Source organism: Sphingobacterium sp. UBA7625, assembly GCF_002484085.1.
GTDB classification, from domain to species: Bacteria; Bacteroidota; Bacteroidia; order Sphingobacteriales; family Sphingobacteriaceae; genus Sphingobacterium; species Sphingobacterium athyrii.
Map to the genome: position 1 here is coordinate 1 of NZ_DLJD01000063.1, position 42,176 is coordinate 42,176.

The 42,176-nt window shown below is 38.7% G+C and carries 38 protein-coding genes; 25 read left to right on the plus strand and 13 right to left on the minus strand.

Annotation, left to right across the window (positions count from 1 at the left end; genetic code table 11):
* Window positions 1-1,408: DUF2723 domain-containing protein (locus tag B4G94_RS26820; protein ID WP_286863158.1), on the minus strand; the 1,408-nt coding region annotated here is incomplete at its 3' end.
* Between the two features lie 801 nt (window positions 1,409-2,209).
* Between B4G94_RS26820 and B4G94_RS26825 the strand changes: the two genes are divergently transcribed.
* The 3 genes from B4G94_RS26825 to pth all read left to right on the plus strand — a co-directional run bounded on the left by B4G94_RS26825 (window position 2,210) and on the right by pth (window position 4,574).
* Complete coding sequence (locus B4G94_RS26825; RefSeq protein ID WP_108635065.1) at window positions 2,210-3,166, plus strand: ribose-phosphate pyrophosphokinase; 957 nt, start codon at window positions 2,210-2,212, stop codon at window positions 3,164-3,166.
* A 167-nt stretch (window positions 3,167-3,333) separates the two neighbouring features.
* On the plus strand, window positions 3,334-3,930 hold the full coding sequence (locus tag B4G94_RS26830) for a 50S ribosomal protein L25 (protein ID WP_104383968.1): 597 nt from the start codon (window positions 3,334-3,336) through the stop codon (window positions 3,928-3,930).
* 80 nt (window positions 3,931-4,010) lie between these two features.
* A complete protein-coding gene (gene pth / locus B4G94_RS26835; protein WP_075994222.1) occupies window positions 4,011-4,574 on the plus strand; it encodes an aminoacyl-tRNA hydrolase in 564 nt (187 codons plus the stop codon).
* A 122-nt stretch (window positions 4,575-4,696) separates the two neighbouring features.
* Here pth and B4G94_RS26840 read toward each other — a convergent pair whose 3' ends face one another.
* Both B4G94_RS26840 and B4G94_RS26845 read right to left on the minus strand, forming a co-directional pair.
* Entirely contained in the window at window positions 4,697-6,793 is a 2,097-nt protein-coding gene (locus B4G94_RS26840; RefSeq protein WP_286863159.1) for a M56 family metallopeptidase, read from the minus strand.
* A gap of 4 nt (window positions 6,794-6,797) precedes the next feature.
* A complete protein-coding gene (locus tag B4G94_RS26845; RefSeq protein ID WP_104383965.1) occupies window positions 6,798-7,160 on the minus strand; it encodes a BlaI/MecI/CopY family transcriptional regulator in 363 nt (120 codons plus the stop codon).
* A gap of 348 nt (window positions 7,161-7,508) precedes the next feature.
* On the opposite strand from B4G94_RS26845, the gene B4G94_RS26850 reads away from it, so the two are divergent.
* From B4G94_RS26850 to B4G94_RS26915, 14 genes are all read left to right on the plus strand, one after another.
* Window positions 7,509-8,879, plus strand: coding sequence for a hypothetical protein (locus B4G94_RS26850; RefSeq protein ID WP_286863160.1), 1,371 nt, complete (start codon window positions 7,509-7,511; stop codon window positions 8,877-8,879).
* 5 nt (window positions 8,880-8,884) lie between these two features.
* Complete coding sequence (locus B4G94_RS26855) at window positions 8,885-9,892, plus strand: SPFH domain-containing protein (protein ID WP_286863161.1); 1,008 nt, start codon at window positions 8,885-8,887, stop codon at window positions 9,890-9,892.
* Window positions 9,893-9,898: 6 nt separating this feature from the next.
* On the plus strand, window positions 9,899-10,144 hold the full coding sequence (locus B4G94_RS26860; protein ID WP_104383962.1) for a hypothetical protein: 246 nt from the start codon (window positions 9,899-9,901) through the stop codon (window positions 10,142-10,144).
* Window positions 10,145-10,335: 191 nt separating this feature from the next.
* Window positions 10,336-11,622 carry a citrate synthase gene (locus B4G94_RS26865; RefSeq protein WP_108635060.1) on the plus strand — a complete coding sequence of 429 codons (1,287 nt, stop codon included), beginning with the start codon at window positions 10,336-10,338 and terminating at the stop codon, window positions 11,620-11,622.
* Between the two features lie 225 nt (window positions 11,623-11,847).
* Window positions 11,848-12,921, plus strand: a complete 1,074-nt coding sequence (gene nuoH, locus B4G94_RS26870; protein WP_165309118.1) for an NADH-quinone oxidoreductase subunit NuoH — start codon at window positions 11,848-11,850, stop codon at window positions 12,919-12,921.
* Between the two features lie 3 nt (window positions 12,922-12,924).
* Complete coding sequence (locus B4G94_RS26875; RefSeq protein ID WP_104383959.1) at window positions 12,925-13,488, plus strand: NuoI/complex I 23 kDa subunit family protein; 564 nt, start codon at window positions 12,925-12,927, stop codon at window positions 13,486-13,488.
* 4 nt (window positions 13,489-13,492) lie between these two features.
* The gene (locus B4G94_RS26880; protein WP_108635058.1) at window positions 13,493-14,035 is read left to right on the plus strand and encodes an NADH-quinone oxidoreductase subunit J; all 543 of its coding nucleotides are present in this window, start codon (window positions 13,493-13,495) and stop codon (window positions 14,033-14,035) included.
* A complete protein-coding gene (gene nuoK / locus B4G94_RS26885; protein ID WP_108635057.1) occupies window positions 14,032-14,340 on the plus strand; it encodes an NADH-quinone oxidoreductase subunit NuoK in 309 nt (102 codons plus the stop codon). The genes B4G94_RS26880 and nuoK overlap by 4 nt, the downstream gene beginning before the upstream one ends.
* A 3-nt stretch (window positions 14,341-14,343) precedes the next feature.
* Window positions 14,344-16,398, plus strand: coding sequence for an NADH-quinone oxidoreductase subunit L (locus tag B4G94_RS26890; protein WP_286863163.1), 2,055 nt, complete (start codon window positions 14,344-14,346; stop codon window positions 16,396-16,398).
* A gap of 3 nt (window positions 16,399-16,401) precedes the next feature.
* Window positions 16,402-18,003 (plus strand): complex I subunit 4 family protein, encoded by a 1,602-nt coding sequence (locus B4G94_RS26895; protein WP_165309120.1) that lies wholly within the window; start codon window positions 16,402-16,404, stop codon window positions 18,001-18,003.
* A 6-nt stretch (window positions 18,004-18,009) separates the two neighbouring features.
* A complete protein-coding gene (locus B4G94_RS26900; protein WP_286863164.1) occupies window positions 18,010-19,491 on the plus strand; it encodes an NADH-quinone oxidoreductase subunit N in 1,482 nt (493 codons plus the stop codon).
* Between the two features lie 107 nt (window positions 19,492-19,598).
* Window positions 19,599-20,204, plus strand: a complete 606-nt coding sequence (locus tag B4G94_RS26905) for a DUF4254 domain-containing protein (protein WP_286863165.1) — start codon at window positions 19,599-19,601, stop codon at window positions 20,202-20,204.
* Window positions 20,205-20,208: 4 nt separating this feature from the next.
* The gene (locus B4G94_RS26910; protein ID WP_286863166.1) at window positions 20,209-21,234 is read left to right on the plus strand and encodes a glycosyltransferase family 9 protein; all 1,026 of its coding nucleotides are present in this window, start codon (window positions 20,209-20,211) and stop codon (window positions 21,232-21,234) included.
* Entirely contained in the window at window positions 21,231-22,340 is a 1,110-nt protein-coding gene (locus tag B4G94_RS26915; RefSeq protein WP_286863167.1) for a glycosyltransferase family 4 protein, read from the plus strand. The genes B4G94_RS26910 and B4G94_RS26915 overlap by 4 nt, the downstream gene beginning before the upstream one ends.
* Here the strand turns inward: B4G94_RS26915 and B4G94_RS26920 are convergent.
* Window positions 22,337-22,948 carry a glycosyltransferase family 32 protein gene (locus tag B4G94_RS26920; RefSeq protein WP_241254849.1) on the minus strand — a complete coding sequence of 204 codons (612 nt, stop codon included), beginning with the start codon at window positions 22,946-22,948 and terminating at the stop codon, window positions 22,337-22,339. The two genes, B4G94_RS26915 and B4G94_RS26920, sit on opposite strands and share 4 nt — an antisense overlap.
* Before the next feature lie 405 nt (window positions 22,949-23,353).
* Here B4G94_RS26920 and B4G94_RS26925 point away from each other — a divergent pair, with 405 nt between their 5' ends.
* Window positions 23,354-24,109, plus strand: coding sequence for a glycosyltransferase family 2 protein (locus tag B4G94_RS26925; RefSeq protein ID WP_286863168.1), 756 nt, complete (start codon window positions 23,354-23,356; stop codon window positions 24,107-24,109).
* Complete coding sequence (locus B4G94_RS26930; protein ID WP_286863169.1) at window positions 24,106-25,137, plus strand: hypothetical protein; 1,032 nt, start codon at window positions 24,106-24,108, stop codon at window positions 25,135-25,137. The genes B4G94_RS26925 and B4G94_RS26930 overlap by 4 nt, the downstream gene beginning before the upstream one ends.
* Before the next feature lie 10 nt (window positions 25,138-25,147).
* Here B4G94_RS26930 and B4G94_RS26935 read toward each other — a convergent pair whose 3' ends face one another.
* Entirely contained in the window at window positions 25,148-26,149 is a 1,002-nt protein-coding gene (locus tag B4G94_RS26935; RefSeq protein ID WP_286863170.1) for a hypothetical protein, read from the minus strand.
* A gap of 141 nt (window positions 26,150-26,290) precedes the next feature.
* Here B4G94_RS26935 and B4G94_RS26940 point away from each other — a divergent pair, with 141 nt between their 5' ends.
* Window positions 26,291-27,322: a hypothetical protein gene (locus B4G94_RS26940; RefSeq protein WP_165309127.1), complete on the plus strand. Its 1,032-nt coding sequence runs from the start codon at window positions 26,291-26,293 to the stop codon at window positions 27,320-27,322.
* Window positions 27,323-27,355: 33 nt separating this feature from the next.
* On the opposite strand, the gene B4G94_RS26945 is transcribed toward B4G94_RS26940, so the two are convergent.
* The gene (locus B4G94_RS26945) at window positions 27,356-28,183 is read right to left on the minus strand and encodes a glycosyltransferase family 2 protein (protein WP_165309128.1); all 828 of its coding nucleotides are present in this window, start codon (window positions 28,181-28,183) and stop codon (window positions 27,356-27,358) included.
* A 167-nt stretch (window positions 28,184-28,350) separates the two neighbouring features.
* Between B4G94_RS26945 and B4G94_RS26950 the strand changes: the two genes are divergently transcribed.
* Genes B4G94_RS26950 through B4G94_RS26960 form a run of 3 tightly spaced genes read left to right on the plus strand, consistent with a single transcriptional unit; the run spans window position 28,351 to window position 31,404 of the window.
* Complete coding sequence (locus tag B4G94_RS26950) at window positions 28,351-29,529, plus strand: glycosyltransferase family 4 protein (protein ID WP_165309129.1); 1,179 nt, start codon at window positions 28,351-28,353, stop codon at window positions 29,527-29,529.
* Between the two features lie 11 nt (window positions 29,530-29,540).
* Window positions 29,541-30,545, plus strand: coding sequence for a glycosyltransferase family 2 protein (locus B4G94_RS26955; protein WP_165309130.1), 1,005 nt, complete (start codon window positions 29,541-29,543; stop codon window positions 30,543-30,545).
* A 1-nt stretch (window position 30,546) separates the two neighbouring features.
* Entirely contained in the window at window positions 30,547-31,404 is an 858-nt protein-coding gene (locus B4G94_RS26960) for an alpha-1,2-fucosyltransferase (protein ID WP_165309131.1), read from the plus strand.
* A 66-nt stretch (window positions 31,405-31,470) separates the two neighbouring features.
* On the opposite strand, the gene B4G94_RS26965 is transcribed toward B4G94_RS26960, so the two are convergent.
* From B4G94_RS26965 to B4G94_RS26975, 3 genes are read right to left on the minus strand one after another with little or no spacing between them, the layout of a single operon-like run.
* Window positions 31,471-32,517 (minus strand): DegT/DnrJ/EryC1/StrS family aminotransferase, encoded by a 1,047-nt coding sequence (locus B4G94_RS26965; RefSeq protein ID WP_241254850.1) that lies wholly within the window; start codon window positions 32,515-32,517, stop codon window positions 31,471-31,473.
* A gap of 7 nt (window positions 32,518-32,524) precedes the next feature.
* Complete coding sequence (locus B4G94_RS26970; protein WP_108635040.1) at window positions 32,525-32,926, minus strand: sugar 3,4-ketoisomerase; 402 nt, start codon at window positions 32,924-32,926, stop codon at window positions 32,525-32,527.
* Window positions 32,926-33,915, minus strand: a complete 990-nt coding sequence (locus B4G94_RS26975) for a glycosyl transferase (protein WP_286863171.1) — start codon at window positions 33,913-33,915, stop codon at window positions 32,926-32,928. The genes B4G94_RS26970 and B4G94_RS26975 overlap by 1 nt, the downstream gene beginning before the upstream one ends.
* Before the next feature lie 131 nt (window positions 33,916-34,046).
* Between B4G94_RS26975 and B4G94_RS26980 the strand changes: the two genes are divergently transcribed.
* Complete coding sequence (locus tag B4G94_RS26980; RefSeq protein ID WP_165309133.1) at window positions 34,047-34,538, plus strand: SixA phosphatase family protein; 492 nt, start codon at window positions 34,047-34,049, stop codon at window positions 34,536-34,538.
* 214 nt (window positions 34,539-34,752) lie between these two features.
* Here B4G94_RS26980 and B4G94_RS26985 read toward each other — a convergent pair whose 3' ends face one another.
* Genes B4G94_RS26985 through B4G94_RS27000 form a run of 4 tightly spaced genes read right to left on the minus strand, consistent with a single transcriptional unit; the run spans window position 34,753 to window position 39,796 of the window.
* Window positions 34,753-35,571 carry a hypothetical protein gene (locus tag B4G94_RS26985; RefSeq protein ID WP_286863172.1) on the minus strand — a complete coding sequence of 273 codons (819 nt, stop codon included), beginning with the start codon at window positions 35,569-35,571 and terminating at the stop codon, window positions 34,753-34,755.
* Between the two features lie 5 nt (window positions 35,572-35,576).
* Complete coding sequence (locus B4G94_RS26990) at window positions 35,577-38,147, minus strand: TonB-dependent receptor (RefSeq protein WP_286863173.1); 2,571 nt, start codon at window positions 38,145-38,147, stop codon at window positions 35,577-35,579.
* 18 nt (window positions 38,148-38,165) lie between these two features.
* Window positions 38,166-39,179, minus strand: a complete 1,014-nt coding sequence (locus tag B4G94_RS26995) for a FecR family protein (protein ID WP_286863176.1) — start codon at window positions 39,177-39,179, stop codon at window positions 38,166-38,168.
* Between the two features lie 2 nt (window positions 39,180-39,181).
* Window positions 39,182-39,796: an RNA polymerase sigma factor gene (locus B4G94_RS27000; RefSeq protein WP_286863177.1), complete on the minus strand. Its 615-nt coding sequence runs from the start codon at window positions 39,794-39,796 to the stop codon at window positions 39,182-39,184.
* A 235-nt stretch (window positions 39,797-40,031) separates the two neighbouring features.
* Here B4G94_RS27000 and B4G94_RS27005 point away from each other — a divergent pair, with 235 nt between their 5' ends.
* The gene (locus B4G94_RS27005) at window positions 40,032-42,032 is read left to right on the plus strand and encodes a thioredoxin domain-containing protein (RefSeq protein ID WP_286863178.1); all 2,001 of its coding nucleotides are present in this window, start codon (window positions 40,032-40,034) and stop codon (window positions 42,030-42,032) included.
* Window positions 42,033-42,176: the final 144 nt, after the last annotated feature.

Consider the following 42,176-nt stretch of genomic DNA (forward strand, 5'->3'; position numbering starts at 1 on the left):
GCATTTGGTCAATCGGCTTGATGCCCGCCTGCCAATTACCTTCGGTAAATGAGCCCTGACCTTGTTGGTCATTCTGACGACCGGCAAAATTCCATAAGAAATAACGGCCGTACATATGTCCGATCTGATAACTGAAAAAGAACTTCAGGTTATCACCAAAAGTCGGCGACTGTCCTTCCGGAATTTTTAAGTAATCACGATAATATTCGATATGTCCTTGATCCCGTGAACTGTAAACACGCGGGAAAAACATCGTTTTATCGTATTTATAGTCCATACCGTTCTCCACCTTGGTATACTTGTCTTTATCTTTTCTGTACGTATACGTAGGCTCGGCATCAACCACTTGCGCATCAAATGTAGGTCCATTCAAAAGTGGCTCACTGGCATATTGCTCACGTCCAAGATAACTCACAAAAGAAAATGCATTATCCGGATCACTGTTATTTAATGTAGGATTTGCCTTGGCGCGCACCATGATCATGGCAAAGGAACTATAACCAAAAATAATAAATGCTGCACTGATTAAGATCAGATTCAACATCGGTTTTACCTTTTTGATTGAATACCAGATACCATATACGAAAAGAGCTACCGCTAAAATCATGAATAAGTTAAATCCAGTACCGAAGCCCATGCCCAAACTATTCACAAAGAACAGATCAAAATATGCTGCCGCTTTAACGGTATATTGAATAATACCCCATAAAATTAGCGCCAAAACAACAACACCGATTAAGAAAGCTTTGATCGCCCCCGATGATGTCACTGTTTTTGAACGTTTAAAATAAATTACCAAAGCAATTGCCGGAATCACCAGAAGGTTCAGTAAGTGTACCCCGATAGAAAGCCCCATCACATAAGCGATAAAGATCAACCAGCGGTCCGAACCAGCTTCATCGGCATGATTTTCCCATTTTAGAATACCCCAAAATACGACGGCTGTACATAAAGAAGACATGGCATATACTTCGGACTCTACTGCTGAGAACCAAAAAGTATCCGTAAAAGCATAAGCCAGTGCACCAACAGCGCCCGAACCGAATATTTTGATTAAATCGGTGGATGTATATGATCCATCAACACCTTTTACAACGATTTTCTTTGCTAAAGCTGTAATTGTCCAAAATAAAAACAAAATGGTCAGACCACTACATACTGCCGATCCTACGTTCATCCAAAAAGCAATTCGTGTAACATCTCCACCAGCAAGGTTTGAGAATATATTTTGAATCATTAAGAATAAAGGTGCTCCTGGCTGGTGCACAATTTGAAGTTTAAAGGCTGAAGCGATAAACTCGCCACAGTCCCACCAACTCGTCGATCGTTCGGCAGTCATGACATATGCTACTGTTGCAATGAGCGCACATATCCATCCTAAAAGATTGTTGATTTTAGTATAGTTCATAAAATGATAACTGTAAAAAGTATTATTAATACGGCTCGAAAATAAGGATAAGTTAATAAGAAATGAACTTTATTCTGATTTTTTAACACATATTAATTGAAAAAATTTCATTACGCGATCCAATATTGGCTGAAAGGAAAGCATTCCCAAAAGCACGCATGTATTTTGGGGGGCCAACATCTCGATAAAAAAGCTTAGCGCGCATATCTTTTCAAATCAAAACAAAAATTATTTCTTTGAAAATCAGCCCTAATACACTTTTAAGTTCATTTTTATTTGCAGAAATAAGAATAGTCCGTATATTTGCATCATCAAATGTGAACGACATCATCACGATAACGAACACAATTGAATTGTTTGTCCGATAGTATAAGGGTAGTACGACAGTTTTTGGTTCTGTTTGTCTTGGTTCGAATCCAGGTCGGACAACAAACAATAGAAAAGGCTTGCAATCGCAAGCCTTTTCTGCGTTATATGCAAGGCTTATTATTTATGAAAGGGTTTAGATTTTTTTTAATTTGAATTTTGATTTTTAAAACAAATCTCTATCTTTGCGTCGTCAAAAAGAAAAAGACGGAAACGTTGACTTTTTAGAGACATTGTCCGATAGTATAAGGGTAGTACGACAGTTTTTGGTTCTGTTTGTCTTGGTTCGAATCCAGGTCGGACAACTTTTAAAGTTAAGAGTATATGGATTGTGCAAACAATCCATTTTTTTTAATGTTTAACTTTAAAAAATATTAGGGAATAAAAATATTGAATAAACGACAATACAATAACCCAACATAAATATACAAAACCATGCCTTTGCAATTCAACACGGTTAAACTATTTGCAGGTTCTGGCACTACAGAACTGGCTGAAAAAATCGCACAATCTTACGGGAAACCTCTAGGAGACAAAACATTATCGCGTTTTAGCGACGGTGAGATTCAACCATTCTACAATGAATCTGTACGTGGAGCCGATGTATTTATCATCCAATCTACCAACCAACCTACCGACAATCTTTTTGAATTATTGTTGATGACAGATGCTGCAAAGAGAGCCTCAGCGCACTACATTACAGCGGTGGTCCCCTATTTCGGTTTCGCAAGACAAGATCGAAAAGACAAACCAAGAGTTGCCATTGGCGCAAAAATGATTGCCAATCTGTTGACAGCAGCTGGGATTCACCGTATCATGACAATGGATTTACATGCCGCACAAATCCAAGGTTTTTTCGATATCCCTGTTGATCACCTCGATGGCTCCATTATTTTTGTTCCCTACATCAAATCCCTAAAACTCCCTAACTTGACAATTGCATCACCGGATATGGGTGGATCATACAGAGCGCGTACTTTTGCTAAATTCTTCAATGCAGAAGTGATCATCTGTGACAAACGCCGTAAACGTGCAAATGAAATTGAATCAATGTCTATCATTGGTGATGTAACGGATCAGGATGTTGTATTGATCGACGATATCTGTGACACAGCCGGCACACTTTCAAAAGCTGCGGCTTTGATCATGGAAAATGGTGCGAGATCCGTAAGAGCGGTCTGTACACACGCGGTGTTATCCGGCAAAGCTTATGAAACAATTGAAAACTCCGTGTTATCAGAAATGATCGTAACAGATACCATTCAATTGGATCCAGAAAAAGCAAAACAATCCACAAAAATTAAAGTATTGTCTACAGCTGATCTGTTTGCAAAAGCAATCACCAGCGTCAACCAACATACATCTATCTCTGATTTATTTGACGTCGAATAGTCTTTTTTAGTATAGCGTATTGAGATATTAGTATTTAGACTCTGGTATGATAAGCCTTCGGCCGAAATACTGGAGTCTTTTTCTTTCCCCCTCAATATCAGCAGTTTTTTTTGATAATACCAAAATTTAAATTATCTTTGCACCTCAAAATTTATAAAAATTAAAAGATGAAATCAATTGCTATTAGCGGTTCTGTAAGACAGAACGTAGGGAAAAGAGATGCAAAAGAATTACGTTACCAAGGTTTAGTACCGGCAGTACTTTACGGAGGTAAAGAACAAACTGCTCTTTCTGTATCCGCAGCTGATTTGAAACCAGTTCTTTACACTGCTGACGTTGTAATCGTAGAATTAAACGTTGACGGTCAAACAAAAAGAGCTATCGTTCAAGACGCACAATTCCACCCATTGACAGACCTAGTTACTCACGTTGACTTTTTAGAATTATTTGATGACAAAGAAGTGTCTTTAAATATTCCTATCAAATTAACAGGAACATCTCCAGGTGTTAAAATGGGGGGTAAATTAGTTCAAAAATTACGCAATTTACGCGTAAAAGCATTACCTGCTAACTTGCCACAAGAAATTGAAGTACCAATGGAATCTTTAGAAGTTGGTAAATCATACCGTGTAGCTCAAGTTCAATTGGACAACGCAAAAGTATTGAACAATGCTGACGATACAATCGTATCCGTTATCATGTCACGTGCATTGCGTCAAGCTGAACAAGAAGCAGCTAAAGCAGCTAAAGGTGGTAAAAAATAATCTGAACAAGATTCTTAAAATACTACAGAAAGCACCGAAATTCGGTGCTTTTTTGTTTATTAAATTTTTATTTTTGCGTCATGAATTATCTTATCGTTGGATTGGGAAATATCGGTAGTGAATATGCCGATACGCGGCACAATATTGGTTTTATGGTTGCCGACGAGCTCGTTAAACAAGCTGGCGCTAGTTTCTCCCTGCTAAAATTAGCCTATTATAGCGAATTTAAACAGCGAGGGCACAATGTAACCGTCATCAAGCCGACTACCTATATGAACCTCAGTGGCAAAGCGGTCAATTATTATATGCAGCAATGTAAAGTACCTATCCAGAATGTACTGGTGATCGTTGACGATCTGGCCATTCCCTTCGGTTCTTTACGTATGAAGCCTAAAGGCAGCAGCGCTGGCCACAATGGACTTAAGTCCATCGAGCAACTTTGTGGGGGACAGGTATACCCTCGCCTACGTTTTGGTATCGGAGATAATTATCCCAAAGGCAGACAGGTGGACTATGTCCTTGGTCCCTTCGATAAAGAAGAACAGGCGGAACTTCCGGCATTGATAGACCATTCCGTTAAGATGATCCAAAGCTTTGTTAATATTGGCATTGAGTTGACGATGACGAACCTCAATACAAAATAACCATCAATTATTTAATTTTAGTTTTATAATACAAAGTAGTTCTATTCAAAAAACTAATAGATTTTTGAATAGAACTATAAAATACAAACTTCACCTCCTAGTACTTTTCGATCCTGATAGGATTACTTCTGTTGATTTTCCCGTACATTATTTTGGCCATCAAATCCTACTTCATGTTTCTTATTCAAAATATTCATTTGTTCGGCCTGTATCTTTCTATCTAAATCTGACAATTTCTCTGGGTACTTTGCGGCATAGGCTTTGGTTACTATCTTTACAATACCATTCCCTCCCCTATCACCATACATCTCTGTCAACGAATTATTTTTATTGATTGATACCGAAAGAATGTTTGAAGAATTCAAATTCCCTAGATCAAACTGGCTATTTTTAAGTTCTCCATCAACAACAAACAATGGTTTTTCTTTTCCCGATAAACCACGGATCCGGACGCCATTGATATTCCCTGGTTCTCCCTCTACCCTCGCGTATGTTGCCGTTTGTGCTACATATTTCGCAGTTTTCCCTGGGCTATCGTTTTGGGCCGCTTTTCCCTCAAACGTTATTGTTTTAGCATCATTCCCCTTATTACCCTTTTTATACCCCACTACCGTAATTACCCGCTCATCAGGGCTATTTTCAGATTTGAGTTCCTTAGCAGCTTTACTAACTTTATCCGGATTTTCCTTTGCCCATTTTTTTGTGGTCACTTCAATAACACCATTTTTCCCTTCTTCACCATATTTTGCCCAAGCAGAGCCATCCTTAATAACATGAATACTTTCAATATTATTTTGATCCATATCTCTCATTTCCCCCGAACTTATTCGTGCACCATCAACCACATACAGAATATTAGCAGGATACTTGATCACTGCGGCCTTAGCTTTACTAACGGAGTCCTGTCTGACAAAGAGACCTGTCACTTTTCCTTGAAGTTTGCCAGTACTACTTCCTGTTTTGGTAGTGATCAACAAGACACCATTTTCACCCTTCTCACCATAGATTGCTGTAGCAGATTTATCTTTTAATACTGATATTGATTCAATCCGCTCTGGAGCAATTGCATCTAGTTCTTCTTTACTAATAACTTCCCCATCCACCACAAACAGCGGATTACCAGTCGCATCAGAAGCGCCTTTGATTTTCAAAGAACCAATCTGACCGCTCCATACGGTAGTCCCCTTCGACCGGCGAGTTGTATCTATCTTAATCGTATCCGTACCGTGGGCTTCCTTGAGTACTTTTCCCGCTTCACTGGCCATCTTGACCGATAGTGGATCACCCTGCTGTGAACCTGCAGCTAATTTCAAAAGCGTAGTCTCATTTGCCTTTTCAACGACATCTTCGATATTACCCTCCGCTTTGCTTACGGTAAATGCAGCTCCCGTTAGTAAAAATACGGGCAAAAGAAAGGCATATTTACTCAGTTCTATCTTGGATGACCTCTTCTTATTCATCATCATAATGCGACGTTTTAATAGTTTAAAATTAAATTGATTGCTCAACCCGATTGAAGTGCCCTTTTTGGACACATTCAACAGGCTATATTGGTACGTCTGTTTGTCAATTCCTTTATTGAGCACCTGTTGATCAGTCAGAAACTCCAAATTTTGGCGAATGGCTCTGCGCATGAACCAGACGAAAGGATTGTACCAACAGCACACCAATATGATTTCAAACAGTAAAATATCCAAGCTGTGAAGGCCTTTCACATGAATATCCTCATGCTTAAAAATATCTTTCAGTTCAGCATCCATATGCTGTCCCTTATTGACATAAATTTTATTCAAAAACGAAAATGGCACAATAGGGATAAACACATTCCTAAAAAAATACGTCTTCCACTGATCGGCTTTGGAATGCAGATGAACTCTTAAGAGGCTGAATAACTGGAAAACAAATTTCAACAATAGAAATGCCGCACCCAACATAAAAACGAACTCTACCAACCCACCCAGCGTCAACCGTTCCTGCATATCCTGTTCTTCCATATAAAATGAAATCTGCTCACCCACCAGCCCCACGTCTAATCCACCTCGTACAAAAAGCGATTTTAAATCCAAAAACGGATATATAAAAGCAAATAATCCACCTGTTAAAAAGTATGCTCTATTCAATGAATAGAAGGTTAAGCCTTTCAATAGCCCAACATAACCCAAGTAGATGATGCTCAACAGCAGATTGACTTGTATAATATAGGTCAGCAGATTTTCCATCGTATTAAGATTTGTTATTTTTAATCATATCCATAATCTCCTTGAGCTCGTCCTCGGTTAGCTTTTCCTCTTTCACGAAAAAAGAAACCATCTCTTTATATGAATTTTTGAAATAATCACCTACAAAAGAGTTCATAAATTTCGCCTTATAATCCTGCTCACTGACCATAGGTTCGTAACGTTTTGCATTGGCATAACGCACAGCTTTCACAAAGTCCTTGCGCTCCAAATTTTTTACAGTTGAAGCTAAAGTTGTATAAGGCATCTTCTCCCCTTTAATGTTATCTAGAATCTCTTTGATAAAACCTCCATTTAGGCTCCAGATAGATTGCATTGCCTGTTCCTCTTGTGCTGTTAACTTTTCCATATCTAAATTCTTTCTTTACTAATCTTTCACTAATCTACGAATTATTCGTAAATACCAAAAATATTTTACATTTTTTAATTGTATCCTCATCAACAACATCTAAAGCCCCGATTCTTTGTAACGTTACAATATGAATCAATATTTGACATATTTAAAATCAATCCTATCGAATATAAGATGACTGGCCGAAAATTTGTTATACCTTGTTTTTTATTTTAACTTTCGACTGTATATTATTTTATTTTCGCTACTTGACCGGCAGTATTATGATCAAAACATACATGCCTTTCTGTGCTAGAAATGAAACTTTAAACAGGAGTAATTCAAAACAAATACAACAAAATATAAATGGCTAAAAGCATCAAAGCGATCAAATGCCCGCATTGTGGCAGCATAAAAGTCAGCACAATACGTCCCGACTATTACAAATGTGATAGTTGCGGAACCGAGTTTTTTTTAGATAGTGATGACATCAACATCAATCACAATTACAACTACCCACGCAACAATACCGATCAATATAAAGCTATCCGAATCGTATTGTTTGCTGTTGTGGGCTTTATTGCACTCATGTTCATTATTGGTGTATTGAGTTCTATATTCTCTAAAAAATCAGAACCAAATTATTCGACTTATAGTTCGTCCAACACTGCAGAGAAAAAAGAAGAAGCCGAACCGCTGGAGTGGAATTACGCAAGCAATACATTATTTCTGGACAAAGATAACTCTCCACACGTCGTCGTCGTGGGCAATGTCGGAACTTCCAGGAACCGATTTGATGAAGGCAAAGACAACAAAGTATATATCGGATTATTTGACCCCAAAACTGGCAAAAAGGAATGGGTAAAGCAGCTGATGGAAACTCCCGTCGAGTTATCAAGTAGCGACGTTAATTTACAGGTATTTGAAGACCAAAACCTTTACATCATCATCAAATCTAAGTATATCTATCAATTGGACAAAAATAGTCTAACCTACAAAAGTGTCCTTGAAAATTACGTCAAAGATGCTCCGGCACTCAGCACCGGTATTGCCAAAGTTGAATTTAAATACGAAGATTATGGTTCTGCCTATCAGATTATGAACAATGAAGGGCAAAATATCGCCTATTACCCTTTAATCAATAAATCAATACCGGATAAGCAGCTTTACGATGAACGGAGGAAAAAACTCCCTAATCCAACGACAAAAACGGAATTCACTTTTTCAAGTAAATCCAGCTCCTATCCAGAGGAAAAAATTCAGTTAATTCAATACACATATTACTATCAATATGGCTACCCCAGAGATAGCCCTCGCTTTTCCTGGGATAAAGATTTTGGTGGATCGGGTATTTTTACCGACCGCGATCCCTACAAAAAGGTACTGATCAATCCATGGCAAATTAAAGGAGCCCGTCTGATTAGTTTTAAAGACTTTACACCGGGTCGGCTCTATTTTCAGCCTGTCGTGGTTGCTCAGAATGACAAAACGCTTCTGATCGCGTACAAACCAACACCTGCGGAAGATGATCCGCTACAGATCCAACTTTTGGATATATCGACCGGTGCGATACAGAAAACAGTCGCCACAGACCTTAAATCCATTTATGGAAATGGCTGTCTACTCAAAGACGGTTTTATTGTAAAAGGTTCGAGCGACTATTACTATTTTGATAATAGTGGAAAACAAATCAATAAATTCGAAGGGTATAATCCCAAATTCGACACATTAAATTAAATATTATGGGACTATTCAATCTTTTTAACAACCAATTATCCGAGGTCATTGAGTGGAAAAATCAAGACCCTCGTGTATTATGGTATAAATTTCCTTCCGAAAGGAATGAAATTAAGAATTCCAGTAAACTTATTCTTGCCCCGGGACAGGGCTGTATCCTTGTCTATGAAGGAAAAGGCGAAAACCTCCTTACGGAGGCAGGTACCTATAATTTAAAAACGGATAACCATCCTTTCTTCACCACATTAGCGCGATTAAGACAAAATTTCGAGTCAGAGCATAAGCTTTATATTTATTTCTTCCGTACGGCCGCCATTGTCAATCAATCCTGGGGAACGGGAAACCCGATCAAATATATTGACCCGCAATATAATCTGCCCGTGGAAATAGGCTTGAACGGTACTTTTTCTTACGTCATCAAAGAGCCGGTACATTTCTATAAAAATATCGTCGCCAATCAAAACACAGTTAGCACGGCAGCCATTCAAGATATTATTAACAACAGGATTCCACAACAGATTGTCGCACAGATTGCCCAGAAGAAATTAGGTTATAACGAAATCGATAGTCAGCTGCCTATTTTGTCCACGGATATCAAAACAGCGGTTGAACAGGATTTTAAAGATCTTGGTTTAGATATTACAGATTTTAAGATCTTGGGAACCCAATTTGACTCAAACACACAACGTCGAATTGGTGAAATTGCTGACTTGACGACACAAAATCAAGCTGCACAGCAAGCAGGTTTGAGCTATGTGGAATTGGAAAAATTACGCGCGCTCCGGGATGCCGCTAAAAATGAAGGTGGACTGGCAGGCATTGGTGCACAACTTGGTGTGGGCATGGAGCTGGGCAAACAATTTGATCTACAAAAAGAAGAGATCAAAGACAATATACAAGCAGAAGGAGATTTTGTCGAAAAACTGCAAAAACTACAATTGCTACTGCGCGAAAACATTATTACACAGGACGAATTCGACGCGCTCAAAAAACAGATTCTTAACAAAATATAACCCATCATGAAATACATCTTTGGCATATTATTCACCCTGGTTATCCTATTCGTCGCCACCTATTTTCTATTGGGGCTCTGGGGTATCCATTTCCTGGATGCTGAAAATTTCAGCAAAATCCTATGGACAACAGGAATTTTAACGTTAACATCTATTATTTTGGTATGCTTCGTCATCCTACCTTTTTTTGGCTCGGGCAAAAACGGGAAATATGAAGATAAGGGAAAAGTCGCTCAGCGAAAAATAGATTAATATTTCGGGACATAATAAGATAGTGTTAAATTTGAATAAACTATTTGCGTATTTAAGTAAATAGTTATTCAATATTATCCAAAATGACGTAATGATGTCATTTAAATTCCAAAAGAACTTTCAGTTTTAAATATCAAATAGTTAAATTTGTGAGATTAGCATACAAATCAGATATAAGATAATATATAAACATGTCAGATAAAGCATCTATAAATTTAGACGGCACTTCTTATGACCTTCCGGTCATTGTCGGTACTGAAAATGAAAAAGCAGTTGATATTTCCAAATTAAGAGATCTAAGTGGATTTATTACGTTAGACCCGGGATACAAAAACACGGGTGCAACAAAAAGTGCGATTACTTTCCTTGACGGTGAAACAGGTATATTGAGATATAGAGGATATCCAATTGAGCAATTGGCAGAGAAATCGACTTTCCTGGAAGTTGCTTATTTACTTATCTATGGAGAGCTTCCTAAAAAAGAGGTATTGGAAAAATTCAGAGCTGACATTAAAAAGCAAATGATGATTCACGAAGACATGAAAAATTTCTTCGCTGGATTTCCTTCCAAATCCCACCCAATGGGCCAACTTTCTTGTTTAGTAGGCGCCTTATCTGCATTTTACCCTGAATCCTTAAATCCAAACCTAACAGACGAAGAAGAAGATCAAACGATCATCAATCTTTTGGCCAAAATGCCAACGATCGTTTCCTGGATTCAAAAGAAATCACTAGGTCATCCGGTCGTTTATCCTAAAAATAACTTAGGTTACATAGATAACTTCTTAAACATGTTATTCGGCGAGGTTAACGACGAAAAAACATTCGATCCTGTTGTGATTGATGCCATGCACAAATTGCTTATTTTACATGCTGATCACGAACAAAACTGTTCTACATCAACAGTTCGTATCGTAGGTTCATCTAATGCCAACCTTTATGCATCTGTTGCCTCGGGTATCAATGCCTTGTGGGGCCCGCTGCATGGCGGTGCTAACCAAGCCGTAATTGAAATGCTTGAAGCGATCAAAAATGATGGTGGTGATGCAGAAAAATACCTCGCAAAAGCAAAAGACAAAAATGACCCGTTCCGTTTAATGGGATTCGGTCACCGTGTATACAAAAACTTCGATCCACGTGCTAAAATCATCAAAAAAGCATGTGATGATATTTTAGAAAAATTAGGCGTTCAGGATCCCGTATTGGACATCGCCAAAAAACTTGAAGAAGCAGCATTAAATGATCAATACTTTATCGATAGAAAACTTTATCCAAACGTCGATTTCTATTCAGGTATTATCTACCGTGCATTAGGCTTTAAAGCAGATATGTTTACCGTGTTATTTGCGTTGGGTCGTCTTCCGGGATGGATCGCACAATGGAAAGAAATGCGTGAAAACAAAGAGCCAATCGGCCGTCCAAGACAAGTGTATGTTGGACATACAGAACGTAATTACGTTGAGTTCTCAAATCGTTAATTCGATTTATCAGCATAAAAAAAGCATCCTTAGGGATGCTTTTTTTATGCTGATAAGGCTTACTCAAGCAAAATCTTCATACTCAAATCTAAATACTGATATCCCCAATATGTCACGATAATCTACTTGTTTAGTATATTTTAATTTTTCCCTATCGAAATTCCCTGTTTTTCGTTAAGTTTGCGTATTCATTGGTCGCTTATTAAAAATCATTATAAATAAGACTTGATAGATACAATACTACATATCTTGGTTCCAATTGCTATTTTCACCTTTATAGCAGCATTTACCTTATTTGCAGTATATGCCGAGCGTAAGATTGCGGGATTTGTCCAAGATCGTCTCGGACCAATGGAAACCGGAAAATATGGTAGCCTACAGACGATAGCGGATATCCTTAAATTACTTCAAAAAGAATTAATAACACCCACATTAGCCGACAAAATTCTCTTTAGAATTGCCCCAATCATTATTTTTGTGGCTGTTTTCACCGGGTTTTCGGTCATTCCTTGGGCCAAAGATTTTATTCCGGCGAATACACATACCGGATTATTCTTTATTATGGCCATCATCTCCATTGACGCATTGGGGATTTTGATGGCTGGATGGGGATCGAACAACAAATATTCCCTACTGGGGTCCATGCGTGCAATCGCCCAAATGGTTTCCTATGAAATACCCGTTGGACTCTCCCTGATTACTGTCGTGATGTTAACACAGACTTTAAATCTCAACGAAATCGCAATCGGCCAAGGCATTCTGACCAACGGAAGTATTAAATTTTTAGGGTTTTGGGAAGTTAATGAGATAGGCGGCATTTTCGCCTGGAATATTTTTCAGGCCCCCCACTTAATTGTAACCTATATCATATTCTTTATCGCAACACTTGCCGAATGTAACCGAGCGCCATTCGATATTCCCGAAGCGGAATCTGAACTGGTTGGTGGTTTCCATACAGAATATGGCGGGATACAATTTGCCTTTATCTTCCTGGCCGAATATGCCATGATGTTTTTGGTGGCTATGTTGGGTGTAGTCCTGTTTCTGGGTGGCTGGAATACACCGCTCCCTAATATCGGCGCAGTACGATTGGCAGACTGGACAACAGGCCTTGTCTGGGGAATCTTTTGGACCTTAGCCAAATCCTTATTTATCGTCGGCATACAAATGTGGATCCGGTGGACCTTACCCCGATTACGTGCAGATCAATTGATGAGCTTATGCTGGAAGGTATTGACCCCGTTAGCTTTTGTTTGCATGGCCATTTCCGCCATTTGGAGAATTTTAATTATAGCATAAGATATGATATTTAAAACGGCTTCCCACGCATTTCGTACAGCAATCAAAGGACTATCTTTGACTGTGAAGCACTTGTTTGGCGCTCGACGTTCGCGTCAGGAATTGAATATCAAAAACGATAATTACTTTGACCATCAGGAGGGCATTGTCACCGTACAATACCCCGCTGAAAAAATGCCTATTCCCGAAGTTGCCCGTTATCAATTGCAAGTGGATATTGACGATTGCATCGTATGTGATCTCTGTGCCAAAGCATGTCCGGTAGATTGCATTGAAATTGAGGCGATCAAATCGCCGGAAGCGATCGGAAAAACTTCAGACGGTAGCGTCAAACGGTTATATCCGGCCAAATTCAATATTGATATGGCCAAATGTATGTACTGTGGCCTATGTACTGTTGTCTGCCCTACCGAATGTATTGTCATGACCAACGAATATGATCGCAGCTCGCAGAAGTTGACCGATCTGATCTACGGATTTTCGGACATGACCGACGAACAAGTTGCGCAGCGCAAAGCCGAATGGACGCAGTTTCAAGCTGAAAAGGAGGCAGCAAAGCAAAAATAAGAACATGGAAATTATTTTATTTTATGCCTTCGCTGTACTGGCGATCGGATCTGCGCTACTATTGGTCAATCTTAAAAATATAGCCCGCGCCCTATTTTTATTTTTTATCGTCCTCTTTGCCATGGCAGGCCTTTACCTCTTTGCCTTAGCCGATTTTGTCGCAATCACGCAGATCATGGTCTATGTGGGGGGTGTATTAATTCTGATGTTATTTGCCTTTATGCTTTCCAACAAAGAACTTCTGAAAGATCTTCAGGACAGCAGTGGCTCTTTTCTCAGTATGCCGCGATGGCAGGCCATTGTATTAACCTTAGGTTTTCTGACCCTCATGATTTTCGGAATACGGGAATGGCAGCAGTCACCGCCGACATGGATTCAGCAGGCTAGGGAAAATAATACCGAGATTATTTCAACAGATAATAATATTCAACAAATCGGATTACGATTTATGACCTTCTATGTATTGCCATTTGAAGTCATATCAGTTTTTTTGATGATGGCACTTATCGGAGCATCGCATTTATCCAGAAAGGAGCGCAATAGATGATCACACTAACACATTTTTTGGTTGTTAGTGCCTGCATATTCTGTATTGGCCTTTATACCGTGCTTTCAAAGAAAAATGCCATTATGATCTTAGTAGGTATTGAACTGATGATTAATGCAGCTATTCTAAACTTTGTAGCTTTTGGTAAATACGATAAAGTGAGTTATGGCGGACAGATTTTTGCCTTATTCGCCATTGTCCTTGCTGCTGCTGCGGTTGCAGTTGGATTAGCATTGGTCCTGAATGTCTATAGACACTATAAAACCATCAATCCGGATGAAATAAAAGAATTAAAAGATAAGTAAGAATTGGATCCAGTTGCCCACATATCACCCATATACACAGCGCTGTTTGCAGTAGCCGCACCATTTATTGCCTTTTTATATCAAGCGATGGCTGGCAAACGTGATCAGTCAGGGACCATCTCCCTGATCGCCATTGCATGTAGTTTTATATCCGGTGGATTCACCTGGCTGGCCATTTGGAATCATCCGATTGCGTCTGCTGAGATCAACTGGTTCACCATTGGTGCTTCTACTTTTAAGGTAGGCATCCTATTGAACAACCTGAGCGTACTTATGCTATTGCTGGTTCCCACAGTCGCCCTTCCCGTACATATCTATTCGAGAGCCTATATGAAAGGAGACCCAGGCATCCATCGTTACTGGATGTACCTTAGTCTCTTCTGTTTTGCGATGCTCGGACTGGTGATTATGGATAGCCTGTTGCTCATGTATATTTTTTGGGAATTGGTTGGTTTTGCCTCCTACCTCCTAATTGGTTTCTGGTTTACACGCGAAACGGCCGTACAGGCCAACAAGAAAGCATTTATAGTGAACCGCATCGGAGACCTCGGTTTTCTGATTGGTTTAGCAATCATATTTACGCAATTTAAAACGCTCAATCTAATTGACCTTTTTGGTGAAACCGGATTGATCTATCAGTCTGCTGTCACCAATGGACAATGGGTCTCTCCCGTGAACAGTATGGATCAGATTTGGCTCACAATAGCAGGACTGGCATTTTTCCTTGCGGCCATGGCCAAGTCAGCTCAATTTCCTTTACACGTATGGCTACCTGATGCCATGGAAGGGCCAACATCGGTATCTTCGTTGATCCATGCCGCCACCATGGTCGCAGCAGGTGTATTTTTGCTGGCAACCGTATTTCCCTTATTCAACGAAAGTGCATTGTTATTTATCGCGATCATCGGTACAGTCACCGCCGCATCCGCAGCCTATTTTGCATTAGGTCAATACGATATTAAGCGCATTTTGGCCTTTTCAACCATCTCACAATTGGGCTTTATGATGGTCGGAATCGGTATTGGAACCTGGGATGCTGCGCTGTTTCATTTGGCAACGCATGCCTTCTTTAAATGCTTATTATTCCTGTCTGCGGGAGCCATCATCCATGAGATGGCACACCTTAAAGCCCATAGTCAGCTCGACTTTGACCCGCAGGATCTTCGAAATATGGGCGGACTAAAAAAGTACATGCCCAAAACCTTTATCCTGATGAGTGTCGCATCACTGGCACTTGCGGGGTTTCCACTCACATCAGGTTATCTTTCCAAAGATAGTATCGTGATATCTTCCTTTGAATGGGCTTTATCAAAAGGTGATTTTTACCTCATTATACCTGTTAGTCTTATCATCATCAGTATACTGACCGCATTTTACATTGGTCGCTTAATCTTTAAGGCCTTTTTAGGTAATTTTCGCCTCATGGATCAGGTCAAGGACAAATTACATGGTGATCCCCTGCACGAGGCCTCAAAAACCATGTTGATTCCAATGGCCATATTAGGGCTATGCTGTCTATTCCCCCTATTTTCACTCAACCCTATTTCCTATCACGACTCCTGGTTGATGGATGGCCTTCTATCGGATGAATATACGTTTGCACCAAGTCACAGTGCACACTTGATTATTCCGTTGATCTTATTGATCGGTTCGGTCATCAGTTGGATAATAGGTTGGAAATGGTACGTACAACAAACCTATTCACTTAACACCAATAGTCTGGCGCTGAAAGCCGCGTTCAACCAAGGCTATATCAATGAACTCTATCAATGGATCTTTGTTGATGGCACACTGAAACTAGCGAAGTTCTGTTACTGGTTTGACCGTTATGTTGTGGATTCACTAGTTGCTTTTATTCAGTTTATCGTCCTATCCCTCTCCAGATTGAGCGTGTGGATAGACAAATATATTGTAGACGGTTTTATCAATGCTGTTGCTTCTGTTGCCTACTGGACCGGCAACCAGGTTCGCCTGGTACAGAACGGCAAATTACAGACTGCATTGTATTCCGTTTTTCTATTCGTTTTACTTGGTTTAATTTATCTCATATTTTTCTAGGAAATGCCTATTTTATCCTTACTGATATTTTTACCGCTTCTGGCGACGGCGTTTATCCTCGCCCTACCAACACGATACAAATCGAGTTACAAATATATTGCCTTAGCATTCACGGCCGTACAATTTGTACTTGCCGGCATATGCTATGCCCATTTTGATGCCAGCAAGACCGGCGTACAAGATCTGGCAGGATACCAATTTGTTGAACAACTTGCCTGGATTCGCTTGGACTTGGGCTCCATCGGAAAATTAGAGATCGATTACCTGATCGGGATAGATGGTATTTCCATGCCATTACTGCTGCTCAGCGCTTTTGTGATGTTGATGGCAATCGGTGCCTCCTGGAATATACAGAAAAGCCCCAAAGGATACTTCGCCTTACTTATGGTCCTCAACATGGCTGTAATGGGCATCTTTTGTGCTTTGGATTTCTTCCTGTTCTATTTATTCTATGAGGTCATGCTCTTGCCGCTCTACTTCCTGATTGGTATCTGGGGCGGGGCACGCCGTGAATATGCTGCCATAAAATTCTTTCTTTATACCCTTTTTGGTTCGGTATTTATGTTATTAATCATTGTAGGTTTATATTTTTCGGTTATCAACCCCGAAACTGGGGCACATACCTTTAATATGATCTACATGATGAATCCACAGAATTATTTAGGAGATTCAATCTTCGCCTGGGATGGCTATCAGGAAATATTGGGTGTTTCGGCCAGATTAGTTGGCTTTGTGGTGCTCTTTTTCGCTTTTGCGATCAAAGTGCCTATCGTACCGTTGCATACCTGGTTACCTGACGCACACGTCGAGGCACCGACACCAGTATCCATTATCTTAGCAGGTATCCTGTTGAAAATAGGTGGCTATGGCATTATCCGTATTTGTTATAGCATTTTTCCCGACATGGCCGCACTGTCCAATTGGTGGCTTGGACTGATCGGCGTCATCTCCATTATCTACGGGGCATTAAATGCCTTAGCTCAAAAAGATTTAAAACGGATGATTGCCTATTCATCGGTATCCCATATGGGCTTTGTATTGCTTGGTATAGCCTCATTGACAGCCGAAGGAATTTCAGGCGCCATGTTCCAAATGATTTCCCATGGTTTTCTATCGGCGGCACTTTTCTTTCTTGTCGGTGTGGTTTATGACCGTGTACATGATCGAAACATCTATAGTTTCCGAGGTTTAGCTCAGCTTATGCCTAAGTATACAGGCTATGTTGCCATTGCTTTCTTTGCTTCATTGGGCCTCCCTGGTTTCTCTGCATTTATCGGCGAAGCATTTGTTATCATCGGTTCGTTCAACGCCGCCAGTGTAGGTACAGGCCTTCCACGCTGGATGGCCTTAGCAGGTTCTATCGGTATTCTCTTGAGTGCAGCTTATCTGTTATGGACACTGCAACGGATGTTTTTTGGAGAGATCAGGCTGAAAGGAGGGGAATCTTGGGCCAATGAACTGACCGATATCAATAGTCGTGAACAGCTGATTCTATTTCCAACCTTGGCTCTTGCTCTTTTACTGGGTATAATGCCATCCTTGGTATTCAGCAACCTCAATGCAAGTGTATTGAATCTGGTCAGCTTTATCCAACAATTTATTTAATCCAGCATGCTCGCATTCAGTCCATATATCAGTTCATTTATTGATCAAATTATTGGTAGTATTCCCTATTTCAAACCGGAATTAACACTGATCATTACTTTTATAGGTACTATTATCGCCAGTCTTTTCGTTGATAAATATTGGGACAAAGCATCGTTTACGATTACAATAGCTGGATTATTGTTGAGTGGTTGTTACCTATTGGGACAAGGATTAAGCCATGTGGAGATGGTTGGATTCTTCGACATGATCCACATTGATACATTCGCAACATCGGCACGGCTGATTATCCTGCTTTCAACCCTGCTCATTACAATTTTTATTCAGCAGCGTCATCAGCATGATCGACCTCTGGGAGATTTGTATGCCGTACTCTTAACGGCGACTTTAGGGTTGAATCTTTTGACCATGTCGAGCAATTGGCTGATGATCTTCATCGCAGTAGAAACCGTATCCATCAGTTCCTATATTATGGTCGGTTATTTTTCGTCCACCAAAGCACAGTCCGAAGCAGCGATGAAATATGTACTCTTTGGATCGACCTGCGCTGCGGTTATGCTCTATGGCTTATCCTTGCTATATGGTTTCACGGGAAACTTAAATTTTGATGCGCCAAGTCATATCGCTGGTCTGATGGAGGCTCCACAGTTAATGATCAATATTGCCCTCCTTTTTCTGCTGACCGGTATTGGTTTTAAACTGAGTTTCTTTCCTTTTCACGTCTGGAGTCCCGATGTTTACCAGGGAGCACCAACAGTGATCACCACCTACCTGGCGACTGTACCGAAAATTGCCGTTGTAGTACTTCTTTCTAAGCTACTTGCAGCCTGGCTTGCTGTATCTTTTTATTTCAGCGATTTTCTGGCTTACGCGATCATCATCATTGCCATTGCAACCATGCTGATCGGTAATCTGGCAGCCCTGCGTCAACAAGATGCCAAGCGGATGATGGCCTATTCTTCTATCGGTCATACGGGCATATTGTTGATGGCGGTATTGGTCTATCAAAATAATGAATCGAATGTCTTACTATTCTATTTATCAATTTATGCCCTGATGAATATCGCTGTCTTTATCTTTATTGATAGTTTGGAAGTCAGCTTGGGCAGCACTTCGATTGACGCTTACAAAGGGTTGGGCAAGCAATCTCCCGTATTGTTCACCGCTTTTTCTTTAGTGCTAATCGCTTTGATCGGTTTGCCTCCCACCGCTGGATTTGTCGGTAAGCTCCTGATATTTTCAAAGGTATTCGAACAATATCAAAGCTTCCAATCCTTTGGCTTGCTTGCTTTATTAATCGTGGGAGCCCTAACCTCTGTGATTTCCCTATTTTATTACTTTAAAATTCCATTGAACGCATTCTTAAAAGACAGTGTGGATCCATATACAGGCAAATCCAATCCTTTGCTGCTCGGTATTGGCTTGCTGTGCACCCTTTTGGTGATCTTGCTCGGACTGTTCCCGGACACCTTGCTTTCTATTTTTTAAAATCATCACCGCTCTTTCTTCAATAGTGTGATCCATCCCTAATTTTACTGTGTTTATACAGCGCTTGTAATTAAGGATAACTCCATAATATATTTTATATTTGTACCATGATTAGTGCAATAGCAAATCCCATTTTTCAACGTGCTATCCAGGATTACCACGTATACGATCAGATTGATCATCCAATCCAGAATCCGTATGACAAACAATCCCTAGAACATCTCCTGTACTTAAAGTGCTGGATTGACACCGTACAATGGCACATGGAAGATGTTGTACGTAATCCTGCCATCGATCCCAAGGACGGATTATATTGGAAACGGCGCATCGATGAGTCTAACCAGTACCGCACGGATACGGTCGAATATATAGACAGCTACTTTTTGCAGAAATACCAAGATATCGAAGCATTGCCTTCAGCAAAGATCAATACCGAAAGTCCAGCTTGGGCCATCGACAGGTTGTCCATCCTCGCTTTAAAAATCTATCATATGGAGCAAGAAACGCTCCGTTCAGATGCCACAGAAGCGCATATCTCCGCCTGTCAGAACAAATTGAACATCTTGCTGGAGCAACGTATGGATCTTTCACAAAGTATCGACGAATTATTGACGGCTATAGAATCGGGTGAAAAATACATGAAAGTCTATAAGCAGATGAAAATGTATAACGACCCCGAACTGAACCCTGTACTTTATACATCCGGAAAATAAGGACATGCCATTGCCGCAGCGAATTATAGTAACCCGGTTTTCTGCCATGGGCGATGTCGCCATGGTGGCTTCTGTATTGAAAGAATTTTGCCAGCAGTATCCTACGGTAGAGATTATCATGGTGAGCCGTCAATTTTTTGCCCCATTTTTTGAGGGCATAAAGAATGTCAGGTTCCATTCCTTTGAGCCGAAGACAATTCATAAAGGTTTTTTTGGACTGATCCGGTTAAAAAAGGAACTGGCACAATATGGTGCTGATGCTTTAGCAGATTTACACTACAATTTACGCTCGCGCGTCCTTGCGGTGTTATTTTCGCTTGCTGGCATGAGGGTCAGACAACTGGACAAAGGCCGTGCAGAAAAAAAAGCTCTTACACGGAAGGAACATAAGGTTAAGCATCAACTGAAACTGACTGTTGAACGTTATGCCGATGTCTTTCGTGCGCTGGGGTTCCACGTTGAGCTTAGTCATAAATTGGCGCTTAATTTGCAGGATGTCCCCAAAGTAGCATTCAGCATGTTCGGTAATTTTGATCGCAAAAAAATTGGCATCGCCCCTTTTGCACAACATCGCTATAAAATCGTTTCACAGGTAAAGATGGAACAGATCATGGACTATCTGACACATCATGGATATGATGTATTGCTCTTTGGAGGCGGTAAGGAAGAATTTCAAATTGCACAAAACTGGACTGAACGTTTTCCAAACACCTATAATACGATTGGAAAATTTACTTTGCGGGAAGAACTGGATATCATATCCAATCTGGACCTGATGATCAGCATGGATTCGTCTGGGTTGCATATGGCTTCATTGATGGGCGTAAGATGCCTGTCGTTATGGGGGGCAACACATCCGTACGCAGGATTTACCGGGTATGGGCAACAAGCGGAGGACTGTATCCAAGTGGAGCATCCCAACCGCCCTAGTTCCGTGTATGGCAACAAACCTTGCGATTGTGACGGTACAGAAGCAATTGATTTAATTACACCGGAAATGGTGATCGAAAAAATAACGGAGATAAGATGAGGATAGGATTTGATGCAAAACGTTTTTTTAACAACGCATCAGGCTTGGGCAATTACAGCCGGGATCTGATACGCATTTTATCAAAGTTTGCTCCGCAAAATGACTATATCCTCTATACGCCCAGTACATCTATCGAACGCTATGCGAATCTCGTCAGTCCTGAACAGATTAAGAAACCACAGGGATATATCAACCAAAATTTCCCCAATCTCTGGCGAACCAAAAGAATAGTTTCGGATTTGAAAAGAGATCAGATCGATATTTTTCATGGTCTTTCTGGAGAAATTCCTGTCGATCTAGCTTCTGCCAAAATTAAATCGCTAGTGAGTATACACGATTTAATTTTCATGCGTTACCCTTCGCTATACCATCCGATTGACCGTTGGATCTATAAAAAGAAATTTGCCCATGCCTGTCGTCGGGCAGATAAAATTATTGCGATCAGTAAACAGACTAAAAATGATATTGTTGAATTTTTCGATATCCCGCCTGAAAAGATAGCTATCATCTATCAAGGCTGCCACGAGGCATTTAAAATAGAAAAGACGGCCATTGAAAAGGAGGCCTTGAAAAAACGCTTAGGATTACCCGATGAGTTCCTGTTGAATGTAGGAACGATAGAAGAGCGGAAAAATGCACTTTCCATTGTCAAGGCAATAGAAAATATTGACATACCTTTAGTCATAGTGGGAAAAAGCACCAAATACCAACTTCAGCTTAAAGAGTTTATTAGCAAGCATCAAATGGAGCATAGGGTCTATTTTCTTAATGGCCTGGACATGCAAGAGCTTTCTATTTTATATTCCTCAGCTATCGCATTCATCTACCCATCTATATATGAAGGATTTGGTATCCCCATTATTGAAGCGTTGTATTCAGGCACCCCTGTAATTACTACAGATTCAGGAGTTTTTCCAGAAGCAGGAGGCCCATTTTCGCAATATGTATCACCACATGACATTGAAAATATCCGCCATACAGTCAAAACGGTTATTGAGGATTCTATGCTCCGCCAAGACATGCGTATCAAAGGTCTGGATTATGTTCAAAAGTTTAATGATGAGCATTTGGCCAGTCAGTGGGCAGAGCAATACCTTATACTTTAATTTTCAGCCTTTACGACGGGAATGACTTTTTGCAGTTTCTTCCAGTGTTTAGAGCGATCCCCATAGATAAGGATCTTCCCCAATTTATACTTAAATTTCATGATGCCTTTGTAATCATCGGTATAAATGCGGTACGAGACCTCCGGATTACGCGCAATAACATTATTGATTGCCAGCGAATAAACAGTCGGACCAGTCATCGAATGCACATCGTGCGGAAATCTATTGTTTTCAATATTTTCAACAATGAGTTTGATGGTTTCTTCCAGAAAGGGGTGTCCCTTGTCAAAAATAAGCGCCCATTGCGCAAAATATTGTTGCCACTTTTTCTCCCGCGCCACTACAGCGACATCATCTGTTCGAATTACCTGATCTAATTTACCCGTAATGTCACTATCAAGATCCAAATATATACCGCCTCTAATGTACAAGATCGCATACCTAAAAAAGTCAGCCTTTGCAGCACCTATTTGAAGCCGTGAATAAGCACGATAAGTGCGTTCGTCAAAAGACTCCTTAACAAACGCATCCACCTGAGCATCATCAAAAAACTCTCTACGGTAACCTTTATTTTTTCTTAAAAATCGCCAGATATAAAATTTGGTCAATAAAGGAATTTTATTTGTCTTGAAAGTCTGGTATATAACTTTTGGAATAGCCACTTACTATATTGAATTTAAACACGTAAATAACGCTAATATAACGTCATAAAAAATAATTTGCTATTACTTTTCGTGCAAAAATAATCATATATAATTAATAAGGTTTAAGTTTTTGTATTTGATAATCGAAAATACATTTCTTTGACAATCCTCCGTAAAAAAGCATTTCCGTTTTTTTGTTTTATTACAAAAAATATGTAATATATTTGTCACAATGAAAAAGCTTTTTGAGCTTAAGGACTAAATTGCAAAACAATAATTGTCATTTTTTCCAGCCTAATGTAACGAAATGAGAAACTAATACGTTATGATTGATATAGTATGGTCCAACTTTTTAATTAAATCGTATACGTGAGTCAAAAAATAAGCGCTTTAATTATTACATACAACGAAGAGGATAATATTAGCGAAGTTCTTAAAAGTTTAGAATTTGCCGACGAAATCATTTTAGTGGATTCGTTCAGTACCGATCGTACCCTGGAACTTGCCCGATTGCATCCTAAAGTAAAAATCTATCAAAATAAGTTCGAAGATTTTACCAAACAGCGGAATTTGGCATTGACATACGCCAGTAACGACTGGGTACTATTTTTGGATGCGGATGAACGCCTGACTAAGGCATGCCAGACTGAAATAGTGGAGACCATCAATGATCCACAAGCGAAAGACGCATATTATATGTATCGCTTATTTTTCTTTTGCGGTGAGCGGATCAATTTTTCTGGAACACAAAACGACAAGAATTTCCGTCTCTTCAAAAAAAGTAAGGCTACATACGACAGCAAGAAGAAGGTCCACGAGACATTGATAGTCAACGGTACGATTGGTAGTTTAAAAAATAAAATATGGCATTATTCTTTTGCTGATTATGCATCTTACAAAGAGAAAATGGTTCATTATGGAACGCTTAAAGGCAAGGAGCTCTATGCGAAGAACAAACGTTATTCGCTATTGAGTCACCTGGCAAAAGTGTCCTTTAAATTTTTTAAGGCATACTTTTTGAAACTAGGTATTCTTGACGGAAGACGAGGATATCAACTTTGCTACTTACAAAGTCTCAGCGTACATGAAACTTTTATGTCGTTGAAAAGAGAAGAAAAAAAATGAAGATTTGTATTATAAGCTTTGATTACTGGAATTACGACCACCATATTGTAAAGAAGTTACAAGAAAAGGGTATTGATGCCTCTCATATTAATATGGGATCCTATCGGTACAAAAGTTTCGGTGAACGGTTCCGCAATGCCCTGAGCAAAATCTTCCTAAACAAAAATATCAAGCATATCAAACGCCAACAATATGTGCTTGATTCGCTGGCTAAGCTCGGCCCTCAGGACAAGATCCTTGTACTCAATCCCCATAATTTGGACTATGAGACCATTAAGCAAATCAAATCTTATACTCCATATCTGATTTCCTATCTATACGACAATCTAGAGCGTTTTCCTGTAGAAGACAAATTGGATCTGTTTGATAAGATCTATTCATTTGAAGATAAGGATGTAAAAAAATATGGTTTTGAGAAGATCACCAATTATAACTATCTTTCTGATCAGCCTCTTCAATGCGATACGATTGAAAACGACTTATTCTATATAACATCTTATGACAAAAGGCGCATTAAATTGCTCCGTAAATTAGCCTCTCATCTCTCTACAATGAAAATAAAAAGCAAAATTATCGTCGTGGGGAAACAGGTATGGAAAGAGAAATTACGCAATTTTATACTCAAACCCTCTGGCTATAAATTGATTGAATTTAAAGATAAGCCGTTAGATGGAAACATTGTTCTAGAGGAATATAAAAAATCCAAAGTTATTATTGATTTAATGCGTGATGGGCAGGAAGGCCTAAGCTTCCGCATTTTTGAAGCAATGGCTTTTGAGAAAAAGATTATTACTGATAATGTATCGATACAAACATATGACTTCTATAATTCAACGAATTATTTGATAGTTAACTATGATCTTTCTAATATCGAAGATCAATTTTTTACTCTTTCATATCAAAAGATTTCCAAAAACCTATATCAAAAATACTCGCTTAATCATTGGGTGAACCACGTTTTCGGGATTTCTTCAACAACAGATGATTTTTCAAAAATTGTCTATCCTCCATTGAATATCTCCAACTAATAAAGCTAGATCAATTTTCTAAAATTCGATAAATCCAGTTGTCAAAGTTATACTTGTTCAATATCTCGGTATTAATTGGACTGTATGGTATATTTAGAAATTCGCTTAAAGTACGCTCTTCATGATTTAGGACATAGATATTATGTGGATGATAGAAGTCATAGTTCATTACTTCCTTATTATTGGTAATTAATTTTCGACCATAACCAATTGCTTCAAAAACTCGAAAAGACAACCCATTATGAGCATCCACCAAAAAATCTACAAATATTTCGTTTTGTAAAGCTAAATTTATGTTTTCCTGATATGTAAGCGGATTATTAATAAAGTTGATCCCATCTATATGATATTCCTTAGTCATATCTTTCTCACCCGTATATAAATAGAAATTGGGAGCACCGTTGTTTTGAATTATAAGTTGGATCGTATCGGAAATTTGCTGCCATCTTACTTTCATAAAAGTTCCCACGAAAAAGAACGTAGACGGCTTGGGTTTTATTTCAATATTATCTAAATGCCCAAAATAGAAATTAGTAGTCGCTATAAATCTTTCGTCTTCCTGCTCTGCATCTTTACTATCGAAAACAAAAAAACGATCAAACTTGTATACAAGTTTCTTTACAGCTGGGTAACGGTTAACACCATCCCATTGATAAGCGATCATCTTATTTGTTTTCATCTTAATTTGATCAATCACTTCCTCAGGATATATATCAGCGCGAATCAATAAACAATAATCTACTTTATCTTCTATCGCTTGTAAACGCTTTACAACCTCAACTCCTAATGCCTTAAACTTCAATTTATTCTTATATCCTTTATTATTTAAGATAGTCTTATGATATAAATTCACCAGCCTATCACAGATATTTCGATATTTAAAAACATCATCATCATAGCTAATATCAATAACCTCAAAACCAAGCTGTTCTAAGCGATTCACCAAAACTTCATATATACTGAACGTTCTTGGCATGCCAAGAATAATACTTTTTTTTCGATTAGTTTTCATACTTACCTCACTTGATTGATCCCAAAACTACCGCTTGATTTAAATAAAATAAAATAAAATTCTAAATTTGTTATTGATATTGACGATTTGTCTTTGATATTGTCGCGTTTATTTATCCATATCCGTTATCAAACAAAAAGAATGCAAGAGCGAGTGACGATAGTCTTTGGTGCCCCTGAGGATTTTGGTTTTTCAGATTCAATCAAAAATGAGCTTACCGCTATAGGATATGATGTGATAGATCTTTCTAAAATAAACAATGACTTTAAATATCCTAATTTTTCAACGAGGATCAATAATTTCTTTCGAAAGACAATTCTAAAGGATAAAAAATACAAATCAAAAGTTCGTTCTGAAGTCATCACAAAAAATTTAATTAAGGAATTGAACAAATATGATAAAATTCGTTATGCATTATTCATTCGACCAGATCTATTCCCCTTAGATTTCTTTAAAAGGATAAAAAATAAAATTGATACCATAGTTGCTTACCAATGGGATGGAATGGATCGTTATGTTAATGTCACGGATTATATACCATATTTCAACCATTTTTATGCATTTGATCCCAAAGATCTCGAAGCAAATACAAATATTACAGGCTGTACTAATTTTTACTTTTCAAGTAAAATACTTCAATTAGAATCGATGCAGGGTAAAACAAAAGCTTTTAGTATCAATTCCTATCAAAAAGATAAAATTACAGCGTTGATTGAGATAAAAAAGACATTGGAAGATGTATCTTTCCCTATCAATTTTATTATTTATTCAAAGAATAGTAGAGAAATAAAAGAAGCGAATAAATTAGGCTTCGAAACAAGCTCTCGCATGACGACCTATCAAGAAAATTTAAACCATGTTTTGAACTCTTCCTTATTAATAGATGTCCAAATACAAAGTCAATCTGGTCTGTCATTTAGAATTTTCGAATCTATAGGTTATGATAAAAAACTAATTACGACCAATAAAGAGGTTGCAAATTATGAATTTTATGATCCTAATAACATGCTAATTTGGGACAATCAGTCAACACAGGAATTTTTGAATTTTTATAATGCACCATATCGCCCTTTATCACAGGAAATCAAAGAAAAATACGCACTAGATAACTGGATAAAGTTTGTTTTAAAATTAGGCAACTTTTGCCCAATTACATTACCGAAAATCCTGTAACACGGCAGCCTACTCATCTGTTATCAATAAAAACTACCCCCCTTTCTTACGTCCTTTAAGATAATAAAACAGCTTTCTGTACCAGACATTGTAGTACTTCTTCCTTATTCTATCCTCAGAATGTACTCTATCAAACAGCCTCTCTATTCCATAATTATTGTTCTTGTATAAAGTATAGTGCTTATTATAAATATACAACCAAGACTCATCTGAAATATTTTGTTTCCGATTTTCATCGGTCATTGAATCTTTCGTATGTCTTTTTCGATAATAAAACAAGGGCTTGTTGATTTTGTAGACGTTATCAAATTGTGCCGTCATTCGGATCCACATCTCCCAATCTTCGGCAAATTTTAGATTTGTATCATATAGGCCGATGGTCTTAAGATTCTCACTTTTCATCATGGCAGTTGCCGTAAAACAATTTGTCCATAATATGGATTCCTTAGAATAATCCCAAGATTCCATAAGGCCTGTCTCTCGTTCAAAAAGTTGAGTTTGAGTGTATACAATATCTAACTGGCTATTATTGTGATACTGTTCTACACAAGAGGCGACATAAGTAGCATCTAATAAATCATCGGCATCAAGAAAAACAAGATACTCACCAGTTACATATTTAAATCCGTAATTTCTTGTCGCGGGCAATCCCTCATTATTTTTTGAAAGGACCTTTATATTGGGATAAGCTTCAGCAAATTCCTTGACAATATTTAACGTATTATCGGTAGAACCGTCATTGACAACAATCACTTCAATATTTTTATATATTTGGTTAATGACAGATTCTAGGGTCTCTATCACTGTCTTTTCAGCGTTATATGCGGGTATAACGATACTCACTAAATCTTTTTGAAACATCGGGATTATAAACTAAATAATATGCGATAAATTCTAGTTATTATCGTTGACAAAGTTAATATTTTTTTACTTCAATCACTTCATAATACGTCTATTTTGACTCATCTTTTCTACCAATCTACCATTTTTTTTGTATTTTGCCCTCGTAACAGGCTTGATCATACTTTATGCAAAAAACCAAAAAATGGCTTCAGACAATTACCTCCATCTTGAAGTATCCATCTATTATAAAGAAAATAAATAAATCGAAAACTTCAGTTTATTGTTTCTTCCCCGTTTATCACATTGGAGGAGCAGAGCGCGTGCATTTAGATATTTTAAATTCCATAAAAGACCAAAATCCAGTTTGTTTTATTACTGAACACTCTACCAGCAACGACTTTAAAAATGAGTTTACAAAACATGCTATGCTTATTGAATTGTTTCGTTGGTCCAAGAAAACAAGCTTCAAAAAACATATTGCAAAAAAAATTGCATTCAAAATAAACAACACACCAAATGCTGTCGTATTTGGATGCAATAGCCATCTTTTTTATTATCTATTGCCATTCTTGTCTCCAAATGTCAAAAAGATAGATCTAATCCATTATTTTATCGGGGATCATTCTTTTGAAGAGATATCCTTGCCTTTAGTTCCTTTATTGGACAACAGGGTCGTTTTAGGACCAAAACATTTAGAACAATTAACATCTTATTATGTCCAAAAGAATGTCGATCGGAAGTATGCGGAAAGAATAAAAATTATTTCAAATCAAGTCGAAATTCCATCAATTCCAGCAGACAAAAATTTCAAAAATGATTTGCGTATACTATTCATTGCAAGGAATGCTCCCGAAAAACGTGTACCTGTGTTTCTAGAGATAGCTCGTAGAAGTGAGGAATTAAATCTCCCCTATAAATTTGCAATGATTGGCGATTTTGAAAATTATCAGCATCAATCGACCAAGAATATACAATTCATCTCCAGAATAGCAGATAAATCGCTATTAAATATTGAGTATGCCAAGAGCCATTTCGTTATGTTAACATCGAGTTTCGAAGGTTTTCCCATGGTCTTATTAGAAGGGATGGCCTTAGGCAATATTCCAATAATAACAAATGTCGGAGAAGTTGCAGGTAAAATCAATGAGACAACTAACACTGGATTTATCATAGAAAATTATTCAGAAGAGGAATCTCTCGTTAGGGACTTTATCGATAAATTGAAGTTTATTGCGAACCATCGCGAATTACTACCCATTATATCTCAAAATTCAATTGAGATCGTAAAAAACGACTTCAATTATGAATTATTTAAAAAGAACTACAGAAATCTGCTATTAGCAAATATTCCCAATGCTCAATAATTTCTTTTAAAATGAATTCACAACACCCTCTGGTAACGGTCTTTATGGCCGCATATAATACGGAGAAGTACATTTCATTAGCAATACAAAGCATTCTGAATCAGACTTATTCAAACTTTGAGCTGCTAATCATCGACGATTGCTCGACAGACAATACTTTGTATGAGATTAAAAAGTTCGAAGACAGCAGAATCAGATTGCTGCAAAATGGGTGTAATCAAGGTGTTGTTATCACCAGAAACAGAGCATTAGCAGAAGCTAATGGAGCATTTATCGCTGTCATGGACAGCGATGATATTGCCGTTCCAGATCGGATTGAATCCTTATTAAACGAATTTAAAGCTCACCCCGAGTATGCCTTAATAGGTGGTCATGCAGACGTCATAGACCCCTACGGAATACCGACGGGGCAACAATTTACGGTAGAAACAGAACCTAGCTTACTCCGGTATCGTCTACTTTTGGGAAACAATTTCACTCATTCTTCGATCATGATGAGAACTGAAGTATTTAGAGAGTTTAATGGATATCGCACTCCTCTTGCTGAGGATTACGATTTATTTTTGCGGATTTCAACAAAATATCCTGTCGGCAACCTTGACAAAGTCCTAATTTTTTACCGTGATCATGCTTCAGGAATATCAAAGAAATATGCACAGGATCTCTACAATCAAGTCTTACCTATAAAAGAAAATATTCTACGCAGTCTCCGCCTGCCTGCTGACATCAGTTACCAAAAAATGATCACTCATCCCATCAATTGGGACGAAATCAATATCGCCGCATACAAGAAACTCCATGCTGACCTGCTCGATCGAATCTATGCGCCTCCTCATTCATCGTCAACCCATGCTAAACGGTTTATTTTCCAACGATGGTATGAAGTAATCATGAACAACGGAGGAAAAATGACAATTTTCTATTTCTTCAACAGGCCATTTTTTGGCTGGCGGTATTTCACAGCAAAACAATTCCGAAGAGCGTTAAAAAATTCTGTTAAAAATTTATTTAAATAAAATGAAAATAGTAAAATTCTTAGGTGGATTAGGCAATCAACTATTTCAATACGCTTTCTTATTAGCACTGCACCAAAAGTTTAAAACAGTAAAAGCTGATCTTAGTGACTTCAAAAGTTATCAATTACATAATGGGTTCGAATTAAATACTATTTTCAATATAAATCTCCCCCAAATCAACTCCTTTGAACACAAGCTCTATTTAAGAAATAATAACAAATGGATCTGGAGAAAATTGAGGCAGATCTATAACACAACAAATGCATACATTGAAGAATCACCGGAGTTTGCCTATTCTCAAAAGATCTTTGAAGATCATGAAAATCGTTACTACTGGGGGTATTGGCAGCACATACATTACCTTAACAGAGTAGAAGATCTCCTTCGGCAAACCCTTCAATTCCCGCCATTTGAAAATAGCGAGAATATCCGTATTCAAAATTTAATTCACAAGGAAAACGCAGTCTCATTGCATGTCCGTAGAGGAGATTATCTACTAGAACCTCTTTTTAAAGATATTTGTACGGAAGACTACTATAGAAAAAGTATAGAATACATTGAGGAAACACAGGATTCACCTGTATTTGTCATATTCTCCAACGACATTCTTTGGTGTAAATCTCAATTTAAAGATATAAATGCAATTTTCGTCGATCACAATATTGGCCTCAATAGTTTTCGGGATCTACAGCTTATGTCTTTGTGTAAACATCACATTATTGCCAATAGCAGCTTTAGTTGGTGGGGAGCTTGGTTAAATGGTAATCCAGACAAAGTTGTCGTTTCTCCTAAAAAATGGATCAACAACACTTCAATAGATACTTCTGGATTGATTTTATCTGAATTCATTACCTTTTGATGTAAAAGTACTCTCTTTCTCTTCCGTACATTTTAATTAAGCAGATACAGCCTTGATAAGAAAACTTTAAGAAAACTTATTCATTACCTCAACCACTCGACTAATATCCGCTTCCGTGTGGCCATAGGAAATCGGAAGGCTAAGTATTGTTCGGTGAATTTCTTCTGAGATTGGATAGTTTGCGCCGGATAGAATCCCCTGCATCGCTTTTTGTTGGTGTGGAGCTATTGGATAATGAATTTCTGTTCCGATACCGTTGTCTACCAAATACGTTTTTAGTCGATCTCGCTCAGCATGGCGTATAGCAAAAATATGGTAAACATCCTCAAAACCACCTTCTACCACCGGAAGAATAAAATCAGACTTCAGTTCACTTCGGTAAATTGCGGCCAGCATCTGTTTATGTACAGTAATCTTATCCAAATACTTCAATTTTACAGATAAAAAAGCTGCCTGTAACTCATCCAGCCTAGAGTTGTACCCCACCTCATCAAACACATATTTAGCCGAAGAGCCGTAATTCCGTAGTGTACGAATAGATTTATTCAGTTCCTCATCCTTGCAAGTTATGGCACCGGCATCTCCCAATGCACCCAGATTCTTCGTTGGATAAAAGCTAAATGCACCAAAATCACCAAATGAGCCCGCCTTTTTGTCTTTATAACTAGCGCCATGCGCTTGCGCACAATCCTCAATAACCTTTAAACCATATTGATCTGCCAGTTGAAGAATGGGATCCATGTCACACATCTTTCCATAAAGATGGACAACTAAAATAGCTTTGGTCCGTGTTGTAATAGCGGGCTCAATTTTCCTAGGATCAATATTATAAGTATGTATATCGGGCTCTACAAGAACAGGTTTTAACCCAACCTGCATAACAGCGAGTATCGACGCGATATAAGTATTAGCAGGGACAATCACTTCATCTCCCGGTTTAAAGCCAAAATAACGTAATGACAGTACAAGCGCATCCAATCCGGAGGCCACCCCAATGCAGTGCTGTACATCACAATAGCTCGCAAAGGATTGTTCAAATTGCCCCACCTGTTTTCCCAAAATATACCAACCTCCATTCAACACTTCTCGGAATGCCGCGGTATATTCATCCATAAATTCTTTATTGACTTGCTGTAAGCTCTCGTAAGGGATCATGTATAAAATAAGGTTCGTAAATATAATCTGTTGCATCAAAGTATTCAGAAGCAAGTACCATGAGGATAGCGTCTTCTGAAAAATCGAACATCTGGTGCCAATCTTTAGGTTCCAAAATAAGGCATTGATCTGGTGAATTCAATTCGAAAACGCGCTCATTGGTTCCATCCTGATTATAAATAGCACAGCTCCCTTTCAGGCAGATCGCAGCTTGGACCGTTTGATGATGTCGATGTCCGCCGCGGGTGGATCCATCTACCCCATATATGTAAAATATCCGACGCACATCGAAAGGAATAACTTTTTCTATCACCGTTAAATGCCCACGATCATCGGTGAATGTTTTTAGGTCAATCTGATAAGCCATTATCTTAAAAAATAGGATTTGTGATAGTATTCTCTAAATTTGCCGAGTGCATATAATTTAAACATACGGCGCAGTGAAGTTCTGATACGTGGAATTTCATTGATTTCATGCGAAACAATCTTACGCGATAATGCTTTGATCTCCCGGTCAGCACATGTTAACATCTTGATATATGGCTTGTAGAGAAATTCGATGTCATTATCGTTTAATGTATAGTAGTTAGATAGTGTAAAAGAATTCTTCTCTGCATATTTTAAACCATGAAAGTGATAAAATATCACTGGAAACAACTGTTGGCTCGCAAGCTCCCTTCCCCAAACTTGCCCAATCTTATACTCAAAATCATATTGCTGAACATTCCAAGGTGCGACTCCGCCGCCTAAATGTTTCGAAACATATATTCCCGAGAATTTGCCGGTCCACTCATCCAGATATTTTTGATCCCCAAATCGTCCAGGCTCTCTCCGATTATAGCACCACTCGATACAGGCTGCACGCCACCATTCCAACACTGTTATGCCTTCAGGTGAGTTTTTAAAGTAAACAAACTGTACGCAATAAGTTCCTCCCGATTCACTATCTTCATACATCGGACTATACCTATGTGGGGTAATAATCACCGAAGCGCCCTTAGCCTCCTCAATCAACACTCCGGGATCAGCATAAAAAAACAGATCAGCATCTAGATAGGTACAGTTTGACAGATCATAATTACGGATGCTATATAAAATAATAGACGGTGTACAGGTCCAACAATATTCTCCTACTGTACGTGTGGGTTTGACAGCCAATAATTGCTCATCTTCAAAATCCGACAAAGAGATGATGGTAGCATGAGACAGCTCCATACGCTTCAGAATGTTATAACATTCATCATCAAATGCAAAAATATAAAGATGAAAGTTCCTTGCGCACTTTTCAAGCGACCGATACAAGGCCAGTCCGCGTGAAAGGTACAATGAATTAAATAAGGTGCAATAATTATACATATATTATATACTTTTTCAAAACTTCGTTTACGATTATTTGTATTCATATGCAAGACCTGCTGTCTCCCTGCCACAAACACAATGAAATGGAGAACAAAAACGTTAATAGTATAGAATCAAAAATTTTAATCATGAACAACAGTAAAAAACTTTATATCATCCGACATGCTAAAGCCGAAACCATTCCCGGGGTCAATGACTTTGATCGTGCATTGACTTCCGAGGGCATACAACACGCAAAACAGGTCGCAGAGAAACTTGCAGCCAAACTAACACTTGATGAAAACAGCATTGTGATCAGTTCGCCCGCTAATAGAGCCTTACAAACCGCCCGTGTTTTTTTGGACGTTATGGGTGCTTCATCATTTGATATTCAGATGGAAGAGTCTATTTATGAGTGCACCTACAAGCACTTGCTTTCAGTCATCAACACCATTCCCGATCATATTGATCATGTCTTACTTTTTGGGCACAACCCGACATTGACTGACCTGGTGGAATACCTAACCAGAAAGTCAGCTTATCTCCGCACCTCATCATTTGCAGAGGTTAAGATCGATGCCGGCTTTACCTTTCAAATGCTTAGCGGCAACTGTGCCGATCTTGTACAGATTGTTGATTAAAATATAGATTAAAGAACGATAGGTCCTGGAACATATCTCCTGAATAGTCCAATCTTGTAATAGTGACAACTGATGGCAAAAAAAGTCCTAGTCAATCTGGTCAATTTTTAAAAAAAATTAAAAATATGATTCCAGCAATTTGACATATAGAAAAAGCCTTATGCAATTTCGACTTGCATAAGGCTTTTAATTCACTTTTTATCTGCTACAACGTTTATTTACTATCCCTGATATTTTTCATTGAAACCGTTTTTTCTACACCATCCATCACATAGAAATAACCCAGCGCATTGCCCGAAATATTTCCCTGTACATTTGCCGGAACGGCAGACAGCAGCCCTTTCCATTTTGTCTCTTGGAATAAATTGTAAAGAAACTTAGCATATCGGGGAGAAATAGCAAATTTTGCAATGAATAAGCTATCCTTTTTGCTCATTTCATAGCTATAAGTTGACGTCAGCAAGGTATTTAACACATTCGGCGCTCCGAACTTAAAACTGTAACTGAAGGGCGCTTTAAATACCGTAATACTTTCATTCGAAAGTTCCCTTTTTGGCAAAATCAACCATTTATTTGAGTTTCGCATGCCAAATAAATAAGTGGAGACCTTTACATGCCAATTTTGACGAGCATCCGATTTCTCCACAGGAATAAAAGATTTTTCTACTGGCACGATGGGAATAAGCTGATCTTGCGCCTCATATATCTTGCCATTTGACTCAATTTTTAACTGAAACAGGTTGTTGACTGTATCTTTCAGATTAAATAACCTGCCTCTATAAAGGCCATCTCCAAGATCCTCAAATAGTATACTATTGGGACCATTAGTTACTGTCACTGCAGCGCCACTTATTCCCTCAGTCTTACTTCCGGACGAAGATATATTAAGTCGCTTCAGCTCTATATATTGATCTTGATAGAGCGTATTAATTCCGCCTTCAACAATCATATCATAGGATTGATCCCTGTCAACTACAGATTTTTCGCAGGACAGGAGAACAGAAAAGAAAAGAAACAAAATAATTATTTTCATGACTCTTAAAATCTAATTGCATAATTTATAGCCGGAACAATTCCAGAAAAGGAAGTCTGCTGAACAACCGGATTGCCACTATCATCTTCGGAAAAGCTATAATAAAGTGGATTGCGCCGGTCTAGCACATTGTAGAGACCGATGTTCAGCGTGTTCCGTCGCCCCGTTTCTCTTTGTTTTTTTGTTTCTAGATCTATTGAACAGCTGATATCTAAACGGCTGAACAAGGGCATTCGATGCGAATTTCTATTAGAATAAATCGGAACGACTATTCCTTCATATTCGGTAAAACCCATAGGATACGTCAAGGGACGCCCGGACTGCACCGTATAAAATGCATTTAAATGCATAAAACGATTGATACTATAGGATAAGTTACTTTTTAAAACATGCGGAATATCAGCATTTGCAACATATTCCTGACCTTTATTAATTCCAGCAATTGTACGAAAAGAACGAGACCAGCTATAAAAAAATGTACCATCAAAGCTTCCAATTCTTTTATTCAGTGAGAATTCCACACCATACATACGGCCATTCCCTTGCTTGACCTGCGTTTCGATAAAAGGATTTAAGATAAGCTGTGCATGATCAATCAGCTCAACTTGATTTTTCATCTTTTTCCAATATCCTTCTATGCTAATAGATCCTTTATAGATCATTTTATGTATCCGAAAAGAGAATGCATCCGCGTATTGCGGTTTGATATTCTGTCCTGCAGGTATCCAAGCTTCCAACGAGGAAAATGCCAACTCGTCATTTTGTAGAAGTTGGAGGTATTGATACAGTCTATTGTAAGACAATCTCACACTATATCCTGAACCAAATCTATACATCATTGTAATACGAGGTTCCAGCCCATAATAGGCTTTCCTTTTATCGGCCTCTTCAGCCAACATTTTATACTGATTGTTATTCAGTAAGTAATACCTTCCAAAAGAAGTACTGGAAAATGCATTCACGCGAGTACCCAATACGACTCGGAAGGCGGAATCTATTTTCCAGTTAAACGAGGCGTATCCGGTATATTCATACGCTTGTGCTCTAAAAATATTATCCTCATTGTTGACATCCACGGGAGCAATCTCACCTGGTTTAAAGCGATGAAGGGTAGCCTGAGCTCCAAAATCCAGTGTTCGCTCTAATCCCATAAAATAGGTAAAATCTGCTTTTAAACTTTTATCCCTGATTTGCGTCAGCCAGGTTCTATTATCAGAAGATTCTGGCTTGCTGACATCCAGTTTATTACGATAATTACTAAGAATTGCAGAGATATTCATAAACAAACGTGGACTATGTACATAATTCCACCGTAACGTTGAAGTCCAATTACCCCAACGATTTGTATTTTTATTTAGTGCAACCACCTCGTCCTGTCCGACATACCCTGAAAGATAGATCTTATTCCGTTCTGAGAAAGCATAGTTCAATTTGACATTGTAATCACTATAGGTTCCCTTGACATTAAATAACCGATACTCCGTATTTAGTAGATTTGAAATGCTGGAGCGTGCTGTAACCAAAAAAGATCCTTTACCTCTTTTGATAAATGGTCCCTCTGCCCCTAAACGAGCAACCAAAAGGCTTGTTCCACCAAAAAAATGCGTCGCTATATTATCGCCATCTCTTGTGTTCATTTCCATAATGGACGCTAGTCTGCCACCATAATTAGCAGGTATCCCATCCTTATAAATCTGCGTGTGTTTTAAAATATCCGAATTGAATACAGACGTCAGGCCAAATAAATGTGAGGGATTGTAAACAACAGCTTCATCAAGCAGAATAAGGTTCTGATCTTTTCCACTACCACGTACAAAAAGATTACTTCCTCCTTCAGTGAGTCCATTAATACCGTTTTGCATCTGCAAAACTTTTATAATATCTGCTTCACCCTTATAAAATGAATTATTCCGGAAGCGGGCCCAGTTTATTTTCTCATTGAGACGCTGTTGCTCTCTATCAGCAACAATAGAATCACTATCAATAACAACCTCTTTCAGGTTCATATCCATAGGTGATAGCTTAATGACAAGGTAACCATTTTCCATTTCAGGTGTAAAGCGCATATTTTTTGTGCGATAGCCAAGGTAACTAACCACACAGTCATAATTGTTTTTAGGAAGCGTTAATGAATAGAAACCGTAGTTGTTACTAAAACCGGTTCTATTTTTTCCAGCAATTACCAAATTGGCGCCAATCAGACTCTCTCCGCTCAAACTGTCAACAACTCGCCCTTTGATGGTGAAAGTTTTATCCTCAGGATAAAAAATCAATGCCCTGTTGATCACTGTAAAACCAATTTTCGAGTCCTTCAGCAGATACGCAAGAAGATCCTCCAGGCTGGATTTGTTGAAGTTCCTACCATAAACAATATTTCTGTTAAAGATCTGCTCATCGTAGGACATAGAAATCCCGTAATTTTTATTGATTTCTGTCAAAATCTGAATGATCTCTTTATTTTTTGTATCGATGGAAACTTGCAAATCCGAGAGATTGCTTTGGCCAGATGATTTTGAATAAGTGAAAATAATCAGCCAGCACAACAAGAGAAAACGAGACAGAACAATACCCTTCATAGCAATACTCCCCAGTCTCTATTCGTAGATACTGTATCCTTTTTTACTCGCTTTCCATTTCACATTTAAAGTCTTGGAAAGAATCTGCACAATTTCATTCAGTGATTGGCCATCGAAATACATGCTTAGCTTCCGTGCTTTCAAATTGTCACCAACCACAACAATATGAGATTGAAAACGCTTTTCAAGATCCGAACAGATACTGTCCAGGCGTTCGTTGGAGTAACTGAGTTTCTGTGCTACCTTATTGTCATTTTCTAAATCATCGACGGTAACTTTTGATAGTACAGCGGTCTCTTTTTTAAAGAAGCCCTTCTCGTTCTTTTGCAGGATAAGTTCTTTTGCTGCAGCTCCTTTTCCACTACTCAAAGCCACGGCACCTTCTTTCACCAGCACCTCTACATCCCCTGCGAGTAAATTAATTTCAAAGGATGTGCCGATATCACGCACGTAATTATGGGCAAGTTCGACCACGAAAGGAGAGGTTCGGCCATGCCTTACGTCAAAAAATGCCTTTCCTTTTTTTAATTCAACAATACGTTGCTGATTAAATGTGCGTGTATTGAATTTTGCTTCCGCACCTGCATACAGCACCATGATGGAGCTATCGGGCAATAATATATGCTCCTGTTCGGCTGTTCCATATAATTGGCTCTCATACCCCATCCAACGGTCAAAGTTCAGGTAGCATGCAAATCCAATCATCAGCAACACTGCCGCAGCTACGAGTTTCATCCAAGGTTTCAAGATTGTTTTCATAGGTGTAGGCAACGTTACTTCATCAGTTGCCTGTACCCGATCCAACCCTTGTTTAAATCTATCCCACTGGCTATTGGTATCCACATTTTTATAATGCTCCAGCACAATAAGGTCATCGGATAGCGTTCTGACTTCATCATATCGTTTCGGATTTTCCACATCCTCAGAAAGCCAACGTTCAAGCAACAGCCTTTCCTCAGCGGAAATAACCCCATCCAAATCTTTCTGGATCAAGCCATAAGGAATAAATCTTGACGTATTGTTTTCTTCCATATCTATATGATAACAAACTGAACAAAAAGTCCTAATGAAAAAAATAAAAAGCCTATTAGGAACAGTACATATGTTTCTCGCTTTGCCAATGCAACCCGAATTTTATCATAGGCAATGGTCAAGTGATTTTTGACGGTTTTAATGGAGATTCCCAATTGATCCGCAATTTCTTGCTGTTTCATCTTATCGTATTTACTCATGAGAACAATTTTCCGACATTGTGGAGGCAACTCTTTTAATATACTTTCGATCATTAACAATTTGGATTCATATAAAGTCGCGTGATCGGTTTGGTCCGCATCGTCTGCCGGGTTCAAATCCTTCAAATAATTCTGGTTGTGATCCTTCAGGCGCTGGTTCTTTTTGAGGTGAGTAAGTGAAAGGTTGATGACACTCCGCGATAGATAGGCCCCCAATGATTGATTAATAGCCAGCTTTCCAGCATTCTCCCATAACATCATAAATACATCATTTGTCAGTTCCTCGGCGATAGCTTCATCTCTCAGGTACCGAAAAGACAATGTATATAATTTACGGAAATAGGCTTTATAAATAGTTTCAAAAGCATCTCTATCTTTATGAACTATCTTTTTGAGCAGGTCAACGTCGTTTGACATAGGACTTTGGTAAAGCTAATAATAATCGTATGTAAAAGTAATCAATTTCATCAAATTAAGCTGTGCTTATGGAGGCGAAAAAATAAAGTTTCCGCCGCTTCAAAATACAATATTGCTTCAGACAAAGTGCTAAATAACAATAAGATTTCCCTTGCTAATATTCCCTTCTTAAACGAAAAAACAGAAAGCTGCGCTACAACAATTATCTTTCCTCCATTTTCACTACCTTCGTCCTATGGCGAATCAACTGCAGTTTGAAAACTCTCCTTACCTTAAGCAGCATGCGCACAATCCCGTGGATTGGATGCCCTGGGGAGCGGAAGCCCTAAAAAAGGCGAAGGAAGAAAATAAACTTATTATTGTCAGCATAGGCTATTCAGCCTGCCATTGGTGTCACGTCATGGAACGGGAGAGCTTTGAGAACTCGGCTATTGCACAGACCATGAACAAGTTTTTCGTGTCTATCAAAATCGACCGCGAGGAACGCCCTGATATCGACCAAGTATACATGCTCGCTGTCCAACTGATGACCAATGCCGGTGGATGGCCGTTGAATTGCATCTGCCTGCCCGATGGTCGTCCAATTTATGGCGGCACTTATTTCAAACCCCATGACTGGCAGAATATCCTGTTACAGATTGCACAAATGTGGGAAGAAAAGCCTGAGGTCGCTTTGGATTATGCCAATAAATTGGAGAATGGGATCCAACGGGCAGAGAAACTTCCCATCCATCCCATTCCCGAACAATATACGCATAAAGATCTCGAAGCTATCGTTTTACCCTGGAGCAAAACATTCGACCAGAAAGAAGGTGGCTATGAAAGAGCGCCTAAATTTCCGCTGCCCAACAACTGGCTGTTCTTTTTAAAGTATGCAGTTCTTACGAATGATCAAGAAATCCTGAACCATGTCCATTTTACCTTGAAAAAAATCGGTTCCGGAGGAATCTATGACCAGATTGGGGGTGGTTTTGCACGCTATTCAGTAGACCACTACTGGCATATCCCCCACTTTGAAAAAATGCTTTATGACAATGGTCAATTACTTTCTCTTTATGCCGAAGCTTATCAACAGAATAAAGACCCATTTTATAAAAGAATAATCGAAGAGACGATTGCCTGGGCCGAAAGGGAGATGCTTGCCTCCAATCATGGTTTCTACAGCGCATTGGACGCCGATAGTGAAGGTATTGAAGGGAAATACTACTCTTTTTCAAAAGCCGAATTCGATGAAGTATTGGGCAAAGACGCCGAGCTATTTAGTCAATATTTTAATATTACCGAAAAAGGTAACTGGGAAGAAGAACATACGAATGTTCCCATTTGCGCCATTAATGCAGACCAACTTGCCACGAAGGTCAATATGTCAGCTGACGAATGGGCAGATTTTTTAAAAACTTCCAAGCGGAAACTATTTGATTATCGTGAACAACGCGTACGGCCGGGTTTGGATCATAAGCTATTGACCACCTGGAATGCCCTCTTATTGAAAGGGCTAATTGATGCTTACCGCAGTCTAGGAAACAATCATTTTCTGGATCTCGCCCTGAACAATGCACAGTTTATTTGCACGGAACTGATTCAGGATAATAACTCCATATTGCATCAGCCACGAGATGCAAACCGTGCGATATTGGGTTTTTTGGATGATTATGCTTTCACCATAGAAGCCTTTATCACTTTATATGAAGCCACATTTGATCAAAAATGGTTGACCATTGCACGGCAATTGGCTGACAAAGCCATCGGATTATTTTATGATGCGGAGCAGAAAACATTTTACTATACTTCATCAGAAGCCGAAGAGCTGATCGCCCGAAAAAGTGAAATCATGGACAACGTCATTCCCGCCTCCTCCTCCACGATGGTCCGTCAGTTGAAACGTTTGGGTTTACTTTTTGATGATGAGAATTATACCGCCATAGCTGATCAATTGCTGGCGAATGTATTTCCTCAAATCAAAACTTACGGCTCCGCTTATTCAAATTGGGCAATATTATTGCTAGAAGAAATATATGGGATCAATGAAATTGCATTGACAGGCGAGGGAGCATTAGCTTTTCGTGAGGAACTGGATCAACATTATATCCCAAACAAAATTGTACTCGGCGGCACGGAAGAAAGTCTTCCTCTCCTTGAGAATAGAATCGGAAAGGAAACAAAAGCATATCTTTGTAAAAATAAGACGTGCAGTCTTCCACAAGATTCCATAACAGCGTTAATAAATTATATTTAATAAACGGTAGCCTTAGGGCTCCAAAAATCAAAATCAGATGGCTATAAAAGCAAACGACGTCGTAGCATTGACGTACAGACTTCACACAGTAGAAAACGGTGAAAAAGTTTTCGTTGAAGAAACAACTGCAGAACAACCTTTAGA

Bases quoted from the DNA above. Each gene is read 5' to 3' on its own strand.
- B4G94_RS26825 (WP_108635065.1), top strand. From the start codon at position 2,210: ATGCCTTTGCAATTCAACACGGTTAAACTATTTGCAGGTTCTGGCACT.
- B4G94_RS26830 (WP_104383968.1), top strand. From the start codon at position 3,334: ATGAAATCAATTGCTATTAGCGGTTCTGTAAGACAGAACGTAGGGAAA.
- pth (WP_075994222.1), top strand. From the start codon at position 4,011: ATGAATTATCTTATCGTTGGATTGGGAAATATCGGTAGTGAATATGCC.
- B4G94_RS26840 (WP_286863159.1), bottom strand. From the start codon at position 6,793: ATGGAAAATCTGCTGACCTATATTATACAAGTCAATCTGCTGTTGAGC.
- B4G94_RS26845 (WP_104383965.1), bottom strand. From the start codon at position 7,160: ATGGAAAAGTTAACAGCACAAGAGGAACAGGCAATGCAATCTATCTGG.
- B4G94_RS26850 (WP_286863160.1), top strand. From the start codon at position 7,509: ATGGCTAAAAGCATCAAAGCGATCAAATGCCCGCATTGTGGCAGCATA.
- B4G94_RS26855 (WP_286863161.1), top strand. From the start codon at position 8,885: ATGGGACTATTCAATCTTTTTAACAACCAATTATCCGAGGTCATTGAG.
- B4G94_RS26860 (WP_104383962.1), top strand. From the start codon at position 9,899: ATGAAATACATCTTTGGCATATTATTCACCCTGGTTATCCTATTCGTC.
- B4G94_RS26865 (WP_108635060.1), top strand. From the start codon at position 10,336: ATGTCAGATAAAGCATCTATAAATTTAGACGGCACTTCTTATGACCTT.
- B4G94_RS26875 (WP_104383959.1), top strand. From the start codon at position 12,925: ATGATATTTAAAACGGCTTCCCACGCATTTCGTACAGCAATCAAAGGA.
- B4G94_RS26880 (WP_108635058.1), top strand. From the start codon at position 13,493: ATGGAAATTATTTTATTTTATGCCTTCGCTGTACTGGCGATCGGATCT.
- nuoK (WP_108635057.1), top strand. From the start codon at position 14,032: ATGATCACACTAACACATTTTTTGGTTGTTAGTGCCTGCATATTCTGT.
- B4G94_RS26895 (WP_165309120.1), top strand. From the start codon at position 16,402: ATGCCTATTTTATCCTTACTGATATTTTTACCGCTTCTGGCGACGGCG.
- B4G94_RS26900 (WP_286863164.1), top strand. From the start codon at position 18,010: ATGCTCGCATTCAGTCCATATATCAGTTCATTTATTGATCAAATTATT.
- B4G94_RS26905 (WP_286863165.1), top strand. From the start codon at position 19,599: ATGATTAGTGCAATAGCAAATCCCATTTTTCAACGTGCTATCCAGGAT.
- B4G94_RS26910 (WP_286863166.1), top strand. From the start codon at position 20,209: ATGCCATTGCCGCAGCGAATTATAGTAACCCGGTTTTCTGCCATGGGC.
- B4G94_RS26915 (WP_286863167.1), top strand. From the start codon at position 21,231: ATGAGGATAGGATTTGATGCAAAACGTTTTTTTAACAACGCATCAGGC.
- B4G94_RS26930 (WP_286863169.1), top strand. From the start codon at position 24,106: ATGAAGATTTGTATTATAAGCTTTGATTACTGGAATTACGACCACCAT.
- B4G94_RS26935 (WP_286863170.1), bottom strand. From the start codon at position 26,149: ATGAAAACTAATCGAAAAAAAAGTATTATTCTTGGCATGCCAAGAACG.
- B4G94_RS26940 (WP_165309127.1), top strand. From the start codon at position 26,291: ATGCAAGAGCGAGTGACGATAGTCTTTGGTGCCCCTGAGGATTTTGGT.
- B4G94_RS26945 (WP_165309128.1), bottom strand. From the start codon at position 28,183: ATGTTTCAAAAAGATTTAGTGAGTATCGTTATACCCGCATATAACGCT.
- B4G94_RS26950 (WP_165309129.1), top strand. From the start codon at position 28,351: ATGCAAAAAACCAAAAAATGGCTTCAGACAATTACCTCCATCTTGAAG.
- B4G94_RS26955 (WP_165309130.1), top strand. From the start codon at position 29,541: ATGAATTCACAACACCCTCTGGTAACGGTCTTTATGGCCGCATATAAT.
- B4G94_RS26960 (WP_165309131.1), top strand. From the start codon at position 30,547: ATGAAAATAGTAAAATTCTTAGGTGGATTAGGCAATCAACTATTTCAA.
- B4G94_RS26965 (WP_241254850.1), bottom strand. From the start codon at position 32,517: ATGGATGAATATACCGCGGCATTCCGAGAAGTGTTGAATGGAGGTTGG.
- B4G94_RS26970 (WP_108635040.1), bottom strand. From the start codon at position 32,926: ATGGCTTATCAGATTGACCTAAAAACATTCACCGATGATCGTGGGCAT.
- B4G94_RS26975 (WP_286863171.1), bottom strand. From the start codon at position 33,915: ATGTATAATTATTGCACCTTATTTAATTCATTGTACCTTTCACGCGGA.
- B4G94_RS26980 (WP_165309133.1), top strand. From the start codon at position 34,047: ATGAACAACAGTAAAAAACTTTATATCATCCGACATGCTAAAGCCGAA.
- B4G94_RS26985 (WP_286863172.1), bottom strand. From the start codon at position 35,571: ATGAAAATAATTATTTTGTTTCTTTTCTTTTCTGTTCTCCTGTCCTGC.
- B4G94_RS26990 (WP_286863173.1), bottom strand. From the start codon at position 38,147: ATGAAGGGTATTGTTCTGTCTCGTTTTCTCTTGTTGTGCTGGCTGATT.
- B4G94_RS26995 (WP_286863176.1), bottom strand. From the start codon at position 39,179: ATGGAAGAAAACAATACGTCAAGATTTATTCCTTATGGCTTGATCCAG.
- B4G94_RS27000 (WP_286863177.1), bottom strand. From the start codon at position 39,796: ATGTCAAACGACGTTGACCTGCTCAAAAAGATAGTTCATAAAGATAGA.
- B4G94_RS27005 (WP_286863178.1), top strand. From the start codon at position 40,032: ATGGCGAATCAACTGCAGTTTGAAAACTCTCCTTACCTTAAGCAGCAT.